Source organism: Streptomyces sp. NPDC023481 (assembly GCF_055560195.1).
Genome location: NZ_JBVHJE010000015.1, coordinates 111,612 through 169,282, shown reverse-complemented (window position 1 = coordinate 169,282; position 57,671 = coordinate 111,612). Strand labels below are relative to the sequence as shown.

Genomic DNA, 57,671 nt, shown 5'->3' with positions numbered 1-57,671 from the left:
CGGGCCGAGGGCAAGTGTCATCACGGGTCCGGGCTCCTGTGGGGTGAGGCGGCTTGGCCGGCACGGCGTCCGTGTGCGGCCGCACAAAGCTATCGCCGCACAAAGCTATCAACGTGGGGCGGCCGCCCCGGGTTCCACAGGCGTTCCGGGAGGGGTTCCGGCCCGGGCGCGCGCCCGGGCCGGGGGATCAGGACCCGGTGTGCCGGTCCGCGTTGGCGAGGATGGCGTCGCGCAGGTGTGCGGCGAGGCCCGGGCGCAGGGAGTCGTAGTACGCCTTGAAGCGCTCGTCGGAGACGTACATCTCCCCGAAGCACCGGTGCATCTTGTACGGGACCTCGAAGTGGTACCGGCTGATGTGCCGGCGGTGTTCCTCGGCCAGGTCCATGGCCGCCTCGCCGGCCGGCTGCTCGCCGGCGGCGACCAGGGCGGCGTACCGCTCGCCCCAGTCGTCGACCTCGGCCTGGATGCGCTGCCAGTCCTCCTTGGTGTAGGTCGCCGCGCGGCGCTGGGACTCGGCGTACGCCTCGGTGCCGCCCCAGCGTTGCTCGACCTCCTCCGCGTACTGCTCGGGGTCCTTGTCCCCGAACACCTCGAACCGCTCTTCCGGCGTCAGGTTGATGCCCATCGTGCTTGCCTCCAAGGCCTGCTCCACGGCCGCGGCCATCTTCTGCAGCTTCTCGATCCGGGCGGTCAGCAGCCGGTGCTGCCGGCGCAGGTGGCTGCGCGGGTCCGCGTCCGGGTCGTCCAGCAGGGCCGCGATCTCCTCGAGCGGGAAGCCGAGCTCGCGGTAGAACAGGATCTGCTGGAGCCGGTCGAGGTCGGTGTCGTTGTAGCGCCGGTGGCCGGCGTACGTGCGCTCGCTGGGGGCGAGCAGGCCGATCTCGTCGTAGTGGTGCAGGGTGCGCACCGTCACGCCGGCGAACCCCGAGACCTGTCCCACGGAATAGCTCACTTTCCGCTCCTTGTCGTCGGTACGCCTCCACGCTCGGGCCTCACGCCACGTGAGGTGCAAGCCCGGTCCGGTTCGGGATGTTCCATGCGTTTCGTCCGCTTATGGTGAGCCCGTGGCCCAGGAGACGACGCAGGCACCCCCGAGCGCTCCGACCGCCCCGGCACGGGCTCTGCTGCCGTTCATCCTGCCCGCCGTCGTCGTGGGCGTGGCCGCGAGCCTGGTCTTCGTCGGGGTGAGCACGGCGGCGGAGCGGCTCCAGCGGGTGCTGTGGGGGCCGCTGCCGGACGCGCTGGGCGTGGGCCGCTGGTCCGTGCTGTGGATGTTCGCCATGCTCACGGCCACCGGGATCGTCGTGGGACTGGTGGTCTGGAAGGTGCCCGGCCACGCCGGCCCCGACCCGGCCACCCTCGCGCTGAACGCCCCGGTCCTGCCGCCCGCCGTACTGCCCGGCCTGGTGCTGGCCACCGGGCTCATGCTGGCCGGCGGACCGAGCCTCGGCCCGGAGAACCCGATCATCGCCACGAACGTGGGCCTCGCCGCCTGGCTCGGCGGGCGCCTCATGCCCCGGACGCCGGACACGCTGTGGCCCGTACTCGCCGAATCCGCGACGATCGGCGCGCTGTTCGGCACGCCGGTGGCGGCGGCGCTGGTGATCTCCGAGGCGCTGGCCGGGCGGCCGATGCGGGGCCGGCTGTGGGACAACCTGTTCGCCCCGCTGACCGCCGGCGCGTGCGGGGCCATGACGACCACCCTGGTGGCCCATCCCTCCTTCGACCTGCACCTGCCGCCCATAGGCCGCCCGCACGTCGCGGACCTGCTGGCCGCGCTGGTGATCGCGCCGGCAGCCGCCGCGCTCGGCATGTGCGCCGTCTACGCCTTCCCCTGCGTCCACCGGGCCTTTAGGCGGCTACGGCACCCGATGCTGATGCTTCCTGCCGGCGGGGTCCTGCTGGGGGGCCTGGCGGCCCTGGGCGGGCATCTGACGCTCTTCAAGGGGCTGTCCGAGATCGGGGAGCTGGCCCGCGATCCGGGGGGCTGGTCGGCGGGCGGGTTCGTCACCATGACGGTGGTGAAGCTGGCCGCGCTGCTCGTCGCCGCGTCCTGCGGCTTCCGGGGCGGGCGGATCTTCCCCGCGGTGTTCGCCGGCACCGCCTTCGGTCTCACCGCCCACGCGCTGGTGCCGGCCGTGCATCCCGCGCTGGGCGTGGCCACGGGCGTCCTCGGCGTGCTGCTGGCGGTCACCCGGCAGGGCTGGGTGAGCCTGTTCACCGCCGCCGTCCTGGTCGCCTCGCCCGCCGTCCTCGCGCTCCTGTGCATCGCGTCGCTGCCGGCCTGGCTGCTGGTGACCGGCCGTCCGCAGATGCAGCTGCGCGAGGACGGCACCCCGGTCCGCTGATCCCCGATCCCCTGGAGGCACCCCATGGCCCTGCACAAAGGTTCCGAGCGGCACGAGGCGCGGACGGTGTCGGTCAACCCGTTCTTCGGGGAGGCCAACCCGGTCGGCGGCATGATCGAGAACCCGCCCACCCACCGGCTGCCGGACGCCCCGATGCCCCCGTCCACGGCGTACCAGCTGGTGCACGACGAGCTGATGCTGGACGGCAACGCCCGGCTGAACCTGGCCACCTTCGTGACCACCTGGATGGAGCCGCAGGCGGGGGTGCTGATGGCGGAGTGCCGGGACAAGAACATGATCGACAAGGACGAGTACCCGCGCACCGCCGAGCTGGAGCGGCGCTGTGTGGCGATGCTCGCCGACCTGTGGAACGCGCCGGACCCGGCAGCCGCGGTGGGCTGTTCGACGACCGGGTCCAGCGAGGCGTGCATGCTCGCCGGGATGGCGCTGAAGCGGCGCTGGGCCAGGCGGAACGCCGACCGGTACCCGGGCGCGCGGCCCAATCTCGTGATGGGGATCAACGTCCAGGTCTGCTGGGAGAAGTTCTGCAACTTCTGGGAGGTGGAGGCCCGAATGGTCCCCCTGGAGGGCGAACGCTTCCACCTGGACCCGCAGGCCGCGGCCGGGCTGTGCGACGAGAACACCATCGGTGTCGTCGGCATCCTCGGCTCCACCTTCGACGGCTCCTACGAGCCGATCGCCGACCTGTGCGCGGCCCTGGACGCCCTCCAGGAACGCACCGGTCTCGACGTGCCGGTGCACGTGGACGGCGCGTCCGGCGGGATGATCGCGCCCTTCCTGGACGAGGACCTGGTGTGGGACTTCCGGCTGCCGCGCGTGGCGTCGATCAACACCTCCGGGCACAAGTACGGGCTGGTCTACCCGGGCGTCGGCTGGGCGCTGTGGCGGGAGGCGGAGGCGCTGCCGGAGGAGCTGGTCTTCCGGGTCAACTACCTGGGCGGGGACATGCCGACCTTCGCCCTGAACTTCTCCCGGCCCGGCGCCCAGGTGGTCGCGCAGTACTACACGTTCCTGCGGCTGGGCCGGGAGGGCTTCCGCGCGGTGCAGCAGTCGACGCGCGACGTGGCGCGCTCGCTCGCCGACCGGATCGCCGCGCTCGGCGACTTCCGGCTGCTCACGCGCGGCGACCAGCTCCCGGTGTTCGCGCTGACCACGGCCGACGACGTCACGACCTTCGACGTCTTCGACGTCTCCCGGCGGTTGCGCGAGGGCGGCTGGCTGGTGCCCGCCTACACCTTCCCCGCCAACCGGGAGGACCTGTCGGTGCTGCGGATCGTGTGCCGCAACGGCTTCTCGCACGACCTGGCCGACCTGTTCCTCGACGACCTGACCCGCCTGCTGCCGGAGCTACGGCGCCAGGGGCGGCCGCTGACCCGGGACAAGGACGCGGCCACGGGGTTCCACCACTAGGTCCTTTCTTCGGGATCAGGTCGGCTCGGGGTGGCGGGCCCTGCGGGCGGCGTCGGCGGGATTCGGAAGGGGGCCTTGCCGCGCCCTGGGGATTCCCGGGGCCCCCGCCCGCTACTGCTCCCCGGAGCCGCCCTGCGCCAGGGCGACCAGCTCGAACGCGGTCCTGCCGTCGAGGGACTCGCGGATGATGTCGGCGTGACCGGCGTGCCGGGCCGTCTCGCGGATCAGGTGCAGACACAGCCAGCGCAGCGAGACACGGCTCTGCGGCGGGAACCAGGGGTCGGGCGGCAGCGGGAAGGTGTCGTCCAGGCTGGGCGCGGAGCGGATGAACTTCTCCGTCTCGGCGGCCACCTCCTCCCAGTACGCCAGCTGCGAGGCGACCGTCTCCTCGCCGACCAGCTGGAAGGTCTCGTGCCAGTTCGACTCGTCGCGGCGCACCGCCGGCGGCTCCTGCTTGGCCCGGGCGACCCAGCCCTGCTCCACCTCGGCGACGTGCTTGAGCAGGCCGCCCAGGGACAGCTCACTGGCGCTGGGACGGGTACGGGCCTGCTCCTCGGTCAGCCCGAGCAGCGCCCGGCGGATCCCGCCGCGCTGCTCCTCGATGAACGCGAGCAGCGCCCCGCGCTCGTCGCCCTTCGCCTCCGCCGGAACGTGCATGACCATGGCGTGCCGCCTTTCGTCGGGCCGTTCGCCGGGGCCGTTTCCCCCGACACGGAAGACACTACGGGCCATTGAGGACAGCTTCTGTCCTCAATGGCCCGGGAAACCGAAGAGACGGCGAGCCGGCCGGCGGCTAGAAGGGGAAGCCGCTGCGGCCGTGCTGCACCGAGATCCACTTGACGGTGGTGAACGCCTCCAGCGTGGTCTCGCCGTTGAGGCGGCCGAGGCCGGAGTGCTTCTCGCCGCCGAAGGGCACGATCGGCTCGTCGTGGACCGTGCCGTCGTTCACGTGGAACATGCCGGTGTCGATCCGCTTGGCGAAGGCCACGCCCCGCTCGATGTCAGCCGTGTGCACGGCGCCGCTCAGGCCGTACGGGGTGTCGTTGACGATCCGGACCGCCTCCTCCTCCCCGTCGAACGGGACCAGGAAGACGACCGGGCCGAAGACCTCCTGCTGGAGCAGCGGGGAGCCGGCCGGGACGCCGGTCAGTACGGTCGGCTCGACCAGGTTGTTGGTCGTGGCGCCGCGCACCAGTGCGGTGGCGCCCTCGGCCAGCGCCTGCTCCACGGTGCCCGTCACGGCGTTGGCCTGGGCGGAGTTGATCACCGGGCCGATCACGGTCTCCGGGTCGCGCGGGTCGCCGACCTTGAGGGTCCTGACCTTGGCGACGAACTTCTCGGTGAACTCGTCGGCGACGGAGGCGTCCACGAGGACCCGGTTGGCGGCCATGCAGACCTGCCCCTGGTGCACGAACCGGCTGAAGACGGCCGCGTCCACCGCGTAGTCGAGGTCGGCGTCGTCCAGCACCACCAGCGCGCTGTTACCGCCCAGTTCGAGCACCGAGCGCTTGAAGTGCCTGGCGCAGACGGTGGCGACGTGCCGGCCGATCTTGTCGGAGCCGGTGAAGGAGATGACCTTCGGGACGGGGTGTTCGAGGAACGCGTCACCGATCTCGGCGATGTCGGTGACGACGACGTTGAGCAGGCCGCCGGGCAGACCGGCGTCCTCGAAGATCTTCGCGAGCAGGGTGCCGCCGGTGATCGGGGTGTTCTGGTGCGGCTTGAGCACCACGGCGTTGCCGAGCGCGAGGGCCGGCGCGACCGACTTCAGTGACAGCAGGAAGGGGAAGTTGAACGGGCTGATCACACCCACCACGCCGACCGGCACCCGGTAGACGCGGTTCTCCTTGCCCTCGGTCGGAGAGGGCAGGATCCTGCCCTCGGGGCGCAGCGCGAGGTGGATCGACTCGCGCAGGAACTCCTTGGCGAGGTGCAGCTCGAAGCCGGCCTTCACGCGCGTGCCGCCGAGTTCGGCGATGATCAGGTCGGCTATCTCCTGCTCGCGGTCCTCTATCAGCCGCAGGGCCCGCTCGAACACCGCGCGCCGGGCGTAGGGGTTGGTCTCCGCCCACGTCCGCTGGGCGCGGGCGGCGGCCTGGTAGGCCTGGTCGACCTCGTCGACGGTGGCCACCGTGATCGAGGCCAGCTTCTCGTCGTCGTAGGGGTTGAAGTCGATGACGTCCCAGGAGCCGGTACCCGGGCGCCACTCGCCGTCGATGTACTGCTGGGCCAGGTCGGTGAAGTAGGACGACATGTGATCCCTCAATCGCTAGCGGACACCAGATCCGTGCATGCCTGAGCGGACGTCATCCTACTTGTCGGTAAAGGAAGTTGGGGCGGGTCAGGACAGTTGCAGCAGGCCGCGCAGCAGGTCCCGGCTCTCGTCGGGCCCGGGGCTGTCCTGCTGGAGTTCCTTCAGGGCCTGCTCGTACTGGGCGACGTCCTCGCGTTTGTCCAGGTAGAGGGCGCTGGTCAGCTGCTCCAGGTAGACCACGTCGGACAGGTCGGACTCGGGGAAGCTGAGGATGGTGAAGGCGCCGCTCTCGCCGGAGTGCCCGCCGAAGCCGAACGGCATGACCTGGAGGCGCACGTTGGGCCGCGCGGAGATGTCGATCAGGTGCTGGAGCTGGCCGCGCATCACGTCGCGGTCGCCGTAGGGGCGGCGCAGGGCGGCCTCGTCCAGGACGATGTGGAACTCGGGGGCGTTGTCGGCGAGCAGGTACTTCTGCCGCTCCAGGCGCAGGGCGACCCGGCGTTCGACGTCGGCGGCGCTCGCGCCCTTCATCCCGCGCCGGACCACCGCGCGGGCGTACTCCTCGGTCTGGAGCAGGCCGTGCACGAACTGCACCTCGTAGGCGCGGATCAGCGCGGCGGCGCCCTCCAGGCCCACGTAGGTGGGGAACCAGCTGGGCAGGACGTCGGTGTAACTGTGCCACCAGCCCGCCACGTTGGCCTCCCGGGCGAGGGAGAGCAGCGACTCGCGCTCCGCGTCGTCGGTGATGCCGTACAGCGTCAGCAGGTCCTCGACGTCTCTGGTCTTGAAGCTCACCCGGCCCAGCTCCATCCGGCTGATCTTCGACTCGGAAGCGCGGATCGAGTAACCCGCCGCCTCGCGCGTGATCCCCCGAGCTTCACGCAGCCGCCTGAGTTGCGAGCCGAGCAGCATCCGCCGCACCACCGATCCGGGCTCTCCCGCGCTCACCTTCGCCAGCCTCCCCAACCGTCTTAGGGGCCGAAGTCTGCCACTAAATCACTCCGAGCAGTACTCGGCCGGTTACGGAAACGGAAAGACCTCGGCCGTTTCTGTCGGGACGCGACCGGGAAAGAGGTCCGGACCTCTGGCGGATCGCGGTGAAGTTGGCAGAAAAAATGGCCAAGAAGCGGTACGGGCAGGGCGATTTCGGTCGCGTGCACGTGCATCTGCCCTTGCATCTGCTCTGCGCATCCGAAACCATGGTGCCGCGCCACCGCTGCATCGCAACGACCGCGAATTCCCGGGAGTGCCTCGCATGGGGACGAATGGATCGACCATGCTCAAGCCGTTACGGCAGGGCCTTCCGCCGCTGGATCCCGCGGCCGTGTCCGAAGCCGCCTCCTGCGCCCTGCCCGCCCGGTACGAGGCGGTGCGCGAGGCCCGGCGTTTCACCCGCGACACCCTGGACCGGTGGGACGTCGGCGACCGCTTCGACGACATCTGCCTCGTCGTCTCCGAACTCGTCACCAACGCCCTGCGGCACGCGGTGCCGTCCGCCGCGTGCCGGGGCGAGGGGCACCAGCCGTCCGTGCGGCTGCACCTGATGCGGTGGCGCGAGCGGCTGGTGTGCGGGGTGCGCGATCCCAGTCACGAGACGCCGGTCCCGCGCGACTCGGACGACTTCTCCGCCGAGTCGGGCCGCGGACTGTTCCTGGTCGAGTCCTTCGCGGACAGCTGGGGCTGGCACCCGCTCGCGGGCACGCTCGAAGGCAAGGTCGTCTGGGCGATGTTCCGGCTGCCGACGGCCGGCTGACCCCTTCCGCACCGGCGGACGCGCTGGATCTACGCGCGTCCGCCCTTCCCGTGCGGATGCCCGTGCGTCCGACATCGTTGCCATCGGCGCCCTGGGACGTTCGGCCCGCTTCAGCTCGTGATCAGGTGGTCGAACTCGCCGTCCTTGATGCCGAGGAGCATCGCCTCGATCTCCGCGCGCGTGTAGACGAGCGCCGGCCCGTCCGGGAAACGCGAGTTGCGTACGGCGACCTCACCGCCCGGCAAGCGCGCGAACTCCACGCAGGAACCCTGCGAGTTGCTGTGCCTGCTCTTCTGCCAGGCCACTCCGTTCAGCTGCGTGGCAGCCATGCCGTTGTACACGTCGTACCCCCCGTACACGCCGTCGACGTCGCGGTCCACAGGTCGCTCCCCGGTGGTGCACTGGCTGGTGAGGCCATAGATGCTGTGGTCAACTGTCTCGGATCATAACTTGGTTCACGTGCGGCTGCATGAGCGAATGCACGTGCACGAGGAGTGGTCCCGCGGTTACAGCCTTGACACTCGCTTTACCGAAGCCGCTCCAGCGCCTGCCCCGGAGCGGGCAGGACATGTCCACGCCCTGGGCCGCGTCCGCACGCGCTCGCTCGCGTACCCACTCGTCCACACGCGTTCGCACGCGTCCGCACAGGAAGAGACGCGCACCGCGCCCCACATGTTCCAGTGGGAGATACGGCGGTCGCGTTGGTGACTCCTGGTAACTTGCGCTGCGGGCCGTCCGCCAGGGGCGGCCGGGCCGCTACCGCGGAGGGAGCTTTTCCGGTGACTACGGCGAGTGCGAGGGTGCGGGGTGCGGCCCTGGCCGCGGGTCTGGTGGGCACGCTGGCACTGACGGCGTGCAGCGGGGGCTCTGGGGGTTCCGGGGATTCCGGGGGCTCCGGTGGAAGGACCGGGTCCCCCACCGCGACGGGCGCGTCCGCGGGTACGGCCTCGCCGCGCGCCGCCGGCGCCTCCGCCAAGCTCCAGGGCAGCTGGATCACCACCGCCGGCGGCAAGATCGTGGCCCTGGTGGTCAACGGGAAGCAGGCCGGGGTCTTCGTGACCGGCGGAGCCGTGTGCAGCGGGACCGCAGGGGCCGAGGCCGGTATGCAGATGATCCACCTGACCTGCCCCAAGGGCGACGCGGCGCGGACCACCGGCATGGTCGACTCCGTCGACGGCACGACCCTGAAGGTGACCTGGTCGGGCGGGACCGGCCAGGAGACGTACACCAAGGCCGAGGGCGGCAAGCTGCCGTCGGGACTGCCGACGGCGGCCGTGAAGCGGTGAAGGCACCCCTGAAGTGGTGAGGGGCCCCTGGAGCGGTGAGGGACCGCGGAAGCGGTAGGGGGCCGCGGAAGCGGTGAAAGGGCCCCTGAGGCAGTGAAGGGACCCCTGAAGCGGTGAATCGGGCCGGGGCGCGTGCTGTCGTCCCGGGCGCAGGGGCCATGATGCGGGGAGACCGTCCCGACCTCGATGGGAATCTGCTCATGCGCGCCATTCCGCTCACCGTCACCGCCCTCGCCGCCGCCCTGATGCTGACCGCCTGCAACGGCAGCGGCGGGGACAAGAACGGCAAGAGCGGCTCCGCCTGCGACATCGACGGGGTCTCCGTGCAGATCGGTTCGGCCAGTGTGGCGCCGGCCGCCGGCGACACCGGCGAGATCCCGGTGAGCCTCACCAACCAGAGCACGCCCTGCACCCTGGAGCACTTCGCCACCGTCGTACTGAAGGGCGACGGCACCAAGGCGACCGTGCACGTGCTCAAGGGCGCGAAGGCGCAGAAGCTGAAGCTGGCCAAGGGCGACTCCGCGTCCTTCTCCATCAGCTACGTGCGCGGCAAGGAGGGCACCGGGAAGGCGCTGGCCGCGAAGACCGTGACGATCACCCTGCCCGGCTCGGGCACCAGCCGCAGCTTCCCGTGGAAGTACGGCCCGGTCGCCGCCAAGGCCGACGGGAGCGGGCCGGACGCCTCCGTGAGCGCCTTCCAGCAGGTCGGCGACTGACCTCACTCCAGCCGCGGGCGGGCTCCGACCTGGGCCCGGTCCGCGGCGCGGGCACCCTCGGTCCAGCCCGCCGCGTCGCTCACCCCGCGCAGGCGGGTCGTGGTGGTCTGCGGGAACATCTGCTCCAGCCGGCCGGTGACGGCTATCGCGCGCGTGGCCAGCACCGGCAGCAGGTCCTGGGTCACCTGGGTCTCGGCGGCGGCCGCGAGCCGGTCGCCCACGCGGTGCGCGTAGGCCGCGAGGAACGACTGCCGGAAGGTCTTGGTCCGCTTGCGTCCGCCGGCCCGCTGGGCCGCCTCGGCCGTGGTCATCGCGTGCGTGGCCTGCACCAGCAGCGAGGTGTAGAGCATGTCGACCGACTCCAGGTCGGCCTCGAAGCCGACGACCGTGGAGAAGCCGAGCGGTTCGTTCCACACCGCGCGGCAGTGGTTCGCCGTGGCCACCGCGTCCAGCAGGACCGCTTTGGCCTGTTCGTACGGCGGCTCGACCCCGATGCGGCAGGCGCCGGGCGTGTCCGGCGCGGGTGCCTCGGCGGCGAGCAGCGCCTCGTCGACGCTGTGCCGGGCCATCAGCTCCTGTGCCTTGGTGGTGAGCGCCTCGGCCTCCTCCGGGTAGCCGGTCGCCTCGGCCTTGGCGAGCAGCGCGCGGATGCGGCCGAGCATGCGGGAGGCGGCCGGGCCGGGGGTGCGGCGGGGCTCCTCCTCCAGGGTTTCCAGGGTGGGCAGGCGCAGCAGCAGGCGGTACAGCTCCAGGACGGCCGTGGCGTGCGAGAAGCGGTCGGCGGTGCGGTCGGGGCCGGTGGGCAGCGCCGCCAGCTGGCCGGCCCAGCGGCGCCCGCGCGGACGGTCCCGCCCGGCCTGCGCGCGGATCAGCGCGGCGGCCAGGCGGACGTGCGCCTCGTCCAGCTCGCGCCGCACCAGTCGTACGACGTCGGCGGGCTGCCAGCCGCGCTGCCAGGCCGTCGCCACGAAGTCCTCGCCGCGCCGCGCGAGTTCGGCGTCGGCGGCCGGGTCGGCGGCGAGCAGGGAGGCGCCCGTGTCGAGGCCGGTGTCGGTGTCGTCGTAGAGGGCGGCCCGGAAGGCCCGCTCGACGGTGCTGGCGGTACTGGTCACGCCGTCGATCGTGCCACGGCCGACTGACAGCGCGCCGCGGTCGTCCACAGGCTGTGGACAGTGGAGCGGGAGTCGGCGACCGCTCGTCACCCGCCGCCAATTGTCAACCGTCAGTTGACACTCCCCATGAGGCAACCTACGGTTGACACCATGGCGACCAACCCGAACACCACGGCATCCGTGCGCCTCGACGACCTCATCGAGGCGATCAAGAAGTCCCACGACGCACCCCTCGACCAGCTCCAGGACGCGGTGATCGCCGCCGACCACCTCGGCGACGTGGCCGACCACCTGATCGGGCACTTCGTCGACCAGGCCCGCCGCTCCGGCGCGTCCTGGACCGACATCGGGCGGAGCATGGGCGTGACCCGGCAGGCCGCGCAGAAGCGGTTCGTGCCCAAGGAGTCCGCCGACCTCGACCCCAGCCAGGGCTTCAGCCGCTACACCCCGCGCGCGCGGAACGCGGTCATGGCGGCGCACAACGAGGCACTGGCCGCCCGCAACGCCGAGGGCCGCCCCGAGCACCTGGTCCTCGGCCTGCTGGCCGAGCCGGACGGCCTGGCCGCGAAGGCGATCACCGCGCAGGGCATCGTCCTGGACTCCGTACGCCAGGCCGCGACCGGCGCGCTGCCGCCCGCCGCGGACGACGTCCCCGACCTCGTCCCCTACGGCCCCGAGGCCAAGAAGGTCCTCGAACTCACCTTCCGCGAGGCCCTCCGGCTCGGGCACAACTACATCGGCACCGAGCACCTCCTGCTCGCCCTGCTGGAGCACGAGAACGGCCGGGGCGTCCTGAGCGGCCTGGGCCTCACCAAGCCGGCCGTCGAGGAGTACGTCGGTCGCGCGCTGGCGCTGCTGCTGGAGCGCAAGACCGGGGCGAGCGGCGATCAGGAGGGGTGAACCCGCAGGTCGCGGCGATTGTCAGACCCCCCTGGCAGACTCGCGTTCATGACCGACCGGTGGGCTCTCGCACCGGCCGAGGAGTCGGGCGTCGACCTCGCCCCCCTCGGTCCGGACGGGCTGCCCGCCGGGCCGGTGCGGCGGGAGAGCGATCTCGCCGAAGCGGTGCGGAGCCGCCCGGAGGTGACGCGCTGGGTGTGGCGGTCGACCCCCGAGGTCTACCCGCGCCTACTCGCCACGGGGGTGCGAGTAGAGCGGTGCTACGACATCGAGGACGCCGAGACACTCCTGCTGGGCCACGAGGGACGGTACGGCGAGCCACGCTCGGCCGCCGCCGCCCTGGCCCGCCTCCGCGGCGGCCCCGTCCCGCCCGACCCACCGCAGCGCGGGGCCGAACCCGGCGCCCAGTCCCCGCTGTTCGAGCCCACCGGCAGCCGGCTGCCCCTGTCCGACCTGCTCGCCGTCTATGCCGAGCAGCTGCGGCGGCACGAGAAGACCGCCCACCCCGACCGGATGCGGCTGCTGACCGCCGCCGAGTCGGCCGGGATGCTGGTGGCCGCCGAGATGAACCACGCGGGCCTGCCCTGGAGCGCCGACGTCCACCGCGAGCTGCTGCACGACCTGCTCGGCGAGCGGTACGCGGGCGGGGGCGAACCGCGCCGCCTCGCCGAGCTGGCCGACCAGGTCTCCGCCGCCTTCGGCCGCCGGGTGCGGCCCGATCTGCCCGCCGACGTGATCAAGGCCTTCGCGCAGGCCGGGATCAAGGTGAAGTCCACCCGCCGCTGGGAGATCCGGTCCGTCGACCACCCGGCCGTCGCACCACTGCTGGAGTACAAGAAGCTGTACCGCATCTGGGTGGCCCACGGCTGGTCCTGGCTGCAGGACTGGGTGCGCGACGGCCGGTTCCGCCCCGAGTTCCTCGCCGGCGGCACGGTCACCGGACGCTGGGTGACCAACGGCGGAGGCGGCCTGCAGATCCCCAAGGTGATCCGCCGGGCCGTGGTCGCCGACCCCGGCTGGCGGCTGGTGGTGGCCGACGCCGACCAGATGGAACCGCGGGTGCTCGCCGCGATCTCCCGCGACCCCGGCCTGATGGAGGTGGCCGGCCGCGACAGCGACCTCTACCAGTCCGTCTCCGACCGCGCCTTCGCCGGCGACCGCGACCAGGCCAAGCTCGCCGTGCTCGGCGCGGTCTACGGGCAGACCTCCGGCGACGGCCTGAAGAACCTCGCCGCGCTGCGCCGCCGCTTCCCCCAGGCCGTCGCCTACGTCGACGAGGCGGCCCGCGCCGGCGAGGAGGGCCGGCTGGTGCGCACCTGGCTGGGCCGCACCTGCCCGCCGGCCGCCGGGACCGGCGATGACGCGACCGAGGAGGCGGGGATCCCGGCCGGCGAGGAGGACCACGACGGCAGGCTCGGGCCCCCCGGCCACACCTCCCGCGCGCGGGGCCGCTTCGCACGCAACTTCGTCGTCCAGGGCAGCGCCGCCGACTGGGCCCTGCTGCTCCTCGCCGCACTGCGCCGGGCCCTGCGGGACATGGCGGCCGAGCTGGTCTTCTTCCAGCACGACGAGGTGATCGTCCACTGCCCCGCCGACGAGGCCGACGCCGTCGCCCAGGCCATCCGCGACTCCGCCGTCCTCGCCGGCCGGCTGACCTTCGGCGACACACCGGTGCGTTTTCCGTTCACGACGGCGGTGGTGGAGTGCTATGCCGACGCCAAGTAGGTGCGGCCTCGTGGGGCTTCGGGGTTCAGGGGGCCGGGGTGTCGGCCAGCAGGGATCCCAGCTCCGACAGGACCGCCTGTTCGTCCGTGCCGGACAGGGCGGTGCGGGCCGCGCGCCAGGCGTCGTACGCCTCTGCTCGCCGGCCCTGCTCGCGCAGCAGCAGCCCCTGCTGGTGCAGGGCCAGCCCGCCCATGTAGCCGTCGGCGCGGGCGTCGGCCCGGTGCAGCAACTCGGCGCACTCGCCGGCCGCCCGGCCGGTCTCCCCCAGCTGCCGCAGCGCGCGGACCAGTCCGAGCCGGGTCTGGGACTCGCCGTGCCAGTCGCCGTGGTCGCCGAGGATGCGCAGGCTCTCCTCGAAGTGCCGGGCGGCGGCGGCCGGTTCGCCGAGGGTGAGATGGGCGTAGCCGATGTTGCAGTGCGCCGAGTGCTGCACGATGACCGCGCCGATCGCGTCCCCGATCGCCAGCGAGCGCCGGTGCTGCTCGATGGCGGCGCGCGGATCGGTGTGCTCGTAGAGGTTGCCGAGGTGACTGCGGGTGACGGCCTCGCCGTAGGGGTCGTTCAGCAGCCGCGAGTAGGCGAGGCTCTGCCGCAGCGCCTCCCCCGACTCCTCGAACCGTCCGAGCCCCTCCAGCAGCAGACCGCGGTTGTTCAGGCAGCGGCGGATCCGGGCGGCCGCGCCCAGCCGCTCCCAGATCTCCAGGGCCTGGTCGGTGAGGGCCAGGGCGTGGTTGTGCCGCCCGGTCAGGAAGTGCAGGGCCGCCAGGTCGCCGAGAGCGTACGCCTCGGCCGCCGCGTCCCCGAGCCGCCGTGCCGCACCGAGCGCGGCCCCGCCCAGCACCTCCATCTCAGCGACCCGGCCACTGCGCTGCACGTAGGGGAAGAGCAACCGTACGAGCGCGGACAGCAGGGCGGCCGCGTCCGGCTCACCGGCGTCCGCGTTCCGCGCCACGAGCGCGACGACGTTCTCCAACTCCACCTCGCCCCAGGCGAAGGCCTCCTCGGCCGACTCGAAGGGCGCCAGGGCGGCCACGTCCGCCGCGTGCCCGGCGGGCTGCGCGGAGGTCGGCCGCCGCCGGTCGTCCTGGTCGAGCCCCGGCTCCACGACCGCCGTCAACACCCGCTCGGCCACGGCCGCGTACCAGCGCAGGGCGGTCAGGTCGGGGGCCGGGGCGTGCGCGGGGCGGCCGGCGGAGGCGTCGGTGCCGTTCGGCGCGCCGGGGGCGTGCGCGGCGGAGGTGCCCGAAGGCTCCGTCCCGGTCGTGCCCCCGGCCGCCAGCGCGGAAGGGCCGCCGGGACCCTCGGCCCAGGCCGTGTGGGGACCGTCGGCGTCCGCCAGCTCGCGGGCGAAGTCGCGGACCAGGTCGTGGGGTGCGTAGCGGCCGTACGCCGTCTCCTCCAGGAGGGCGACGTCGACCAGGCGGTCCAGCGCGGCCTCGGCGCGGCGCTCGTCGGTACCGGTGAGGCGGGCGATCAGCGGGGCGCCGTAGGTCGGCAGGTCGAGCGCGCCGATGTGGCGCAGGGCGAGGGCCGCGTCCCGGTCGGCCTCCCGCTCGGCGGCGGCGAGCGCGTCGTGGGCGACGGCCAGGGAGCGGCGGACGCTCAGGTCGTCGTACTCCAGGTGCCGCAACCGGCCGCCGGTCTCGGCGAGTTGCCCGGCCAGCACGTCCGGCGTGAGCGCGCTGCGGGCGGCGAGCCGGGCGGCGACCACGCGCAGCGCCAGCGGCAGCCGTCCGGTCAGCTCGACCAGCGCATGGCCGGCGTCCAGCCCCGCGCGCCCACTCACCGCGCGGAGCAGGGCCGCGCTGTCCTCGCCGGTCAGCGGGGAGAGGGGGAAGCGCCGGGCGCCGTCGAGCGCGGTGAGCGGCGAACGGCTGGTGACGATCACCGCACAGCCGGGCCCGGCCGGCAGCAGGGGCCGTACCTGGGCGGCGTTCGCCGCGTCGTCCAGAACCAGCAGGATCCGGGCGGGGGCGAGCAGTGAGCGGAGCAACGCGGCGGCGGCGTCCGGGTGTTCCGGGATGTTGCGGGGCTCGACGCCCAGGTCGCGCAGCAGCGCGGCGAGTGCCTGGGTGGCGGTGAGCGGGGTCATGCCGGGCGTGGCGCCGTGCAGGTTGACGTAGAGCTGCCCGTCAGGGAAGCGCTCCCTCAGCTCATGGGCGACGTACAGGGCCAGCGCGCTCTTGCCGACGCCGGCCATACCGCTGATCACGGCGACGGCGGGCGCCGGTGCGGGCGGCTCGGCCAGCGTGCGGCGCAGCTCGCGGCGCACGTCGGCACGGCCGGTGAAGTGGGCCGGCGGGGCGGGTAGTTGCGCCGGGCGCGGGGTCTGCCGCGCGGCCGGCCCGTCACCGGCCCGCGCGGACGCGGCGGTCGCCGGGGGCGCGGGCGGCGCGGAGGCGGCCGCATGCTCCGGGGAGGCGGACTCCCCGGCGTTGGCGGCGCCGCCGGGCAGCTCACCGTCGCCCCTCGGCTGTGCCTCCTGACCGGCGGCCCGCTGCTCGCCGTCCTCCTCGTCCCGACGGGCCTCGCCGCTCCCGCGCAGCACCTCGACATGCGCGTCGCGGACCGCCGGGCCGGGTTCGACGCCGAGTTCCTCCACCAGGCGGGCGCGCAGATCACGGTGGACGGCGAGCGCCTCGGCCTGACGGCCCGTGCGGTGCAGGGCGAGCATCAGCTGACGGTGGTACGCCTCGCGCAGCGGATGCTCCGCGACCAGTGCCGCCAGCTCCGGGACGAGCGCTGCCAACCGAGGTCCACCCAGGGCAAGTTCGGCGTCGTAGCGCCACTCCAGCAGGAGCAGCCGGGCCTCCTCCAGACGCTGCACCAGCGCGTAGCCGCCGATGTCGGCGGGGAGCCCGCTGAGCGGGGTGCCGCGCCAGAGCACGAGCGCGCAGGCGCACGCCCGTACGACGCCCGGCCAGTCGCGCCGGGCGTGCGCGGACCGCGCCTCGGCGACCCGGGCGTCGAAGACGTGCACGTCCAGCTCGCCGTGGTCGACCCGCAGCACATAGCCCGGCGGTACGGCCCGCAGCCGCTCGGGGTCGTCCAGGAGCCGGCGCAGCCGGGTGACGTGGTTGTGCAGCGAGGCCTGCGCGGAGACGGGCGGCGCCCCGCCCCACAGCGCGTCCTTCAGCGCCTCCACCGACACGACCCGGCCGGGCTCCATCAGCAAAGCGGCGAGCAGGGCACGCACCTTGGGACTGCCGATGGCCCGGACGCCGTTGTCGGGGTGGTCGTCACCGGGAGGCGGGGCGGCGGGTGTGTGGGGGGCGGGGGTGTCGGAGGCGCCGGCGTCGGCGCCCTCGGACGGGCCGCTGGTTCCGGGCGAACCGCCCTTCCCGGGCGGGCTGTTGGTGGTGGGGCCGCTGGGGGCGGATTCGGGAGGGAGGTCGTACGAAATCCCGTACGGCGGTCGGTCGTAGAGGACCGGCGGCCCCAGCAGTCCGAAGCGCAGCTCGCACCGCCGCATCACGCCGCTTCACAGCCTTTCCGCGCGGTCGGGGCCGACCGTGCTCCGCGGCGGGCGTGTGCCCGCCGTTGCCTGGCGGAATTCCGCCCTGTCCACAACGGTTTCCCGCCACCTTCCGCTTGCCGGCCGACCGCCGGTCCGGCACCGGAATCCGCCCGGGGGTCGGGCTCTTGGCGCTGCCGCCGGACGGATTCCGGCCAACCGCTCCACGACCCTCCGACGAACCGTTGGCCACATGTTAGCGATCCGTTGGCGAATCCTGATGTGATCATTCCATCGGATCTGGCCCGACGGCGCGCGCGTAAGTCGCGTAACTCGGGGGAGTGTCGCCGCAGGCTGGGTCCGGGGACGACAAGGGCCCCGGCCGTCGGAGGTGAACGACCGGGGCCCCGTCCCACTTTCTCCCCTTGTCTTCGCGGCTGGCCGCCGCCGGCTCAGATGACCGGCGGGCGCCCCAGCCGGGTCAGCCGCCAGACCGTCCGCCAGCGCATCGGCCGCCGCTCACCGGCCGGCTTCCGCAGCCCTTCCACGAACCCGCCGAACCACGCCTTGAGCCCCGGCAGGGAACGGGTGCGGGCGAGCGTGAGGAGCGTCCACAGCCCGAGGTGCACCGGGACGAGCGGCAGCGGCAGCCGGCGCCGGACGAGCCAGACGCGGTTACGGGCGTTGACCCGGTAGTAGATGGCGTGCCGGGCCGGCGAGGTCTTGGGGTGCTGGAGGAGCAGTTCGGGGGCGTACAGGATCCTCCAGCCGGCGTCGGCGGCCCGCCAGGCGAGGTCGGTCTCCTCGTGCGCGAAGAAGAACTCGGCGGGCCAGTCCCCGATTTTGGCGAGCATCGCCATGCGGAAGCCGTGCCCGCCGCCGAGGAAGCCGGTGACGTAACCGCCGCGCATCGGGTCCGACCTGCCCACCCGGGGCACGTGCCGCTGCTGGGTCTCGCCGTGCTCGTCGGCGATGCGGAAGCCGACGATGCCGAGGCGCGGGTCGGCGGCGAACAGGTCCCGTACCCGGCGCAGCACGTCGGCGTCGACGAGCAGCCCGTCGTCGTCGAGTTCCACGACGACGTCGACGTCGCCGAACTCCCGCAGCCGGGCGAGCGCGACGTTCCGGCCGCCCGGGCAGCCGAGGTTCTCCTCGACGTCGATGGTCGTGACCTCACCGGGCAGCGACAGCCGACGGGCGAACTCGGGCAGCCGGCAGCCGTTGCCGACGATCACGATGCGGGCGGGCGCGACGTCCTGCTTGGCCACGGACTCCAGCAGGGCGTCGACCTCGGCGGGCCGGTTGCCCATCGTCACCACGGCGACGGCGATCCTCGGCTCCACCACGTCCCTCACCCCATCCGACCGACGGCACCACCGCACTCCGACAGCACGCTGCCCACCGTTCACCAAGATGTTGCCTCAGCGGCGGGGGTTCACCCGGCATGGATTCACTTTGCCGCGTCTTGATCCCGTTTGTCACCACGTCCCCGCGAGGGCCACCTCCTCGCCCCCGAAAAACACGAAACCCCAGGTCAGCGGGCAGCCGACCTGGGGTTCCTCGTGGAGCCGCTTTCGGGATTCGAACCCGAGACCTACGCATTACGAGTGCGTTGCTCTGGCCATCTGAGCTAAAGCGGCGTGCTGCCTGGACCAGGGTGCGGTCGGCAACGTCGGTAAGTCTACACAGTTTCGGGGGGTGCTTCGTACCCGCCCCGGAGGGGTGGCTCCGGGGCGGGGGGAAGGGACTATGAGCAGCGCTTTCCGGGGGGTGGCGGGGTGCCGCGGAGGAGGTAGGTGTCGATCGCGGTGTCGATGCAGGCGCTGCCTCGGCCGTAGGCGGTGTGGCCGTCGCCGTCGTAGGTCAGGAGGCGGCCCGAGGAGAGCTGGGCGGCCAGGGAGCGGGCCCAGCGGTACGGTGTCGCCGGGTCGCGGACCGTGCCGACCACCACGATCGGTGCCGCCCCCTTCGCCTCGATGCGGTGCGGCGCGCCCGTCGCCCGCACCGGCCAGTACGTGCAGTTCAGCGTGGCCCAGGCCAGGCCCGGGCCGAAGACCGGGGACGCCTTCTCGAACGCGGGCAGCGCCTTGTCGACGTCCTCCGGGCCGCCGTAGGCCGGCGGCAGGTCCAGGCAGTTCACGGCGGCGTTGGCCATCATCAGGTTGCTGTAGCGGCCGTCGGCGTTCCGCTCGTAGTAGCTGTCGGAGAGGGACAGCAGGCCGGCGCCGTCGTTCTTCTCCATCGCCGAGGTCAGCGCCTCGCGCAGCTGCGCCCAGGACGCCTCGTCGTACATGCTCGCGATCACCGCGGTGGTGGCGAGCGCCTCGCCCAGCTTGCGGCCGTCCGCGTCGCCCGTCGGGATCGGGTGGGCGTCCAGCTTGCGGAAGAACGCCTGCAGGTGGGCGCCGACCTGGGCGGGCGTCGTACCCCGGCCGCCGAGCGGGCAGTCGGAGTGCCGTACGCAGTCCTTCGCGAAGGCACGGAACGCCGTCTCGAAGCCGGCCGTCTGGTCCAGGTTCAGCCTGCGGGCGTCCAGGGACGGGTCCATCGCCCCGTCCAGCACCATCCGGCCGACCCGCCCGGGGAACAGCCCGGCGTACGTCGCCCCGAGGAACGTGCCGTACGACGCCCCGACGTAGTTCAGCTTCCGGTCGCCGAGCGCCGCCCGCAGGAGGTCCATGTCACGTGCCGCCTCGACGGTGGACACGTGCCGCAGCAGCCGCGCCGAGCGGGCCCCGCAGCTCTCCGCGAACTTCCGGTCGGCCGCCACCAGGGCGTTCCGCTCCCGCGCGTCGTCGGGGGTCATGTCGGTCTGCGTGTACGCGTCCATCTGCCGGCCGGTGAGGCATTCGACGGGCTCGCTGCGGGCGACGCCGCGCGGGTCCACCGCCACCATGTCGTAGCGGGCGCGGATCCGTGCCGGGTAGCCGACGCCGGCGTACTGCTGGAGGTAGTCGACCGCCGAGCCGCCCGGTCCGCCCGGGTTGACCAGCAGGGAACCGAGCGGCTTCGCCTTGCCGGTGGCCTTCTTGCGGGCGACGGCGAGCCGGACGTCACCCGCGTCGGGCTTGGCGTAGTCCAGCGGGGCCCGCATCGTCGCGCACTGGAATCCGGGGGCGCCGCAGTCGCGCCAGCGCAGCCGCTGGGAGTAGTACGGCGCCAGCGCCGACGGCGTCGCACGCGGCAGCTCGGCGAGCGCCGCCGCCTCCACCCTGCCGTCCGCCGACGGGGTCGAGTTCCCGGCCGAGCAGGCGGACACGAGCAGGGCGGCGGCCGCGAGGAAGCCGGCCGTCAGGCGGAACGCCGGCCGCTTGCGGGTGCGGTGCCGGCGGGAGCGGGGGGATGGCCTGGTACGCATCGGACGAGCGTAACCCTGCGCGACGAGGTGAGTGCGGCGCGTGCGTCAGGGTGGCTCGTACGAGGGACACGGCCGGGTCGGCTCGTCCGCGGCGCGGGGCCGGTGCCGCCCCTACGAGTGACATTTCCACGGGTGACGGGGTGCGCGGCGCCTCACCCCGCCCGCAACGCCATCGTCATCGCCTCCACCGCCAGCAGCGGCGCCACATTGCGGTCCAGGGCCTCGCGGCACGCGGCGATCGCCTCGATGCGGCGGAGTGTGGACTCCGGGGTGCTGCCGCGGGCCAGCCGCTCCAGGGCGTCCTCGGCGTCGGCGTTGGCGATCGCCACGCGGGTGCCGAGCTGCAGGGCGAGGACATCGCGGTAGAAGGCGGTGAGGTCGCCGAGCGCGACGTCCAGGCTGTCGCGCTGCGTACGGGTTCTCCGGCGCTTCTGCATGTCCTCCAGGTCCTTCATCACCCCCGCCGTGCCCCTCGGCAGCCGGCCGCCCTGGGCCGCGCCGAGCGCCGCCTTCAGCTCCTCGGTCTCCTTGCCGTCCATCTCCTCGGCGAGCTGCTTGGCGTCCTCGGCGGCCGCGTCCACCAGTTCCTGGGCGGCCTTGAGGCAGGCGCCGACCTCGTCCACCCGCAGTGGCAGCTTCAGCACGGCGGCACGGCGCTCACGGGCCGTCGGGTCGGTGGCCAGGCGCCGGGCGCGGTCGACATGGCCCTGGGTGGCGCGGGCGGCCGACGCGGCGACCGCCGGCTCGATGCCGTCGCGCCGGACGAGCATGTCGGTGACCGCCTCGACGGACGGGGTGCGCAGGTTCAGGTGGCGGCAGCGGGAGCGGATGGTCGGCAGGACGTCCTCGATGGACGGGGCGCACAGCAGCCAGACCGTGCGGGGGGCGGGCTCCTCCACGGCCTTCAGGACGGCGTTGGCCGACTTCTCGTTCAGCCGCTCGGCGTCCTCGACCAGGATGATCTGCCAGCGGCCGGTCGCCGGGGAGGTGAACGACTTGCGGACCGTGTCCCGCATGTCCTTGACGAGGATCTCGGCACCGACCGCGGCGACCGTCGTGACGTCCGCGTGGGTGCCGAGCAGCGCGGTGTGACAGCCGTCGCAGAAGCCGCAGCCGGGGGTGCCGCCCAGAGCGCGGTCGGGGCTTACGCACTGCAGGGCGGCGGCGAAGGCCCGCGCCGCCTGGTTCCGGCCTGCGCCGGGCGGTCCCGTGAACAGCCAGGCGTGGGTCATCTTCGACGCCTCGGGCAGCGGTGCGTCCGCGGCGGCGGCCGTGACGAGGGCGTCGGCGTCCCGCGCGGCCGCGTCGAGCACCGCGCTCACCTTCTCCTGCCCGACGAGGTCGTCCCACACGGTCATGGGTCACGCCGCCCTTCCGTCACAGTCACGTTCCGCGTTCGCGTTCCGGACTCCATTGTGCGGGTGGGCACTGACAACGGGGGTGGGGCGGGCACGGGGGCGGTGGTCGGGGCGGTGGTGGGGGTTACGTCGCGGAGGCTGCGGCCGGCCCCGCCCCCCGGCGAGGGCGACTGCCGTCACCGGCGCCCGGCCCGCCCGCGGCGTGGGCAACGGCCGTCACCGGCGCCCGGCCCGCCCGCGGCGTGGGCAACGGCCGTCACCGGCGCCCGGAAGCCGAAGCCACCCCCGTCGACGGCCTCAGCCCCGGCGTCCTCGCCCGCGACCCTTGCGGCCCTGTTCCCCGCCGGCGTCCTGGTCGCCGTGCTCGCCCTCGTCGTAGGAGCCCAGCAGCTCGTCGGCGAGGCTCGGCAGGTGGTCGAGCGGGGTCTCTTCGGCCCAGTCGGAGCGCGGCCGGGTGCGGGGCGTGCCGTCGGCGTCGAGCTGGGGCATCTCGCGTGTGCGCGGCTCGGAGCCGTCGGGGCCCGTGGCGGGCTGCTCGTCCCGGAAGAAACCGGGCGGCACCCGGTCCGCCGGGGCGTCGCCCCGCACGGGCGGCAGCACCGCGGTCTCGTCCGCCGCACCCGGGGCCACCGACGGCAGCTGGGTCGTCTCGTCGGCGGTCACCGGCGGGAGTACGGCCGTCTCGTCCGCCGCGCCCGAGGGCACCCTCGGCAGCACGGCGGTCTCGTCGGCCGGTCCGGTGGCCGTCGGCGGCTGCGGCAGCTGGGTGGTCACCTCGGAGTCGGGGTGACCGCCGCGGCCCCGGGCGTCACCGGCGGCGCGCTCCTCGCGCACGGGACGCAGCACCGTCGTCTCGTCGTCCGTGCCCCGCGTGTCCGTGCCCCGCGTGTCCGTCCCGCGCGCGGGCGCCTGCGGCGACACCACCGGTGTGGGGACCGTAGCCGCCTCCGGGACCACGCCCGGTGCCGTGGGCAGGGACGTGCCGGGCCTGCGGGCCGCCGCGTCGGCGGCCGCCGCGGCCTCGGCGGCCTGCCGGCGGGCCTCCTCCGCCCGCAGCAGCGCCTCCTCGGCCTTGCGCTGCGCCTCCAGGCGCCGGGCCTCCTCCTCGGCGCGCAGCCGGGCCTGCCGGGCCTCTTCCTCCGCGCGTCGCCGGGCCTCTTCCTCGGCCTGCTCGCGGCGCCGCTCCTCCTCGGCCCTGCGGCGGGCCTCCTCCTCGGCGCGGGCCTTCTCCTCGGCGAGCAGCCGCTGCCGCTCCTCCTCGGCGCGCCGGTGCGCCTCCTCGGCCCGCTGCCGGGCCTCCTCCGCCTGCCGTTCGGCCTCGCGGCGCTGCGCCTCCTCCAGCTCGCGGCGCTTGCGCTCCTCCTCCTCGGCGCGCAGGCGGGCGAGCTGCTCCTGGCGCTCGCGCTCCAGGCGCTCCTCCTCGGCCTTGCGGGCGGCCTCTTCCTCGGCCTTGCGGCGGGCTTCCTCCTCGGCCTTCCTGCGGGCCTCCTCCTGGGCCTTGATCTCGGCCTCGGACAGCGGCAGCACGATGTCCAGGCGGTGCCGGATCACGGTGGTGACGGCCTCGGGCTCCTGCCCGGCGTCCACGATCAGGTAGCGGCCGGGGTCGGAGGCGGCCAGGGTGAGGAAACCGGCCCGCACGCGTGCGTGGAACTCGGCCGGCTCCGACTCCAGCCGGTCCGGCGCCTCGGTGAACCGCTCGCGGGCGGCCTCCGGGGAGACGTCCAGCAGGACGGTGAGGTGCGGGACGAGCCCGTTGGTGGCCCAGCGGCTGATGCGGGCGATCTCGGTCGGGGACAGGTCGCGGCCGGCGCCCTGGTAGGCGACGGAGGAGTCGATGTAGCGGTCGGAGATCACCACCGCGCCGCGCTCCAGGGCGGGGCGTACGACCGTGTCGACGTGCTCGGCGCGGTCGGCGGCGTACAGCAGCGCCTCCGCGCGGTGCGACAGGCCCGCCGACGACACGTCCAGCAGGATGGAGCGGAGCCGCTTGCCCACCGGGGTGGCGCCGGGCTCGCGGGTGAGCACGACCTCGTGGCCCTTGGCGCGGATCCATTCGGCGAGGGCCTCGGCCTGGGTGGACTTGCCGGCGCCGTCGCCGCCCTCCAGGGCGATGAAGAAGCCGTTCGCCGCCGGTGCCGTGACCGGGTCGTCGCCGCCGAGCAGCGCGTCCCTGATGTCCTGGCGCAGCGGCACCCCGGACCGGTCGTCGACCTTGGCGAGCACCAGCGCGGCCACCGGCAGCAGCAGCGCGCCGACCAGCATCAGCGTGAAGGCCGCGCCGCCGTGGGCGAAGACGAACCTGCCGTTCTCCAGCCGGTGCGGGCCGATCAGCGCGGCGACCAGGGGCGCGACCAGGGCGCCGAGCGCTATGAAGACGCGGACCACGGCGTGCAGGTGCTCGGTGGTGCGCGCCCGGCGGTGGTCCTCGGTCTCCTGGTCGAGCAGGGTGTGCCCGGTGTGGGCGGCCGCGCCGGCGGCGACGCCGGCCAGCGTGACGATCAGCAGGACGGTGGTGACGTCCGGGACCAGCCCGGCGGCCAGCAGCGCGATGCCGGTGACGGCGATCGCCAGGGCCAGCAGGCGGCGGCGGGAGAGCGAGGGCAGCAGCGCGGGGGCGGTGCGGACGCCGACGGCGACACCGCCGGTCAGGCCCAGCACCAGCAGGCCGTAGAGCACCGGGCCGCCGCCGAGGTCCTTGGCGTGCAGCACGCACACCGCGACGGCCGCGGCGATCGCGCCGGCGACTCCGGCACAGGCCGGGACGAGCAGCGGGATGGCGCCCGTACGGCCCTTGTCGACGGCGGTGCCTGCGCGCGGGCGGCGCAGGCCCTCCAGCGGGGACCGCGCGCGGGGGGTGCGCGTGTCGGGCAGCTCCAGGTAGACCAGCACGGACAGCGAGGCGGCGAACAGGCCCGCCGCCACGTACGACGCGAGGGCCGCGTGGTGCTGGTCGAACCAGGCCACGCCGGTACCGAGCAGGTTGTTCAGCAGGGCGGCGACGATCAGGGCGGCGGCGGCCAGCGGGATCGCCAGGAAGGTCGTACGCAGCGACAGGCGGCGCAGCACGTCCAGGTGGTCCGGCAGCGGCCGTACCGTCGCGCCCTCCGGGGGCGGGGCGGGCAGCAGGGCGGGGGCGGCGCTCTCCCGGCACACGGTCCACAGCCGCTCGGCGACGCCGGTGACGAAGGCGGTGACCAGCAGGACCGCGAGCGCGTTGCCCGGGGTCCAGTCGATCCACAGGGGCGCGACGATCAGCAGGGCGGCGCGCAGGCCGTCGGCGCCGACCATGGTCCAGCGGCGGTCGAGCGGGCCCTCCGGGGCGGTGAGCGAGGTCAGCGGGCCGAGGAGGACGGCGCCGAAGAGCAGCGCGGCGAGGACGCGGGCCGCGAAGACGGTCGCCACTGCGAACGCCACGCCCCGGTAGCCACCGCCGAACGCCCCCTCGGCTATGGCCGACTGGAGGACCAGCAGGACGAGTACGAAGAGGGAGAGGGCGTCTCCGACCCCGCTCACCAGCTGCGCGCTCCACAGGCGCCTCAACTGCGGTCGGCGCAGCAGGGAACGGACGGCACGCTCGCGGGAGTCCGCGACGAGTGCGTCGTCCGGTGCTGTGGTGTGGGCCGTTGGCTGCTCGGCTCGCGTCATGCGTTCAGCCTATCCGCAGCCACTGACACCACACCTCGCGTGTCCGCACGAGCGCGCCCCGGCACCGAGAGGGTGCCGGGGCGTTCGTTTCGCGAACCCGACCGGTCGGAGACCCGACCGGGAGGCGGCCGAGCCGGGGACGAGGTCGCCGGCCCGGTGCCGGGTCAGTCCTCCGTGCCCGAAGCAGTCGCCTGGGAAGCCGCAGCCGTCGCCTTCTTGACGGTGGTCTTCTTGGCGGTCGTCTTCTTCGTGGCAGCCGTCTTCGTGGCGGCCGTCGTCTTCTTGGCGGCCGTCTTCTTGGCGGCGGCCTTCTTCGCCGGTGCGGTCTTCTTCGCCGTCGTCTTCTTCGCGGTCTTCTTGGCGGGAGCCTTCGCCCGCTTCTCGGCGAGCAGCTCGAAGCCGCGTTCGGCAGTGATCGTCTCGACGCTGTCGCCGGAGCGGAGGGTCGCGTTCGTCTCGCCGTCGGTGACGTACGGGCCGAAGCGGCCGTCCTTGACCACGACCGGCTTTCCGGAGACCGGGTCCTCGCCCAGCTCCTTCAGCGGCGGCTTGGCGGCAGCCCGCCCACGCTGCTTGGGCTGGGCGTAGATCGCCAGCGCCTCCTCCAGCGTGATCGTGAAGAGCTGGTCCTCGGACTGCAGCGAGCGCGAGTCCGTGCCCTTCTTCAGGTAGGGGCCGTAGCGGCCGTTCTGCGCGGTGATCTCCTGGCCCTCGGCGTCGGTGCCGACGACGCGCGGCAGCGACATCAGCTTCAGCGCGTCGTCGAGTGTCACCGTGTCGAGTGACATGGACTTGAAGAGCGAGGCCGTCCGCGGCTTGACCGCGTTCTTGCCCGACTTCGGGGTGCCCTCGGGGAGGATCTCCGTGACGTACGGGCCGTATCGGCCGTCCTTGGCGACGATCGCGTGGCCGGTGGCCGGGTCGGTGCCCAGCTCGAAGTCGCCGCTGGGCTTGGCCAGCAGTTCCTCGGCCAGCTCGACGGTCAGCTCGTCCGGCGCCAGGTCGTCCGGGATGTCGGCGCGCTGGTGCTGCTCGGTGTCCTTCTCGCCGCGCTCGATGTACGGGCCGTAGCGGCCGACGCGGAGCACGATGTCGTTGCCCACGGGGAACGACGACACCTCGCGCGCGTCGATCGCGCCCAGGTCGGTCACCAGCTCCTTGAGGCCGCCCAGGTGGTCCCCGTCGCCGTTGCCGGCGTCGGCCGCGCCGCCCGGGGCGCCGGCGGCGAAGCCGCTGTCCGGCGCCGACTCGCCGAAGTAGAAGCGCTTCAGCCACGGCACGGCCTTGGCCTCGCCGGCCGCGATGCGGTCGAGGTCGTCCTCCATCCTGGCCGTGAAGTCGTAGTCGACGAGCCGCCCGAAGTGCTTCTCGAGCAGGTTCACCACGGCGAAGGACAGGAAGGACGGGACGAGCGCCGTGCCCTTCTTGAAGACGTAGCCGCGGTCGAGGATGGTGCCGATGATCGACGCGTACGTCGACGGGCGGCCGATCTCGCGCTCTTCCAGCTCCTTGACCAGGCTGGCCTCGGTGTAGCGGGCCGGGGGCTTGGTGGCGTGGCCGTCGACCGTGATCTCCTCGGCGGACAGCGCGTCGCCCTCGGAGACCTGCGGCAGCCGGCGCTCGCGGTCGTCCAGCTCGGCGTTCGGGTCGTCGGCACCCTCGACGTAGGCCTTCAGGAAGCCGTGGAAGGTGATCGTCTTGCCGGAGGCGCTGAACTCGACGTCGCGGCCGTCGGTGGCGATGCCGCCGATCTTCACCGTGACGCTGTTGCCGGTCGCGTCCTTCATCTGGGAGGCGACGGTCCGCTTCCAGATCAGCTCGTACAGCTTGAACTGGTCGCCGGTCAGGCCGGTCTCCGCGGGCGTGCGGAAACGATCACCCGAGGGCCGGATCGCCTCGTGGGCCTCCTGCGCGTTCTTGACCTTGGCGGCGTAGACGCGCGGGGTGGCGGGCAGGTACTCGGCGCCGTACAGCTGCGTGACCTGGGCGCGGGCCGCGGTGACCGCGGTGTCGCTCAGGGTCGTGGAGTCCGTACGCATGTACGTGATGTAGCCGTTCTCGTACAGCTTCTGGGCGATCTGCATGGTCGCCTTCGCGCCGAAGCCGAGCTTGCGGCTGGCCTCCTGCTGCAGCGTCGTCGTACGGAACGGGGCGTACGGCGAGCGGCGGTACGGCTTGGACTCGACGGACCGCACGGAGAAGCGGGTGTTCTCCAGGGCGGCGGCGAGGGCGCGGGCGGTCGCCTCGTCGAGGTGGAGGGTGTTCGCGCTCTTGAGCTGTCCCACCGAGTCGAAGTCGCGGCCCTGCGCGACCCGCCTGCCGTCGACGGTCTGCAGGCGGGCGACCAGCGACGACGGGTCCGACAGGTCTCCCGCGCGGCCGGTCGCGAAGGTGCCCGTCAGGTCCCAGTACTCAGCGGAACGAAACGCGATGCGCTCGCGTTCCCGCTCGACCACGAGTCGCGTGGCGACCGACTGGACCCGGCCGGCCGACAGCCGGGGCATGACCTTCTTCCACAGGACCGGCGAGACCTCGTAGCCGTAGAGGCGGTCGAGGATGCGGCGGGTCTCCTGGGCGTCGACCAGCTTCTGGTTGAGCTGGCGCGGGTTGGCGACGGCCTCGCGGATGGCGTCCTTGGTGATCTCGTGGAACACCATGCGCTTGACCGGGATCTTCGGCTTCAGGACCTCCTGGAGGTGCCAGGCGATCGCCTCGCCCTCCCGGTCCTCATCGGTGGCGAGGAAGAGCTCGTCGGAGTCCTTCAGCAGGTCCTTGAGCTTCTTGACCTGGGCCTTCTTGTCGGCGTTGATGACATAGATCGGCTGGAAGTCATGGTCGACGTCCACACCGAGTCGGCGCACCTCGCCGGTGTACTTCTCCGGCACCTCCGCGGCGCCGTTGGGAAGGTCGCGGATGTGCCCGACGCTCGCCTCGACGATGTATCCGGGGCCGAGGTAGCCCTTGATCGTCTTCGCCTTGGCAGGCGACTCGACGATGACGAGTCGGCGACCGCCCTGCGCGGTCTCGCTGGTCGGGGACAACTTGGCTCTTCTCTCCGGTCGACGCTGGGGCCTCCCCAGGCCCTGGTCCCGGGGTCGCGGCGTACTGCCTGGCTCGTGTGACGCTGCGGAGTGTGACGCTACATCCCGCCCCCGTGTCAAACGGGAAAAGCCCACAACGGCCACTCGAACGGTAACCCGACTACCGCCATTCCTGCCGCCCGGACTGCCCGGTCGCCCCCGCACCCCTGTCCGGAGCGTGACGCTCCCCCCACGGGATGGACATGGCGTGGGCCCCTCTCAGAACCGGGTCAGGCAGTACACGGAGAGGGTCAGCGCGGCCGCGGCGGCCACGCCCGCGACGGTGGCCGATGCGACGCGGCTCACACCGACGGCCACCGGCTCCCCGCGCCGCAGACGCGTGCCGGTCCAGGCCAGCAGACCGGCCCCGAACAGGGCGAACACCACTCCCGCGAAGATCGCCGGACCGCTCTCCACCGTCCGTCCGCCCCCTGCCCGCCATCGGTTCCGCCCAGCGCGGGGAGGGTGCCACGCGCGGGCGGCGAGCAGGCGGCGCCGGGGTGAACGGAAGGCCTCCTTGCACTCGAACGTACGCCCGAATCAAGGCGTGGAGGATTTCGTACCCATATTTTTCCGGCCGTTTTCCCGAGCCGGGTCCGTTCCGTCCGCGCTCGGCATGTTCCGGGGGCGCGTACCCCTGGCATACGACGACTCGCAGGCCCCGGTCAGACGATGATCGGACTGCCTCTACGACGGCCGGGGCTCCCGGGCTACGGCGGCTGCCCGCGCCCCGCTCAGGGCGCCCCGGCACCCGCTCAGCGCGCCGGCTCCAGGAAGCCCTGCTCCACCAGCAGCCGGATCTGCGCGGGCGTGCGGTCGCGGAGCAGCACCGGGTCCTCGCCGACGAGCTGCGCGATGGCGTCCAGGATCCGGCCCGCGCTCAGCGTGCCGTCGCACACCCCCGCGAACCCGGCACCGACCGTGTCCACCTTCGTCGCCCGGCGCATCCCGCGGTGCTGGCGCAGCACCACATGCTCCGGGTCCTCGGCGCCGGGCAGCCCGACCTGCTCCTGGACCACCTCGGCGACGAGCCGGAAGTGGCTGTCCAGCAGCGCCGCGTCGTCGTGCGCGCGGAGGTAGTCGAGCCGGTCGAAGTGCGCCCGGATCGTGTCCCCGAGAGGCTGCTCGACCGGGTGCGGCCACTCCTCCACGGTGACGACGGGTTCGGCGGACCCGGTCCTGCGCAGGGTGATCCAGCCGAAGCCGACCGCCCTGACCTTGCGTGCCTCGAACTCGTCGAGCCAGGCGTCGTACCGCGCCTGGTACTCCGCCGGGTCCCCGCGGTGGTCACCGGCGTCCCTCAGCCACAGCTCGGCGTACTGCGTGACGTCCTGTACCTCGCGCTGCACGATCCAGGCATCGCACCCGCGCGGCACCCACGACCTGAGTCTGTCCTGCCAGTCCTCCCCCGCCACGTGCTGCCAGTTCGCGAGGAACTGCGCGAACCCGCCCTCGTTCAGCCGCTCCCCTGCCCCTTGAACGAGCGAGCGGCACAGATCGTCCCCGCCCATGCCGCCGTCCCGGTACGTCATCCGGGCGCCCGGGGAGATCACGAACGGGGGGTTGGAGACGATCAGGTCGAACGTCTCGTCATGGCGGACCGGCTCGAACAGCGATCCCTCGCGCAGGTCCGCGGCGGGCGCGCCGGACAGCGCCAGCGTGAGCGCCGTGATGTGCAGCGCGCGCGGGTTGAGGTCGGTCGCCGTCACGCGCGTGGCGTGCTGCGCGGCGTGCAAAGCCTGGATGCCGGAACCGGTGCCGAGGTCCAGGGCGGAGGTGACGGGCGTGCGGACGGTGATGCCGGCGAGGGTCGTGGAGGCACCGCCGACGCCCAGGACGACCCGCTCGTCGCGCCGGCCGATGCCGCCGGCCCCGCCGACCGCGCAGCCGAGGTCGGAGACGATGAACCAGTCCTCGCCACCGGGACCGCCGTAGGGCCGTACGTCCACGGTGGCGGCCACCTCGTCGCCGCCCACGCGCGTGAGCCAGCCGCCCTCCAGCGCGTCCTCGACCGGCAGAACGGCCGCCACGCGCGCGTGGGGCACCGGCTGCTGGAGCAGGAACAGCCGCACGAGCGTCTCCAGCGGCGTGTCGCCACGGGTCGCCCGGAGCGCGGGCACGGTCTCGCTGCGGGCCAGCGCCGCGTACGCGGCGGGACCGAGCAGGTCGAGCAGCCCGTCGGCGGTGAAGGAGGCGGCCAGCAGCGCGTCCCTCAGGCGCGCGGCGCTGTCGGGCCGGTCGGAAGCGGGCAGGGGAGCGAGTCCGGAGTCAGTCACGCCCCCATTGTGGCCCGCGACGGCCGTCCGGGGCCGCCCGCGCGCGTGGCGTCCGCCGGTGTCAGCCCGCGGTCGCCGACGCCGTCGGGGAGGTGCCGGAGGAAGCGGCGACCTTGCAGCTGGGCTGCTTGGCCATCGCCTGCTTGACGTCCTCCTGCTCCAGCCGCTTCAGCGCCTGCGTGCCGCTGTCGCTCTGCTTGCCGATCTCCTTGGACTGGCTGGCGACGTCCTTGAGGCCGCGGGCGAACTTGCCCTGGTCCTTGGTGTCGAGCCCGTCGACCTTCTTCTTCAGCTCGGCGTACGACGAGGAGAGTCCGGCGAGGTTCTTGGCGGCGTCCTGCTGCAGCTTGGCGCCACCGTCGACGCCGGGGGGCGCTCCGGCGGTGTCCAGGGCGTTGGCGAGCGACTTGTAGCCGTCGGCCATGTCCTGGAAGGCCTCCGCGTACGTCTTCTGGGCGCTCTTGGGCGGGAGGTTGCTGTCCGTGGCGATGGCCGCGATCGAGGCGTTGGCCGACCTGATCTTGGCGTTCGGCGCGGGTACGGCGTCGCACACCGTCTTGGCCCAGGACACCAGCTTGGGGTCGGGGCCCTTCTCACCGCTGTCGCTGCATCCCGACACGGCCGCCATCAGTACCGCACCGCCGGACAGTGCGGCCGCGAGCTTCTTGTTCACCGGATTGGTCCCTTCCATGGCTCTCGGCCCCCGGAATCTACACGGCGAACGCACCCCCTCCCCCTTCCGGACGAGTCGTAAGTCGGCTTTTGTGACCTTTCGCACCATGGGAGAGAAGGCTCACGGCGTGCGGGCACACACGGAAGCGGGCGGCCGGCGCGTCAGCACGCGCCGTCCGCCCGCCCGTTGACCAGGACTTGGCGACCGGTCCTACGAAACCACTGCGGCGTCCGGCGAGTTGGCGACCCGCCGGGCGCTGTCGTCGTCACCGACGGAGATCCCGCGCCGCTTGGAGATGTACACGGCCACGACGATCACCAGCAGAGCGAGGACCGCGATCCCGATCCGCGCGCCGACGTTCTTGTCGTCGCCGTAGGAGAACTTGATCACCGCGGGTGCGATGAGCAGCGAGACCAGGTTCATGACCTTCAGCAGCGGGTTGATCGCGGGGCCGGCGGTGTCCTTGAAGGGATCGCCGACCGTGTCCCCGATCACCGTGGCCGCGTGCGCCTCGCTGCCCTTGCCGCCGTGGTGGCCGTCCTCCACCAGCTTCTTGGCGTTGTCCCATGCTCCACCGGAGTTGGCCAGGAACACCGCCATCAGCGTGCCCGCGCCGATCGCGCCGGCGAGGTAGGAACCGAGCGCGCCGACGCCGAGCGTGAACCCGATGAAGATCGGCGCCATGACGGCGAGCAGACCCGGCGTGGCCAGCTCCCGCAGGGCGTCCTTGGTGCAGATGTCGACGACCCGCCCGTACTCGGGCTTCTCGGTGTAGTCCATGATCCCGGGGTGCTCGCGGAACTGCCGCCGCACCTCGAACACCACCGAACCCGCCGAACGCGACACGGCGTTGATGGCGAGTCCGGAGAAGAGGAAGACGACCGCGGCGCCCGCGATCAGCCCGACGAGGTTGTTGGGCTGCGAGATGTCCAGCGACAGGCTGAGCGGCGAGCCCGGCCCGGTCAGCTTCACGCCGACGTCCTGCACGTTGGTGGTGATCGCGTCGCGGTACGACCCGAACAGCGCCGACGCGGCGAGGACGGCGGTGGCGATGGCGATGCCCTTGGTGATGGCCTTGGTGGTGTTGCCGACCGCGTCCAGGTTGGTGAGCACCTGCGCGCCCGCGCCCTCGACGTCGCCGGACATCTCGGCGATGCCCTGGGCGTTGTCGGAGACCGGCCCGAAGGTGTCCATGGCGACGATCACGCCGACCGTGGTGAGCAGTCCGGTGCCGGCCAGCGCCACCGCGAACAGCGCCAGCATGATCGACGTACCGCCGAGCAGGAACGCGCCGTACACACCGAGCCCGATCAGCAGCGCGGTGTAGACGGCCGACTCCAGGCCCACCGAGATGCCGGACAGGACGACGGTGGCCGGGCCGGTGAGGGAGGTCTTGCCGATGTCCCGCACCGGGCGGCGGTTGGTTTCGGTGAAGTAGCCGGTCAGCTGCTGGATGACGGCGGCGAGCAGGATCCCGATGCCGACCGCGACCAGCGCGAGGATGCGCGGATCACCGGCCTTGCCCTTGATCGCCGCGTCGGTGACGCCGGCCAGTGCCGAGTACTTCGACGGCAGGTAGACGTAGACCGCGACCGCGACCAGCGCCAGGGAGATCACCGCGGAGATGAAGAAGCCGCGGTTGATCGCCGTCATACCGCTGCGGTCCTTGCGACGCGGGGCGACCGCGAAGATGCCGATCATCGCCGTGAGCACGCCGATGGCGGGCACCAGCAGCGGGAAGGCCAGCCCGGAGTCGCCGAAGGCGGCCTTGCCGAGGATCAGCGCGGCCACCAGGGTCACGGCGTACGACTCGAAGAGGTCGGCCGCCATGCCCGCGCAGTCGCCGACGTTGTCGCCCACGTTGTCGGCGATGGTCGCGGCATTGCGCGGGTCGTCCTCCGGAATGCCCTGTTCGACCTTGCCGACCAGGTCGGCGCCGACGTCGGCGGCCTTGGTGAAGATGCCGCCGCCCACCCGCATGAACATCGCGATCAGGGCGGCGCCGAGGCCGAAGCCCTCCAGCACCTTCGGGGCGTCGGCGGCGTAGACCAGCACCACACAGGAGGCGCCCAGCAGGCCGAGCCCCACCGTGAACATGCCGACGACGCCGCCCGTGCGAAATGCGATCTTCGTCGCGGTGTGCGAGACGGTGGTGAGATCCTTTTCCGGTTCGCCTTCCGCCGGTGTCGCTTCCCGGGCCGCCGCGGCGACCCTCACATTGCTGCGCACGGCGAGCCACATGCCGATATAGCCGGTGGCCGCCGAGAATGCCGCTCCGATCAGGAAGAACACCGAGCGGCCGGCCCGCTGATTCCAGTCGTCCGCGGGCAGCAGCATGAGCAGGAAGAAGACGACCACGGCGAATACGCCGAGCGTGCGCAGTTGCCGGGCGAGATACGCCTTGGCACCTTCCTGGACCGCCTCGGCGATCCGTTTCATGCTGTCGGTGCCCTCGCCGGCCGCCAGCACCTGACGGACCAGGATTCCCGCGACCACCAGCGCGGCCACGGCGACCGCCGCGATGACCGCCACGATGATCCGGTTGTCGTCCGTCAGTACCGCGGCTGCGAGGGAAGTGGGGTGACCCAACTGACGTGGGGTAGAAAGCCCCGCCATTCGTCCTCCTTGACGCTTGGGCTGAGCTCAAGATGTGGACGGATTGTAGGTACCACCGGGTGATCTAAACAGGGGACGGTAAACGGAATTGGCCTGCATGCGCCTACAGCAAACCCGAAAGAGGTAATGCCCTTGAGGCATTGACGGGCCGGTTGGGCGCTTGATCAAATTATCGGGTTTTGATCGTGAATTCCTTCACGAATTCCGATGGTCATCCGAAAACGCGACAGGGGCCCTGCTCAGCAGGGCCCCTGGGCGATTGCTCGGGGTTCGGACCGGCCCGGCCGGCCGGGTCCGGTCAGGCGAGTGCGGCGGCCGGCGGTGTCGTCGGCCAGGTCATGCGGATCAGGCCGCCGTCCTGCCCGGTGGTGACCTCCACGTCGTCGACAAGGCCGCTGATGACCGCGAGGCCCATCTCGTCCTCCTCGACCTCCGCGTCGCCGTCCTGCGCCGCTCCGGGCGTGTCGCCCGGCGTGGCGTGCGGCGCCTCATCGCCGACCTCGATGGAGAACTGTTTCTCCTCTTCGATCAGCGCCACCTTCACCGGTGCCGTGACGCCGCTGATCTGGTGCAGTCCGACGGCACGGGAGCAGGCCTCGCCCACGGCGAGCCGCACCTCGTCCAGGACGGCCTCGTCCACTCCGGCCCTGCGCGCCACCGCTGCCGCCACCAGCCGGGCGGTCCGGACGTGCTCGGGCAGCGCGCTGAAGCGGAGTTCGACGGTGGCCATGCATCCCCCTCACGACTACGGGCGTGCGGTCGGGGGCGGGGCGCCGGGCGCCCGCACCCCTGGTGTACTTCTGTGCCCGGCCCCGCCTCCCGCGCATCGTCTGCGTCGGCCCGGGACAGGACCGGCCGGACGGGGCCGGACGGCGGCCGGGCCCCCAGGGGAGCCCGACGCCGACGAGCGGTCCGGATCGGTCGGTAACCGATCAGTCGGTCGCCGACACCGCTTCCTCGACCGAGGTGTGGATCGGGAACACCTTGGTGAGGCCGGTGATCCGGAAGATCTTGAGAATGCGCTCCTGGTTACAGACCAGGCGGAGCGAGCCCTCATGGGCACGCACCCGCTTCAGGCCGCCGACCAGCACGCCGAGCCCGGTGGAGTCGAGGAAATCCACGCCCTCCATGTCCACGACGAGGTGGAAATTCCCGTCGTTCACCAGCTCGACCAGCTGCTCGCGCAGCTTGGGCGCGGTATATACGTCGATTTCGCCACCGACCTCGACGACCGTACGATCGCCGACGGTACGGGTCGACAGGGACAGGTCCACGGATCCTCCAGCACCTTGCTATCGAGCGGTTCGCCCCTCGGGCACCTCGTCTTGCGGCCCCCGGGACGACTACGCCAGCCGCGATGGCATTCAATCACTTACCGGCAGGCGTGCACGACGCCTTGACTCCATTGTCCGTCACGCCAGTGACACACTCGGTGCCGATGGCCAAGAATCACCGATCCGATCGACCCCAGGCCCACGCGGCCTCCAGCCCGTCTCCGGGCACGGTCCTGGACCGGCTCGCCTCCGGGCCGAGCCGGGCTGCGCGCATCACTCATACGGAGCACTTGCCCCCGCGTGCGGGCCGCCATGCCGTCTGGCCTGAGCGGATTCGGTCCGAGGTGATCGCCGCCGTCCAGGCGTGCGGCATCGAGCACCCCTGGGCGCACCAGGCCCTGGCCGCGGAGCACGCCCTGGACGGCGACTCGGTGGTCGTCGCCACCGGCACCGCCTCCGGCAAGTCCCTGGCGTACCTCGTGCCCGTCCTGTCCACCCTTCTGGTCGGCGCCGAGGCGCCGAACGGCCGCGGCGCCACCGCCCTCTACCTGTCCCCCACCAAGGCGCTCGCGGCGGACCAGTGCCGGGCGGTGAAAAAACTTTCACAACCCCTCGGCACCTCGGTACGCCCGGCCGTGTACGACGGCGACACACCGTTCGAGGAGCGGGAGTGGATCCGCCAGTACGCCAACTACGTCCTGACCAACCCAGACATGCTGCACCGCGGGATACTCCCCTCCCACCCGCGCTGGTCCTCCTTCCTGAAGTCGCTCAAATACGTCGTCATCGACGAGTGCCACACCTACCGGGGCGTCTTCGGCTCACACGTCGCCCAGGTGCTGCGCCGGCTGCGCCGCCTGTGCGCCCGCTACGGCTCCTTCCCCGTGTTCCTGCTGGCCTCGGCGACCGCCGCCGAGCCCGCTGTCGCCGCCCGCCGGCTGACCGGCCTGCCGGTCGTGGAGGTCGCCGACGACGCCTCCCCGCGCGGAGAGCTGGTCTTCGCCCTCTGGGAGCCCCCGTTGACCGAACTGCAGGGCGAGCGGGGCGCACCCGTACGGCGTACCGCCACGGCCGAGACCGCCGACCTGCTGACCGACCTGACCGTGCAGGGCGTGCGCTCGGTCGCCTTCGTGCGTTCCCGGCGCGGCGCCGAGCTGATCTCGGTGATCGCCCAGGAACGGCTCGTCGAGGTCGACCGCTCCCTGGTCCGGCGTGTCGCGGCCTACCGCGGCGGCTACCTCCCCGAGGAGCGCCGCGCCCTGGAACGCGCCCTGCACTCCGGTGAACTCCTCGGCCTCGCCGCCACGACGGCCCTGGAACTGGGCGTTGACGTCTCGGGTCTGGACGCGGTGGTGATCGCCGGCTACCCGGGCACCCGCGCCTCCCTGTGGCAGCAGGCGGGCCGCGCCGGCCGCGCCGGCCAGGGCGCCCTCGCGATCCTCGTCGCCCGCGACGACCCGCTGGACACCTTCCTGGTCCACCACCCCGAGGCCCTGTTCGACCGGCCGGTGGAATCCACGGTCCTCGACCCCGACAACCCCTACGTCCTCGCCCCGCACCTGTGCGCCGCCGCCGCGGAGCTGCCGCTGACCGAGGAGGACCTGGACCTCTTCGGCCCCGGCTGCGCGGACGTGCTGCCGCAGCTGGAGGCCGCGAAGCTGCTCCGCCGCCGGACCAAGGCCTGGCACTGGACCCGGCGGGAACGGGCCGCCGACCTCACCGACATCCGCGGCGCCGGCGGCCGCCCGGTGCAGGTCGTCGAGTCCGGCACGGGCCGCCTGCTCGGCACGGTCGACGCGGGCGCCGCGCACTCCACGGTCCATGAGGGCGCCGTCCACCTGCACCAGGGCCGCACCTACCTCGTACGGTCCCTGGACCTGGAGGACTCCGTCGCCCTGGTCGAACAGGCCGACCCGCCGTACTCCACGGTCGCCCGCGACACCACGGCCATCTCCATCCTGGAGACGGACACCGAGATCCCGTGGGGCGCCGGCCGCCTCTGCTACGGCTCGGTGGAGGTCACCAACCAGGTGGTCTCCTACCTCCGCAGACGCCTGATCACCGGCGAAGTGCTGGGCGAGACGAAACTCGACCTCCCTCCTCGTACGTTGCGTACCCGCGCGGTGTGGTGGACGGTCACCGAGGACCAGCTGGACGAGGCCCGGATCACCCCGGAGATCCTCGGCGGCTCCCTGCACGCCGCGGAGCACGCCTCCATCGGCATGCTGCCCCTCTTCGCGACCTGCGACCGCTGGGACATCGGCGGCGTCTCGATCCCGCTGCACCCTGACACGCTGCTCCCGACGGTCTTCGTCTACGACGGCCACCCCGGCGGCGCGGGCTTCGCCGAGCGCGCCTTCCACACCGCCCGCGCGTGGCTCGCCGCCACCCGCGAGGCCATCGCCTCCTGCGAATGCGAGGCCGGCTGCCCGTCCTGCATCCAGTCCCCCAAGTGCGGCAACGGCAACGACCCCCTGCACAAGCGGGGAGCGGTCCGCCTCCTCACGGTGCTGCTCAGAGGGGCGCCGAACGAGGGGGCGGTGGGGGCCGAGGAGAGGGGTTAGGGGCGGGCTCCCCGTGGCCGGCGGCGGAGGCTGGGGCGGGCCGACGGTTCACCGGCGTCCGGGCCGCTCGACACCTCCCCCTGCCGGAGCGTCCGGCGCGCGCGGGGCGGCAGGCGGTGCGGCCCGGGACCCGTCCGGTGCGCCGGGCGGGAGCGAACCCCCCGACCTCACCGGTCCCGCCGGCGTCGGCCCCGCCGGTCCCGCTCTCGCCCTCACTTCCGCCGTGAACGGCCCCCGCCCCGCGGCCGCCGTCACCTCCGAGGTGTCGCCCACGATCGCGCACCGCACCAGCCGCACCTCCTGGGCCGCCGCCAGCCGCTTGGCCCTGGCACAGGCCGCCGCGCCGCCCTCGGCCCAGTGGTCCGCCGCAGCGAGCGCGGCCAGGTCGGCGCCGCCGGCCGCCCGGTGCCGTACGACGACGGCCTGCCCGAGCGCGAGCACGGCACCGAACACCACGCACAGCACGGCGATCGCGCCCAGACTCCAGACGGTGGCTGACCCCCGGTCGGAGTCCTGCCCCCGCCCGGAACCCCCGGTCCCCCTGCCCGGTACCTCACTCCCGCCCGGTCGGCCGCTCCACCACCGGCGCGCACACCCAGCCCACGGCCGGCGCAAGCACCCGACCCACGGCCGGCGCGAGCATCCGACCCACCGTCGGCGCAGGGGCCCGGACCTCTGCCGGCCAACGGCGCGTCCCTGCCCGCGGCCCACGTCACCGCACGTCACGGCCCCGCCTCCCCCGCTCCCGGTGGCGCCCCCACCGTCTCCTCGGCGAGCGCCACGGCCTCCTCCCGTACCTCGAACGGCAACCCGCTCAGCACCGGCGGCCTGGCCACCACCGTCACGCGGACCCGGTCGCCCTCGCGGGCGACGCTGACCCGTGCTCCCCGCGGTGCCGCTTCCCGGGTCACCGTCACCACCGCGTCGGCCGGGTCCTGACGGGCGGCGGCCCGGGCGCCCGCACGAGCCGCGTCCACGCACTCGATCTGCGCGGCCACCACGAGCAGCCCCCAGACCAGCGCCATCGTGAACGCCACCAGCACGGACAGCACCACGGCCGCCTCCGCGGTCACGAACCCCCGGTCACCGCCTCGCTCACATCCGCGCACTGAGCGCCTTCTTCACGATGTCCTGCAGCTCCGCCTGGACCTGGCCGCTGTTGACGACCTTGAAGAGCACGAACGCGAACGCGACGGCCGCGATGATGCCCATCGCGTACTCGGACGTCACCATTCCGGCGTCCTGACGGCACGCCCCGCGCCACCGGACCGCCGCTTTCCTGATCTTCCTGAACATCTCAACCCCCGTGAGGCCGTGTGTGGTTGCCGTCTTCCGGCGCTTACCTGATGTCTTCGCGCTGATCCGCTCTCATGCCTCACCTCCCTCCCATCGCCTCGCCCGCCAGTCCGATCACGACGGGCAGCACCCCGACCGCGATGAACGCGGGCAGGAAGCACAGGCCGACCGGAGCGGAGATCAGTACGGCCGCCCGGCGGGCCCGGGCCGTCGCAGCGCGGGCCCACTCCGCGCGCGCGTCGGACGCGAGGCGGGTGACCGGGCCGGCGGCGGGCAGCCCGGACTGGTCGGCCCGCTCCAGCAGCCGGGCCAGCACCCCGGCACCTGGAAGCGCCGCCAAGCTCCGCCAGGCGTCCGCCGGTTCACCACCGAGCCGGACCTCCGCCGCGCCGCGCGCCAGGGCCTGCCCGACAGGGCCGCCGAGGGCCTCCCCCACCGCATGGGCGGCGATCACCGGACCGGCGCCGGCCGCGATGCAGGCGGCCAGCAGGTCGGCGGCGAGCGGGAGTTGCCGCGCGGCTCCCTCGGCGTCGATCGCCTCCTGGTCACGGGCGGCGGTCTGCCGGCCCCGCCACCGCCACAGCAGCACCCCCGCACCCAGCCCGAGCAGGCTTCCGGCGATCCCGCCGACCAGCACCCAGACCCCACACGCCGCCCCGGCCGCCGGCAGCCAACGCCGTACCGCGCCGGGGATCACCCACCGCGGTCCGGCCGCTGCCGCTTCGAGCCCCAGCAGCTCGGCCACCCGGCGCCGCGCCCGGCGCCGCCGCCGTGCCAGCTCCGTCCGCCGGACGGCCCAGCCGAGGGCCAGCACCACGGCCACCACCATCCCCAGCCTGTGGACGACTTCCCCGCTCATACCGCCCGCCCTCTCCCCGCCATCCGAACCTCCGCACCGCGCACCGAACCGCACACCGGACCACGCACCGAACCACCCGCCAACCGCCTGCCACTGCCTCCGCACACGACCGGCCTCACACCGCCCGCTCCTTCATGGCCACACCCCCGCTTCACACCGCCCCTGCCGCCAACACCCCCGCCTCACCCCCTCTGCCGCCAACACCCCCCGCCCCGCGCCCCCACCGACACGACCGCCTCACCCCGCCTCCGCCCCCCGCACGATCCGCACCGCCCACCACAGCCCGGCCACCTCGAACACCGCCCCGGCCGTCAGGCAGCCGAGGCCCGCCCCGGTGTGCAGCAGGACCCGTAGGGGGTTCGCGCCCATGGCCGTACCGAGGAGCAGGCCGAGGGCGGGTAGGGCGGCGAGCAGCACGGCGGTGGCCCGGGCGCCCGACACCTGCGTGCGCAGGTCGGCGCGTTGGTCGCGCTCGGCACGCAGGGCCCCGTCCAGCCGGTCCAGGCCGGCGGCGAGCCCGGCGCCCTGGTCCACGGCCACCCGCCAGCACGCCGCGAGTCCGAGCAGGCCTTCCGCGCCCGGCTGCCGCGCTGCCGCGGCGAGCGCGCCGGGCACGTCCCCGCCGAACCGTGCCGCCGCCACCACGGCGGCCTGTGCTTCACCGAGCCCGCCGGAGTCCCGCGCGGCCCGCAGCAGCGCCTCTCCCGGCTGCCGTCCGGCCCGCACCTCCCCGGCGAGGGCACCGCACAGGGCGATCACCGCGTCGGCCCGCCGCTCCCGGGTGAGCCGGGCCTGCCGGGCCAGCCTCATCCGGCGCAGCACGGGCACCCCGGCCGCCCCCGCGACGGCCGGAATCACCGAGGCCCCCAGCAGGGCGATCACGAGCCCGGCGACGAGCGCCCACCACTCGGTTCCCCACCGGCGCCGCAGTTCCGCGACGGCCTGCTCCCAGGCGGGCGGCCCGGTCGCCACCACCCCGCCGTCGGCCAGCAGCAGCCGTGCCCGCCGCACCCCGTAGTGCCGCCCGCCCAGCGTCCAGACCAGCGCACCGAAGCAGACCAGCGCGGCTCCCAGTGGCGTCTCACCGATCATTCCGGTCACCTCTCCCCCACTCCACGCATCCCAGCCGTCATCGCGAGACTCACCGGCCCCTTCCGTCATCCACGAGGGCGCTCCCGAAGTCCGCGGGAACCCCCAGCAGTTGCCGCAACCGCTCCCACCCCCGCTCCCGCGCGAACGCCCGCTCGTCCCAGCGCAGGGCCGGTACCGTCCGCACCAGCCCGGTGCCGTCCCGCTCCAGCACATGCACCTCGGCGATCCGGCGCCGCCCGGACCGGTCCCGCACGAGGTGCACCACCACGGAGAGGGCGGCCGCCAACTGGCTGTGCAGCGCGGCCCGGTCCAGCCCGGCGGCCGTGGCCAGCGCCTCCAGCCGGGCCGGCACGTCCGCGGCAGCGTTGGCATGGACCGTGCAGCAGCCGCCTTCGTGGCCGGTGTTGAGGGCCGCGAGCAGGTGCACGACCTCGGGGCCGCGCACCTCGCCGACCACCAGGCGGTCCGGCCGCATCCGCAGCGCCTGGCGCACCAGGTCCTCGAGGCTGACCTGGCCGGCGCCCTCCTGGTTGGGGGGCCGGGTCTCCAGCCGGACGACGTGCGGGTGGTCCGGCCTCAGCTCGGCCGAGTCCTCGGCGAGCACGATCCGCTCCCCCGGTCCGACGAGCCCGAGCAGGGCGCTCAGCAGGGTCGTCTTGCCGCTCCCGGTGCCGCCGCTGACCAGGAAGGACAGCCGCGCCTGGAGCAGCGCTCGCAGGATCCGGTCGCCGCCGGGCGGCACCGTGCCGGCCGCGACGAGTTCCTCGACCGTGAAGGCCCGGGGCCGTACCACCCGCAGGGCCAGGCAGGTGCAGCCGACGGCCACCGGGGGCAGGACCGCGTGCAGCCGGGTGCCGTCGGGCAGCCGGGCGTCCGCCCAGGGCCGGGCGTCGTCCAGCCGGCGCCCGGCCACGGCGGCCAGCCGCTGCGCGAGACGTCGTACGGCCGCCGCGTCGGGGAAGGTCACCGCCGTCAGCTCCAGGCCGCCGCCGCGGTCCACCCACACCCGGTCGTGGGCGGAGACCAGGACGTCGGTGACGTCGGGGTCGGCGAGCAGCGGCTCCAGCGGGCCGGTGCCGACGAGTTCGGAGCGCAGGTGTGCGGCCGCGCCGAGCACCTCCGCGTCGCCGAGCACCCGGCCCTGTTCACGCAGCGCCTGGGCCACGCGCGCGGGGGTGGGTTCGGCGCCGCTCTCGGCGAGCCAGCGGCGGACGCCGTCGAGCAAGGCCGCGCCGTCGGCCCGGTCGAGCCCCGGGGTCATCGGGTGCCTCCCGCCTCGACCAGGGCGCGCTCCCAGAAGTGCGCGCAGAAGCGGGCGAGCGGGCCGCGTCCGGTGACGCCCGGCGGTTTCGCGCCGCCCTGCGGGCGCAGCAGCGCCGGTTCCACGGGCACCTCACCGGCCAGCGGCAGGGCGAGCAGCCGGGCCACCTCGTGGCCGTCCAGGCCGGGCGCGTACGGCCCGCGGACCGCCACCCGCAGGTCGCGAACGACCATGCCGACGGCGGAGGCGACACGGCCGGCCGCCGCGACCGCCCGGAGTTCGGCCGGGACGACGAGCAGGACGAGGTCCAGCTGGGCGAGGGCTTCGGCTACTCCGTCGTCGAGACGGCGGGGCAGGTCGACCACGACCGTGCCGCCGCGCCGCCGGGCGGCGGCCAGCACCGCGCGGACCGCGGGCGGCGGAATGGCGACGCTGTCGCCGCGGTCCCAGCTGAGTACGCGCAGGGAGTGCAGTTCGGGCAGCGACTCCTCCAGGGCGCCGCCGCCGACCCGGCCGCGGGAGGCGGCGAAGGCGGGCCAGCGCAGTCCTTCGGCGCTCTCACCGCCGAGGAGGACGTCGAGTCCGCCGCCGAGCGGATCGGCGTCCACCAGGAGTGTGCGCAGTCCCTCGCGCGCGGAGGTGACGGCGAGCGCACACGCGAGCGTGGACGCGCCGGCCCCGCCCCGGCCGCCGATCACCCCGACGGTGAGGGCCGGACGGCCGATGCCCTCGGCGACGTCGGCGATGCGGTCGACCAGCCATGACTCGCCGTCGGGAAGCATCAGGACGTGGTCGGCGCCGATCTGGACGGCTCGTTTCCACACCCCCGAGTCGTCCTGATCGCGGCCCACCAGGACCACACCGGGCCGGCGGACGGCCCCGCGCACCCGGCGGGCGGCGTCGTCGCCGACGAGCACGAGCGGCGCGGTCGCCCACCGGTCGTCGGATTCCGGTACGCCGTGGTGGACCTCGGGCGTGGCGCCCGCCGCCGCGCACAGGCGCAGCAGATCGTCCAGGAGAGTGGCGTCCTCGGTGACGATGAGCGGCATTCCGGGCCTGTCCGCGGGACCGGGTGGCGGATCGTGGGTGACGGTTCCGGTCACGGGTGTTCCCCCTTCGCTGCGCGGGCCGCGCAGCCCCTGCGGCCACGCGATTCCCAAAGGTGTGAAGAACCGGCAAGCGGCCTCCATATGAACGGCCGGCACAAACCGGCCATACGCGCTCCGGCAATCGGAACCGGCCATGAACTCGCCGCGGCCGGAGTGCGCTCGAATCACGGTGCAGCGATCCGCGAAATGATGTGGATCTTGGTCGAAAACTGTGGACAGACCCGGGCCTGTGAATATCTCCGTCACCCATACCGGTGACCCCTGTACTGATCCCTGTGCGACTTTCCACAGAGCAGTCTGATGATTACGTTCAGTAGCCAATCATGGGCATGACGAAGGTGCGGCCACGGCGGCGCGCTGCCGGCCGTACGACCGCATGGAGAAGGGAGGGCGGCGAGAAAACGCGTCCGGACATGCGACGACCCCCGCCGGGGGGGAGAGCGGGGGTCGTCCCCACGGCCGACTCGGGGGGGGGAGGAGTCGGACCGGGTTAGCACGGTCGCGAACGATCCGTGACTTCCATGGTGTACCCGAGAGCCCTCTCAGGCAAACCCACACGCCCCACCTTACGCCGAATGGTGGGCGCCTATGCTCAGGGACGTGGAAAACCACTCCTTGCCCCGCGCAGCAGCCTTCTTTGACCTGGACAAGACGGTCATTGCGAAGTCGAGCACGCTCACCTTCAGCAAGTCCTTCTACCAAGGCGGACTGATCAACCGCCGGGCCGCACTGCGTACCGCATACGCCCAGTTCGTCTTCCTCGCCGGCGGCCTGGACCACGACCAGATGGAGCGCATGCGCGAGTATCTCTCCGCACTGTGCCGCGGCTGGAACGTCCAGCAGGTGCGGGAGATCGTCGCCGAGACCCTGCACGATCTGATCGACCCGATCATCTACGACGAGGCCGCCTCCCTCATCGAGGAGCACCACGCGGCCGGCCGGGACGTCGTGATCGTGTCCACCTCGGGCGCCGAGGTCGTGGAGCCGATCGGCGAGCTGCTGGGCGCGGACCGGGTGGTCGCCACCCGCATGGTCGTCGGCGAGGACGGCTGCTTCACCGGAGAGGTGGAGTACTACGCCTACGGACCGACCAAGGCCGAGGCCGTCAGGGAGCTGGCCGTGTCCGAGGGGTACGACCTCGACCGCTGCTACGCCTACAGCGACTCGGCGACCGACCTGCCGATGCTCCGGACGGTCGGCCACGCGCACGCCGTGAACCCCGATCGCGCGCTGCGCCGCGAGGCGCTCGCGCGCGGGTGGCCGGTTCTGGAGTTCCGCCGTCCGGTCCCGCTCAAGAAGAGGCTGCCCGGGTTCTCCGTACCGCCCCGCCCGGCGCTGGTCGCGGCGGCCGCCGTAGGCGCGGCGGCGGCGACCGCCGGCCTCGTCTGGTTCGCCAACCGACGGCGCGGCACCGCCTGAACGGGCGTCCGTTTCATCCTGTTTGAAGCCGAAAGTAAAGAAGTGCGAGCTGGGGTTCCGCTTCCTCCCGGCTCGCGGTACAAAGAAGGTAGGCCCGCGAGACCAAAGGACATCCGCGAGGATCCCCTACCACTACGCACCTGGCCCCACGGACCCCGCATGGACACCGGGCACCCACGCGACGTCGACCCGTCGATTACGGGCCAGCCGCACCAGGTGACGGGCAAAGCATCCCGACCTGATGGGCGAATATCGAGGACGCTTGGTAACTGGGTGGACATGCCAGCGGCGGCACGAGAAATCGTGCCGCCGCAACCCTTGTCCGGGCCCCGCACCACTTGCCCAGGCCCCGCAACCCTTGTCCGGGCCCCGCCACCCTTGTCCGGGCCCGCGATCCGGCTCAGGCGGCGCCGCGCTGCAGCGCCTCGCACACCGCGGTCGACTCGCGCACACCCAGTTCCACCGCACGGCCGCAGTGGGCGATCCAGGCCGCCATGCCCTCGGGGGTGCCGGAGGTGTATCCGTCCAGAGCCGACAGGTAGGAGGCGCGGCCCAGTTCGGCGTGGCCGACCTCGGCCGGACAGACCGCCTTCGGGTCCAGGCCGCTGCCGATCAGCACGATCCGCTCCGCCGCGCGCGCGACCAGGCCGTTGTGGGACGTGAAGGGGCGCAGGGCGAGCAGTTCGCCGTGGACCACCGCGGCCGTCACCAGCGCGGGCGCGGAGGTGCCGGCGATGATCAGGTCCGCCAGTCCCTCCAGCCGGCCCGAGACCTCCTCGGCGTCCGGCAGCGGCAGCTCGATCAGGGGCTCCTGCACCGGCTCCCCGGCCTGGCGCGGCCTGCCGACCTGGTCGTCGCCGCTCGCCGCCGCCACCAGGTGCAGCCGGGCCAGCACCCGTAGGGGCGACTGGCGCCAGATGGACAGCAGCTGCCCCGCCTCCGCGGTGAGGCGCAGGGCCGAGCCCATGACGCGGGCCTCGGGATCGACGCCGAAGTCGGTTCGCCGGCGCACCTCTTCCAGGGCCCAGTCCGCGCCGGAGAGCGCCGCCGAGCCGCGGGCGCCGCGCAGGGCCGCTTCGGAGGTGATCTCGTTGCTGCGCCGCCGCATGACCCGGTGCCCGTAGACCCGGTCCACGGCCTTGCGCACGGATTCCACGGACTCGGCCACACCGGGCAGCGAGCCCAGGGCCGCGAGCGGGTCGGCGGTCGCGCCTGTCGTACTCATGAGTACGACACTACGCACCCCACCGGCAGACCCCACGAAGGAGTGGTCTTCTTCACTTCCTCATGACACGTACAGCTATCGCTCGACTACCCTTGGTGAACATGAAAATTGCTTTCGTCGGGAAGGGCGGCAGCGGCAAGACCACGCTCTCCTCCCTCTTCATCCGCCATCTCGTGGCCGCGGGTGCCCCCGTGGTCGCCATCGACGCGGACATCAACCAGCACCTCGGTCCCGCGCTCGGCCTCAGCGAGCAGGAGACGGCCGCACTGCCCGCCATGGGCGAACAGCTGTCGCTGATCAAGGACTACCTGCGCGGCAACAACCCGCGCATCGCCTCGTCCGCGACGATGATCAAGACGACCCCGCCCGGCGAGGGCTCCCGGCTGGTCCGGGTCCGCGAGCCCAACCCGGTCTACGACGCCTGTGCGCGTCCGGTGGAACTCGACGGCGGCGCCGCCCGTTTGATGGTCACGGGACCCTTCACGGACGCCGACCTGGGGGTCGCCTGCTACCACTCCAAGACGGGAGCGGTGGAGCTGTTCCTGAACCACCTCGTCGACGGCCCCGACGAGTACGTCGTGGTCGACATGACGGCCGGTTCGGACTCCTTCGCCTCCGGCATGTTCACACGCTTCGACATGACGTTCCTCGTCGCCGAACCGACCCGGAAGGGGGTGTCCGTCTACCGCCAGTACAAGGAGTACGCGCGTGACTTCGGCGTCGCCCTGAAGGTCGTCGGCAACAAGATCCAGGAGCCGGACGACATCGACTTCCTGCGCGCGGAGGTCGGCGCCGACCTGCTCGTGACGGTCGGCCGCTCGGACTGGGTACGTGCCATGGAGAAGGGCCGGCCGCCCCGGTTCGACCTCCTGGAGGAGGCCAACGCCCGTGCCCTGGAGACGCTCAGGGCCGCCGCCGACGCCACCTATGCGGAGCGCGACTGGGAGCGCTACACGCGCCAGATGGTGCACTTCCACCTGAAGAACGCCGAGTCCTGGGGCAACGAGCGCACCGGGGCCGACCTGGCCGCGCAGGTCGACCCCCACTTCGTGCTCGGCGAGAGTATGGCGGCGCCGGTCTGACGTCTCCCCCGTCTACGACCTGTCCGCCGGCGCCCCGGGCACACCCTTGGGCGCCGGGGCCGGGTGGCCCGACAGGAAGGACGCCCAGCCCCGCCGGGGCGCCTCGCCGACCTGCAGCGTGCGCAGCTTCGCCAGGGTCTGCGGGTCCTGGGCGTCCAGCCAGTCGGCCAGCTGGTGGAAGGAGACACAGCGCACCTCGGGCTTGGTACACACCTCCTTGACCACGTCCTCGACGGCGCGCATGTAGGTGCCGCCGTTCCAGGACTCGAAGTGGTTGCCGATGATCAGAGGCGCGCGGTTGCCGTCGTAGGCGCGGTAGAAGCCCTTGAGGAGGCCGTCGCGCATCTGGTCGCCCCAGTAGTCGAACTTGTCGGGGTCGCCCTGGGTCTCGGTGCCGGACTGGTTGACCATGAAGTTGTAGTCCATGGTCAGCTGCTCGTAGGTGTGGCCCGGGAAGGGCACCAGCTGCATGGACAGGTCCCACAGGCCCTGCTTCTTCTTGGGCCACAGCTGGTTGTTCACTCCGCTGGAGTCGTAGCGGAAGCCGAGCTGGCGGGCGGCCTTGGTGAAGTTCTTCTGCCCTTCCAGGCAGGGGGTGCGGGCGCCGATCAGCTCCTTGTCGTAGTCGAAGGGGAGCGGGGCCGCCTGCTTCATGCCGGTGTTGGTCCGCCAGGACTTCACGAACTTCTTGGCCTGGGCGATCTCGCTCTTCCACTCGTCCACCGACCAGGTGCCGACCCCGCCGTCGGGCCCGCAGAAGTGGCCGTTGAAGTGGGTGCCGATCTCGTTCCCCTCCTGCCAGGCCAGTCGTACCTGTTCGAGGGTGTCGGTGATGCCCTGCTCGTCGTTGAAGCCGATGTCGGAGCTGCCCGGCGCGTGCTGCGGCGGCTTGTACAGCTCGCGCTTCTCCTTGGGCAGCAGGTACACGCCGCTCAGGAAGAAGGTCATCGTCGCGTTGTTCTCCTTGGCGACCTCGCGGAAGTGCGAGAACAGCTTCTGGCTGTCCTCGCCCGCGCCGTCCCACGAGAACACGACGAACTGCGGGGGCTTCTGACCGGGGCTCAGGCGCTCGGCTCGGGGCAGATGCGGCTGGGACCCGGTGTACGCGGTCGATCCGTCGCCGATCGGCCGCAGGACGCTGCCCGGGGCCGGCGCCCCCTGGTCCGGTCCGGGCGCTCCTTCCTTCGTGCCGCTGGAGTCGGTCGCGCAACCGGCGAGCGACGCCGCACAGGCCGCGGCGACCATGGCGCCGACGGCGATCCTCTGGGTGGCGGCCATCTTCCGCCCACCTTCTTCCTTCTCTCAGGCACACACTGACGAGGGTCGTTTTCTGGGGATGTGCCGGTCTTGTACCGACAGCGCCGCCAAGGTCGCACGGGGATCGAGAAGGAATTAATACGACAAGCCGACTAACTGCTTACTTCACTCCGTAGGGCGATCCGCTGCCCCGTTTGCCCCGTAAAACTATGCTCTGTCTTTACGTGGCATGACGATTCTTTTACCGAGCGTTGCTTCATCCCGCCGCTGCACGCCGTGACCCACGGCCGCGACCGAGTCCGCCCATCACCGCGGCTCCCCACCCAGTCCGCGACCGCGCCGCCCCGGAGGAGACGGGAACATGCCAGCCTGCGCACCCCCTCACGCCCAGCACCCCCACCCGCCCCGCGACCCCGCACCCCCGCCCCGCCGCTTCCCCGTGGCCGGCGCCGACCTGTCCGCGGCCGTCGCCGTCTTCCTGATCGCCCTGCCCCTCTCCCTCGGCATCGCCCTGGCCACCGGCGCCCCGCTCCAGGCCGGCCTCGTCGCCGCCGGGGTCGGCGGGATCGTCGCCGGCCGGCTGGGCGGCTGCCCCCTGCAGGTCAGCGGCCCCGCAGCCGGACTCACCGTGGTCACCGCCGATCTGATCCACCGTTACGGCTGGCGGGTGACCTGCGGCATCACCGTCCTCGCCGGTCTGGCCCAGCTCGGCCTCGGCTGCCTGCGCGTGGCACGCGGCGCGCTCGCGGTCAGCCCGGCCGTGGTGCACGGCATGCTCGCCGGTATCGGCATCACCATCGCCGTCGCCCAGCTGCACATCGTCCTCGGCGGCAGCCCGGACAGCTCCGTCCTCGCCAACCTGCGGCAACTGCCCGCCCAGTTGGCGCACCTGGATCCGGCGGCCGTGTCGATGAGCGCGCTGACCCTGACCCTGCTGCTGGCCTGGCCGCGGCTGCCCGGCCGGGCGGGCCTGCTGCTGCGCCGGGTGCCGGCCGCCCTCGTCGCCGTCACCGGGGCCGCCGTGACCGCCGCCCTCGCCGGCCTGACCCTGCCCCGGGTGGGGCTGCCGTCCTGGCACAGCCACGCCCTGGCCGGACTGCCCGAGGGCCCGGCGCTCGGCATCGCGGCCGCCGTGCTCACCACCACCCTGGTGTGCAGCGTGCAGTCGCTGCTCGGCGCGGTGGCCGTGGACAAGCTGGTCGCCGCCCGGCCCGGCCCGCAGTCCCACGTCGGCCGCTCCGACCTGGACCGCGAACTGCTCGGCCAGGGAGCCGCCAACATCGTCTCCGGGGCCCTCGGCGGACTGCCGATCGCGGGCGTGGCCGTGCGCAGTACCGCGAATGTGAGATCGGGTGCGGTCAGCCGGAACTCCACGATGCTGCACGGCGTTCTCGTAGTAGTCGCCGCGCTGCTGATGGTCCCGGTGCTGGAGGAGATCCCGCTCGCCTCCCTCGCCGCCCTGGTGATGGCCGTCGGCATCCAGATGGTGTCCCTGCACCACATCCGCACGGTGACACGCCACCGCGAAGTGCCGGTCTACGCCGCGACCACACTCGGCGTGGTGGCCCTCGGCGTCCTGCAGGGCGTGCTCCTCGGGGTCGCCGTGGCGGTCGCCCTCGCCCTGCACCGCCTCGCCCACACCCGTATCACCCACGACGAGAAGGAAGGAGTCCATCACGTACGGATCCGAGGTCAGCTGACCTTCCTCGCGGTGCCCCGGCTCAGCAGAGCCCTGCATCTCGTACCCCAGGGCGCCCACGCCGTCGTGGAGTTGGACGGTTCGTTCATGGACCACGCGGCATACGAGTCACTGCAGGACTGGCGCAGTGCCCACACCGCGCGGGGAGGCACGGCCGACCTGGCCGGCCGGCGCGGCGGAATCCGGACCGCCGAGCGGGCCCCGGCGACCGAGTGCCGGTGCCGCCCCTGGACCCCCTGGCGCAACCACCAGTCCTGCGTCACCACGGCCCCCGCCGCCCCGGCGGGGCGGGAGGCCGGATGTGAACTGGCGCGTGGGATCAGCTCGTTCCAGCGGAACACCGCCCCGCTGGTGCGCGGGGAGCTGGCGCGACTCGCCCGGGAGGGCCAGCGGCCGTCACAGCTCTTCCTCACCTGCGCCGACTCCCGTCTCGTCACGTCGATGATCACCGCCAGTGGTCCCGGCGATCTGTTCGTCGTCCGCAACGTCGGCAACCTGGTGCCGCCACCGGGCGGAGAGCACGGCGACGACTCGGTGGCCGCCGCCGTCGAGTACGCGGTGGAGGTGCTCGGCGTGCGCTCCATCACGGTGTGCGGGCACTCGGGGTGCGGGGCGATGCAGGCGCTGCTGACCTGTGGGACCGGCCAGGGCGACACCCCGCTGCGGCGGTGGCTGCGGCACGGGCTGCCGAGCCTGGCGCGGACGGCCGGCGACCTCCGTGACCGGCCCCGGCTGACCGGGCGGCCCCCCGCGGACGCGGTCGAGCTGCTGTGCCTGGCCAACGTGGTCCAGCAGCTGGCGCACCTGCGGGAGCACGCACCGGTCGCCCGGGCGCTGGCCAGGGGGGAACTGGAGCTGCACGGCATGTACTTCCACGTGGGCGAGGCACAGGCGTACCTGCTCGCACCGGCGGAAGGAGGAACGGTGTTCGAGCACGTCACGGATGGCGTCGCCGGAGGTGAGGAGGCATACGGGTGGGTGCGGGCCACCAGCCCCGGACAGGTCTAAACCAATTTTTCGGCCGACCCTTGTCACCGGCCCCCCGCGTCTGATGAGCTGTGGTCTGGGACACAACGGACACCCTTGGAAAGGGAGATGTCGTGAGCAACGAGAGCCTGGCCAACCTGCTCAAGGAAGAACGCAGGTTCGCGCCGCCGGCCGACCTGGCAGCGCACGCCAACGTCACCGCGGAGGCGTATGAACAGGCCAAGGCTGACAGACTCGGCTTCTGGGCCGAGCAGGCCCGCCGGCTGACCTGGGCCAAGGAACCGACCGAGACGCTGGACTGGTCGAACCCGCCGTTCGCGAAGTGGTTCAAGGACGGTGAGCTGAACGTCGCGTACAACTGCGTGGACCGGCATGTGGAGGCCGGGCACGGGGACCGTGTCGCCATCCACTTCGAGGGCGAGCCCGGCGACAGCCGCGCGATCACCTACGCGGAGCTGAAGGACGAGGTCTCCAGGGCCGCCAACGCCCTGCTGGAGCTGGGCGTACGCAAGGGCGACCGGGTCGCCATCTACATGCCGATGATCCCGGAGACCGCGATCGCGATGCTGGCCTCGGCCCGTATCGGCGCGGCGCACTCGGTGGTCTTCGGCGGCTTCTCGGCGGACGCGCTCGCGACCCGGATCGAGGACGCGGACGCGCGTGTCGTCATCACCGCCGACGGCGGCTACCGGCGCGGCAAGCCGTCCGCGCTCAAGCCCGCCGTGGACGAGGCGGTCGGCAAGGCCGGCAACGTCGAGCACGTGCTGGTGGTGCGCCGTACCGGCCAGGAGGTCGCCTGGGACGGCGAGCGGGACGTGTGGTGGCACGAGCTGGTGGACCGGCAGTCCGCCGCGCACACCCCGGAGGCGTTCGAGGCGGAGCACCCGCTGTTCATCCTCTACACCTCGGGTACGACCGGTAAGCCGAAGGGCATCCTGCACACCTCCGGCGGCTACCTCACCCAGACGGCCTACACCCACTGGGCGGTCTTCGACCTCAAGCCGGAGACGGACGTGTACTGGTGCACGGCCGACGTCGGCTGGGTGACCGGCCACTCGTACATCGTGTACGGCCCGCTGGCCAACGGCGCGACGCAGGTGATGTACGAGGGCACCCCGGACACCCCGCACCAGGGCCGGTTCTGGGAGATCGTCCAGAAGTACAAGGTCTCGATCCTCTACACCGCCCCGACCGCGATCCGGACGTTCATGAAGTGGGGAGACGACATCCCCGCCAAGTTCGACCTGTCCTCCCTGCGCGTCCTGGGCTCGGTGGGCGAGCCCATCAACCCCGAGGCGTGGATCTGGTACCGCAAGCACATCGGCGCCGACGCCACGCCGGTCGTGGACACCTGGTGGCAGACCGAGACCGGCGCCATGATGATCTCGCCGCTGCCGGGCGTCACCGAGGCGAAGCCGGGTTCGGCACAGCGTCCGCTGCCCGGTATCAGCGCCACCGTCGTGGACGACGAGGCGAACGAGGTGCCGGACGGCGGCGGTGGCTATCTGGTGCTGACCGAGCCGTGGCCGTCGATGCTGCGCACCATCTGGGGCGACGACCAGCGGTTCCTGGACACCTACTGGTCCCGCTTCGAGGGCAGGTACTTCGCCGGGGACGGGGCGAAGAAGGACGACGACGGCGACATCTGGCTGCTGGGCCGGGTGGACGACGTGATGCTCGTCTCCGGGCACAACATCTCCACCACCGAGGTGGAGTCGGCGCTGGTCTCGCACCCGTCGGTCGCCGAGGCCGCCGTCGTGGGCGCCACCGACGAGACCACCGGCCAGGCCATCGTCGCCTTCGTGATCCTGCGCGGTACGGCCTCGGAGACCGAGACGCTCCTCGGCGAGCTGCGCGACCACGTCGGCGCCACGCTCGGCCCGATCGCCAAGCCGAAGCGGATCATGCCGGTGGCCGAGCTGCCCAAGACCCGCTCCGGCAAGATCATGCGCCGGCTGCTGAGGGACGTCGCCGAGAACCGGCAGCTCGGTGACGTGACCACGCTGACGGACTCCACGGTCATGGACCTCATCCAGGCCAAGCTGCCCGCGGCCCCCAGCGAGGACTGATCCGCACCCCGTGGGGCACCCGGCCGCCAGGCGTGCCGGATGCCCCACGGGCCCCCAGGGCTCCAAAGGCTCCAAGGGCTCCAAGGGCTCCAAGGGCTCCTCGGTGGAGATCACCGCTCCCGGCGCGGCGACACTTTAGGTAAAGTAAACAAAGTGCCGCGGGAGGCGGCACGCCAGGGTGCGCCGGGAAGTCTGGTCGGCATGTGAGTTCCGCCTGCCCCCGGAGGTTTCCCGTGACCGCGCCCAGCACCAGTCCCCGCAAGGTCCTCGGCCGTCTGTCCCTGCCCGAGCGCACCTTCGTGGCGGACGCGCTGCGCACCGAGACCGTCGGCGGCGTCCTGCTCCTCCTCGCCTCCGTGGCCGCACTGCTCTGGGCGAACATCCCCGGCCTGGGCGAGAGCTACGAGACGGTCAGCCACTTCCACCTCGGCCCCGGCGCCCTCGGCCTGAACCTCTCGATCGCCCACTGGGCCGCCGACGGCCTGCTCGCCGTGTTCTTCTTCGTCGCCGGCATCGAGCTGAAGCGCGAACTGGTCGCCGGGGACCTGCGCGACCCCAGGGCGGCCGTGCTGCCCGTGGTGGCCGCGCTGTGCGGGATGGTCGTACCGGCGCTCGTCTACACGCTCACCAACCTCACCGGGGGCGGCTCCACGCAGGGCTGGGCCGTACCCACCGCCACCGACATCGCCTTCGCGCTCGCCGTCCTCGCGGTCATCGGCACCTCTCTGCCCAGCGCCCTGCGCGCCTTCCTGCTCACCCTCGCGGTCGTCGACGACCTCTTCGCGATCCTGATCATCGCCGTGTTCTTCACCGAGCGGCTGAACTTCGCCGCGCTCGGCGGGGCCGCCGCCGGCCTCGCGGTCTTCTGGCTGCTGCTGCGCAAGGGCGTACGCGGCTGGTACGTGTACGTGCCGCTCGCGGTGGTCGTCTGGGCGCTGATGTACAACAGCGGCGTGCACGCCACCATCGCCGGCGTGGCGATGGGCCTGATGCTGCGCTGCACCACCCGGGAAGGGGAGGAGCACTCGCCGGGCGAGCACGTCGAGCATCTGGTGCGGCCCCTGTCGGCCGGGCTCGCCGTACCGCTGTTCGCGCTGTTCAGCGCCGGTGTGTCGATATCCGGCGGGGCGCTCGCGGACGTGTTCGCCCGGCCCGAGACGCTCGGCGTCGTCCTCGGCCTGGTCGTGGGCAAGACGGTCGGCATCTTCGGCGGCACCTGGCTGACCGCCCGCTTCACCCGGGCGGAGCTGAGCGAGGACCTGGCATGGGCCGACCTGTTCGCGGTGGCGTCCCTCGCCGGGATCGGGTTCACGGTCTCGCTGCTCATCGGCGGGCTGGCCTTCGAGGGCGACGCCGTACTCACCGGCGAGGTGAAGGCGGCCGTACTCACCGGCTCGCTGATCGCGGCGGCCTGCGCCACCGTGCTGCTGAAGCTGCGCAACGCCAAGTACCGCAGGCTGTGCGAGGACGAGGAGCGCGACGAGGACCAGGACGGCATCCCCGACGTGTACGAGCAGGACGACCCGGCGTACCACCTGCGCATGGCCGAGATCCACGAGCGCAGGGCCGCCGAGCACCGGCGGCTGGCCGCCGAGCGGGCGGCCGGGGCACGCCACGGTCTTGCGGAAGTGCCGGGCGGGGCAGGCGATGAGGGCGACCGTCCGGCATGATCTGACGAGACGGTACAAATCAAGACGGTACGCAAGACGTACGACACCGTACGAGACCGTACGACAGACCTCAGAGGGAGAACGCGATGAGCGCACCCGACGGCAGCCCGGTCGGCACCGAACGCAGCATCGGCCAGCTGTTCGCCTCGGCGACGACCGAATTGTCGGCGCTGGTGCACGACGAGATCGCACTGGCCAAGGCCCAGCTCAAGCAGGACGTGAAGCGCGGCGCGGTCAGCGGCGGGGCGTTCTCCGCCGCCGGCGCGGTGCTGGTGTTCTCCCTGCCGATGCTCAACTTCGCGCTGGCGTACGGCATCAGGACCTGGAGCGGCTGGAACCTGGCCGTCTGCTTCCTGCTGTCCTTCGCGGCCAACGTGCTCGTCGCCGGACTCCTCGGGCTGATCGGCGTGATGTTCGCGAAGAAGGCCAAGAAGAGTAAGGGCCCGCAGATGGTGGCCGCCTCGGTGAAGCAGTCCGCGGGCGTCCTGCAGAACGCCAAGCCGCACCCGCGGCGCCCGGAGCTGACCGAGGAGCAGACTCCCGCGGCCATCGAGGCTGTGGCACGCTCGTCGTCATGACGGAACCCGCCGCCCACACGGCCGTACGGATCGAAGGTCCCTGGAGTCACAGGGACGTCGCCGCGAACGGCGCGCGCTTCCACATCGCCGAACTCGGCGACGGCCCCCTGGTGCTGCTCCTGCACGGCTTCCCGCAGTTCTGGTGGACGTGGCGGCACCAGCTGACCGCGCTCGCCGACGCGGGCTACCGGGCGGTGGCCATGGACCTGCGGGGCGTCGGCGGCAGCGACCGCACACCGCGCGGGTACGACCCCGCCAACCTCGCCCTGGACGTCACCGGGGTCATCCGCTCGCTCGGCGAGCCGGACGCCGCGCTGGTCGGCCACGACCTCGGCGGCTATCTGGCGTGGACGGCGGCGGCCATGCGGCCCAAGCTGGTACGGCGCTTGGCCGTGGTGTCCATGCCCCATCCGCGGCGCTGGCGCGCGGCGATGCTGCGCGACGCCCGGCAGACGGCCGCCAACTCCTACATCTGGGGATTCCAGCGGCCCTGGCTGCCCGAGCGTCAACTGACCGCCGACGACGGCGCGCTGACGGGCCGGCTGATCCGCGACTGGTCCGGGCCGCGGCCGCCGGAGGACGCGACCGTGGAGACGTACCGGCGGGCGATGTGCATCCCCTCCACCGCGCACTGCGCGATCGAGCCGTACCGCTGGCTGGTGCGCTCCCTGGCCCGCCCGGACGGCCTGCAGTTCTACCGCCGGATGAAGCGGCCCGTGCGGGTGCCGACGCTGCATCTGCACGGCTCGCTGGACCCGGTGACCCGCACGCGCAGCGCGGCCGGTTCCGGCGAGTACGTCGAAGCGCCGTACCGCTGGCGGCTGTTCGACGGCCTGGGTCACTTCCCGCACGAGGAGGACCCGGTGGCGTTCAACACCGAGCTGGTCAACTGGCTGAAGGACCCCGAGCCCGACCGGTGACGCAACGGTGCCGATCCGGTGCACGGAGTATCCGGTTCCTGAACACTTGTCCCCCGAACGGCCACATGCCCGCCGCATAGGCCAATTGGGGGGCGCGCGGGCGGTTATCGACCTTGGGGCGGGGGCACACGTCGGGGTATGGGCTGGACGCACGACTACAGTGACGCACCCCGCAACCGCCGCTCGGCCACGGGCCTGAGCACGCCTCAGAGAGGCACCCCGCAACTCGCGGAAGCGGACCTGAGGGTGGGGATCCCGCGCATCCTGCGCCGCCGGGCCCGCTGGGTCTCGGTGCGCCTGCGGCACCCTCGGGGCTGAGCGCCACCGCGCCTACAGCGCGCAGCTGTCGGTACCCACCTGTTCGTTCGCCCTGCGGCCCCGGTCCACGTCGGGCTGGATCTCGTCCGCCGTGAGGGCGTAGCCGGTGTCCGGGTCGTCGAGGGACTTGGCGAACACCACGCCGTACACCTTGCCGTCCGGGGTGAGCAGGGGGCCGCCGGAGTTGCCCTGGCGGACGGTGGCGTACAGGGAGTAGACATCGCGGCGGACCGTACCGCGGTGGTAGATGTCCGGGCCGTTGGCCGTGATGCGCCCGCGCACGCGCGCGGCACGCACGTCGTACGAGCCGTTCTCGGGGTAGCCCGCGACGATCGCACCGTCACCGCCGGCCGCGTCCTGGCCGGTGAACCGCAGCGACCTGGCCTTCAGGTCCGGCACGTCGAGTACCGCGATGTCGCGCTTCCAGTCATAGAGCACGACCTTCGCGTCGTACTTGCGGCCCTCGCCGCCGATCTGCACGCGCGGGGCGTCCACGCCGCCGACGACGTGCGCGTTGGTCATCACGCGGCGGTCGGCGAAGACGAAGCCGGTGCCCTCCAGGACCTTCCCGCAGCTCTGGGCGGTGCCGGTGACCTTGACGATGGAGCGCTGGGCGCGGAAGGCCACCGAACTGTCGGCGAGGGCCGGGTCGGGCGGCTGCACGTCCTTGATCGGCTCGTTGGAGAACGGGCTGAAGACCTGCGGGAAGCCGTTCTGCGCGAGGACGGCGGAGAAGTCCGCGAACCAGGTGCCGGCCTGCACGGGCAGCGCCCGGGAGACGCCGAGGAGCACCTTGGAGCCGCGGACCTCCTTGCCCAGCGTGGGCAACGCCGTGCCGGCCAGGGCGGAGCCGATCAGCCAGGCGACCAGGAGCATCGCGACGACGTTGACCAGCGCGCCGCCGGTGGCGTCCAGGGCGCGGGCCGGGGACCAGGTGATGTACCGGCGCAGTTTGTTGCCGAGGTGGGTGGTCAGGGCCTGGCCGATGGAGGCGCAGACGATGA

At 72.8% G+C, this 57,671-nt stretch carries 45 protein-coding genes and 1 tRNA gene (2 of these 46 cut by a window edge); 16 read left to right on the top strand and 30 right to left on the bottom strand.

All coding sequences use genetic code 11. The features are described from left to right. Both ACZ3ZD_RS27100 and ACZ3ZD_RS27095 read right to left on the bottom strand, forming a co-directional pair. On the bottom strand, positions 1–24 hold the start of the coding sequence (locus tag ACZ3ZD_RS27100; RefSeq protein ID WP_467402388.1) for a DedA family protein. 1,002 nt of this gene lie to the left of the window's left edge; 24 of the gene's 1,026 nt are visible here — the first part of the coding sequence; the start codon lies at positions 22–24; the stop codon falls past the left edge of the window. Between the two features lie 163 nt (positions 25–187). Continuing rightward, complete coding sequence (locus ACZ3ZD_RS27095) at positions 188–952, bottom strand: MerR family transcriptional regulator (RefSeq protein ID WP_467402386.1); 765 nt, start codon at positions 950–952, stop codon at positions 188–190. Positions 953–1,064: 112 nt separating this feature from the next. Between ACZ3ZD_RS27095 and ACZ3ZD_RS27090 the strand changes: the two genes are divergently transcribed. Next, positions 1,065–2,348, top strand: coding sequence for an ion channel protein (locus ACZ3ZD_RS27090; RefSeq protein WP_467402383.1), 1,284 nt, complete (start codon positions 1,065–1,067; stop codon positions 2,346–2,348). Between the two features lie 24 nt (positions 2,349–2,372). Beyond that, positions 2,373–3,779 carry a glutamate decarboxylase gene (locus tag ACZ3ZD_RS27085; RefSeq protein ID WP_467402381.1) on the top strand — a complete coding sequence of 469 codons (1,407 nt, stop codon included), beginning with the start codon at positions 2,373–2,375 and terminating at the stop codon, positions 3,777–3,779. Between the two features lie 111 nt (positions 3,780–3,890). Here the strand turns inward: ACZ3ZD_RS27085 and ACZ3ZD_RS27080 are convergent, their stop codons facing one another. The 3 genes from ACZ3ZD_RS27080 to ACZ3ZD_RS27070 all read right to left on the bottom strand — a co-directional run bounded on the left by ACZ3ZD_RS27080 (position 3,891) and on the right by ACZ3ZD_RS27070 (position 6,945). After that, positions 3,891–4,442, bottom strand: a complete 552-nt coding sequence (locus tag ACZ3ZD_RS27080) for a DinB family protein (protein ID WP_467402379.1) — start codon at positions 4,440–4,442, stop codon at positions 3,891–3,893. 130 nt (positions 4,443–4,572) lie between these two features. Then, the gene (locus tag ACZ3ZD_RS27075) at positions 4,573–6,033 is read right to left on the bottom strand and encodes an aldehyde dehydrogenase family protein (RefSeq protein WP_467402375.1); all 1,461 of its coding nucleotides are present in this window, start codon (positions 6,031–6,033) and stop codon (positions 4,573–4,575) included. Positions 6,034–6,120: 87 nt separating this feature from the next. Next, the gene (locus tag ACZ3ZD_RS27070; RefSeq protein WP_467402565.1) at positions 6,121–6,945 is read right to left on the bottom strand and encodes a helix-turn-helix domain-containing protein; all 825 of its coding nucleotides are present in this window, start codon (positions 6,943–6,945) and stop codon (positions 6,121–6,123) included. A gap of 343 nt (positions 6,946–7,288) precedes the next feature. On the opposite strand from ACZ3ZD_RS27070, the gene ACZ3ZD_RS27065 reads away from it, so the two are divergent. Continuing rightward, positions 7,289–7,786, top strand: coding sequence for an ATP-binding protein (locus ACZ3ZD_RS27065; protein ID WP_467402372.1), 498 nt, complete (start codon positions 7,289–7,291; stop codon positions 7,784–7,786). Between the two features lie 110 nt (positions 7,787–7,896). On the opposite strand, the gene ACZ3ZD_RS27060 is transcribed toward ACZ3ZD_RS27065, so the two are convergent. After that, on the bottom strand, positions 7,897–8,166 hold the full coding sequence (locus tag ACZ3ZD_RS27060) for a DUF397 domain-containing protein (RefSeq protein ID WP_030342654.1): 270 nt from the start codon (positions 8,164–8,166) through the stop codon (positions 7,897–7,899). A gap of 399 nt (positions 8,167–8,565) precedes the next feature. On the opposite strand from ACZ3ZD_RS27060, the gene ACZ3ZD_RS27055 reads away from it, so the two are divergent. Both ACZ3ZD_RS27055 and ACZ3ZD_RS27050 read left to right on the top strand, forming a co-directional pair. Beyond that, complete coding sequence (locus ACZ3ZD_RS27055) at positions 8,566–9,072, top strand: hypothetical protein (RefSeq protein ID WP_467402369.1); 507 nt, start codon at positions 8,566–8,568, stop codon at positions 9,070–9,072. Positions 9,073–9,272: 200 nt separating this feature from the next. Next, a complete protein-coding gene (locus tag ACZ3ZD_RS27050) occupies positions 9,273–9,788 on the top strand; it encodes a DUF4232 domain-containing protein (RefSeq protein ID WP_467402366.1) in 516 nt (171 codons plus the stop codon). A gap of 2 nt (positions 9,789–9,790) precedes the next feature. On the opposite strand, the gene ACZ3ZD_RS27045 is transcribed toward ACZ3ZD_RS27050, so the two are convergent. Then, positions 9,791–10,900 (bottom strand): DUF2786 domain-containing protein, encoded by a 1,110-nt coding sequence (locus ACZ3ZD_RS27045; RefSeq protein ID WP_467402363.1) that lies wholly within the window; start codon positions 10,898–10,900, stop codon positions 9,791–9,793. A gap of 150 nt (positions 10,901–11,050) precedes the next feature. On the opposite strand from ACZ3ZD_RS27045, the gene ACZ3ZD_RS27040 reads away from it, so the two are divergent. Together ACZ3ZD_RS27040 and ACZ3ZD_RS27035 are read left to right on the top strand one after the other, a co-directional pair. Next, positions 11,051–11,800: a Clp protease N-terminal domain-containing protein gene (locus tag ACZ3ZD_RS27040; RefSeq protein ID WP_467402360.1), complete on the top strand. Its 750-nt coding sequence runs from the start codon at positions 11,051–11,053 to the stop codon at positions 11,798–11,800. A 48-nt stretch (positions 11,801–11,848) separates the two neighbouring features. After that, positions 11,849–13,525 carry a bifunctional 3'-5' exonuclease/DNA polymerase gene (locus ACZ3ZD_RS27035; RefSeq protein WP_467402358.1) on the top strand — a complete coding sequence of 559 codons (1,677 nt, stop codon included), beginning with the start codon at positions 11,849–11,851 and terminating at the stop codon, positions 13,523–13,525. A gap of 25 nt (positions 13,526–13,550) precedes the next feature. Here the strand turns inward: ACZ3ZD_RS27035 and ACZ3ZD_RS27030 are convergent, their stop codons facing one another. The 13 genes from ACZ3ZD_RS27030 to bldG form a co-directional block, all read right to left on the bottom strand. Continuing rightward, positions 13,551–16,997 carry an AfsR/SARP family transcriptional regulator gene (locus ACZ3ZD_RS27030; protein ID WP_467402355.1) on the bottom strand — a complete coding sequence of 1,149 codons (3,447 nt, stop codon included), beginning with the start codon at positions 16,995–16,997 and terminating at the stop codon, positions 13,551–13,553. A 434-nt stretch (positions 16,998–17,431) separates the two neighbouring features. Then, positions 17,432–18,325 (bottom strand): glycosyltransferase family 2 protein, encoded by an 894-nt coding sequence (locus ACZ3ZD_RS27025; RefSeq protein WP_467402352.1) that lies wholly within the window; start codon positions 18,323–18,325, stop codon positions 17,432–17,434. A gap of 217 nt (positions 18,326–18,542) precedes the next feature. Continuing rightward, a tRNA-Thr gene (locus tag ACZ3ZD_RS27020) sits at positions 18,543–18,619 on the bottom strand. Positions 18,620–18,726: 107 nt separating this feature from the next. Continuing rightward, positions 18,727–20,337 carry an alpha/beta hydrolase gene (locus tag ACZ3ZD_RS27015; RefSeq protein WP_467402349.1) on the bottom strand — a complete coding sequence of 537 codons (1,611 nt, stop codon included), beginning with the start codon at positions 20,335–20,337 and terminating at the stop codon, positions 18,727–18,729. 152 nt (positions 20,338–20,489) lie between these two features. Then, positions 20,490–21,695, bottom strand: a complete 1,206-nt coding sequence (locus tag ACZ3ZD_RS27010; RefSeq protein WP_467402347.1) for a DNA polymerase III subunit delta' — start codon at positions 21,693–21,695, stop codon at positions 20,490–20,492. Positions 21,696–21,992: 297 nt separating this feature from the next. After that, positions 21,993–25,343, bottom strand: coding sequence for a dTMP kinase (tmk, locus tag ACZ3ZD_RS27005; RefSeq protein WP_467402342.1), 3,351 nt, complete (start codon positions 25,341–25,343; stop codon positions 21,993–21,995). A 164-nt stretch (positions 25,344–25,507) separates the two neighbouring features. Beyond that, positions 25,508–28,384: a type I DNA topoisomerase gene (gene topA / locus ACZ3ZD_RS27000; RefSeq protein WP_467402339.1), complete on the bottom strand. Its 2,877-nt coding sequence runs from the start codon at positions 28,382–28,384 to the stop codon at positions 25,508–25,510. Between the two features lie 258 nt (positions 28,385–28,642). Continuing rightward, positions 28,643–28,840, bottom strand: a complete 198-nt coding sequence (locus ACZ3ZD_RS26995) for a hypothetical protein (protein WP_467402336.1) — start codon at positions 28,838–28,840, stop codon at positions 28,643–28,645. Between the two features lie 338 nt (positions 28,841–29,178). Beyond that, complete coding sequence (locus tag ACZ3ZD_RS26990) at positions 29,179–30,699, bottom strand: DUF7059 domain-containing protein (protein ID WP_467402333.1); 1,521 nt, start codon at positions 30,697–30,699, stop codon at positions 29,179–29,181. Between the two features lie 61 nt (positions 30,700–30,760). Further along, on the bottom strand, positions 30,761–31,372 hold the full coding sequence (locus ACZ3ZD_RS26985; RefSeq protein WP_467402330.1) for a small secreted protein: 612 nt from the start codon (positions 31,370–31,372) through the stop codon (positions 30,761–30,763). Between the two features lie 210 nt (positions 31,373–31,582). After that, positions 31,583–33,988, bottom strand: coding sequence for a sodium-translocating pyrophosphatase (locus ACZ3ZD_RS26980; RefSeq protein WP_467402327.1), 2,406 nt, complete (start codon positions 33,986–33,988; stop codon positions 31,583–31,585). Between the two features lie 298 nt (positions 33,989–34,286). Continuing rightward, positions 34,287–34,718, bottom strand: coding sequence for an ATP-binding protein (locus ACZ3ZD_RS26975; RefSeq protein WP_467402325.1), 432 nt, complete (start codon positions 34,716–34,718; stop codon positions 34,287–34,289). A 202-nt stretch (positions 34,719–34,920) separates the two neighbouring features. Next, complete coding sequence (gene bldG, locus ACZ3ZD_RS26970) at positions 34,921–35,262, bottom strand: anti-sigma factor antagonist BldG (protein ID WP_103840429.1); 342 nt, start codon at positions 35,260–35,262, stop codon at positions 34,921–34,923. An 83-nt stretch (positions 35,263–35,345) separates the two neighbouring features. Between bldG and ACZ3ZD_RS26965 the strand changes: the two genes are divergently transcribed. Beyond that, on the top strand, positions 35,346–37,826 hold the full coding sequence (locus tag ACZ3ZD_RS26965) for a DEAD/DEAH box helicase (protein WP_467402322.1): 2,481 nt from the start codon (positions 35,346–35,348) through the stop codon (positions 37,824–37,826). A 48-nt stretch (positions 37,827–37,874) separates the two neighbouring features. Here ACZ3ZD_RS26965 and ACZ3ZD_RS26960 read toward each other — a convergent pair whose 3' ends face one another. From ACZ3ZD_RS26960 to ssd, 7 genes are all read right to left on the bottom strand, one after another. Then, positions 37,875–38,282, bottom strand: a complete 408-nt coding sequence (locus ACZ3ZD_RS26960) for an Rv3654c family TadE-like protein (protein WP_467402318.1) — start codon at positions 38,280–38,282, stop codon at positions 37,875–37,877. A gap of 266 nt (positions 38,283–38,548) precedes the next feature. Continuing rightward, positions 38,549–38,899, bottom strand: coding sequence for a TadE family type IV pilus minor pilin (locus ACZ3ZD_RS26955; protein ID WP_467402314.1), 351 nt, complete (start codon positions 38,897–38,899; stop codon positions 38,549–38,551). A 22-nt stretch (positions 38,900–38,921) separates the two neighbouring features. Further along, complete coding sequence (locus ACZ3ZD_RS26950; RefSeq protein ID WP_467402312.1) at positions 38,922–39,122, bottom strand: DUF4244 domain-containing protein; 201 nt, start codon at positions 39,120–39,122, stop codon at positions 38,922–38,924. 79 nt (positions 39,123–39,201) lie between these two features. Next, positions 39,202–39,981, bottom strand: a complete 780-nt coding sequence (locus ACZ3ZD_RS26945) for a type II secretion system F family protein (protein ID WP_467402310.1) — start codon at positions 39,979–39,981, stop codon at positions 39,202–39,204. Between the two features lie 237 nt (positions 39,982–40,218). Next, entirely contained in the window at positions 40,219–41,073 is an 855-nt protein-coding gene (locus tag ACZ3ZD_RS26940; protein WP_467402308.1) for a type II secretion system F family protein, read from the bottom strand. Between the two features lie 49 nt (positions 41,074–41,122). Next, positions 41,123–42,334 (bottom strand): TadA family conjugal transfer-associated ATPase, encoded by a 1,212-nt coding sequence (locus ACZ3ZD_RS26935; protein WP_467402304.1) that lies wholly within the window; start codon positions 42,332–42,334, stop codon positions 41,123–41,125. Beyond that, positions 42,331–43,437: a septum site-determining protein Ssd gene (gene ssd / locus ACZ3ZD_RS26930; RefSeq protein WP_467402301.1), complete on the bottom strand. Its 1,107-nt coding sequence runs from the start codon at positions 43,435–43,437 to the stop codon at positions 42,331–42,333. The genes ACZ3ZD_RS26935 and ssd overlap by 4 nt, the downstream gene beginning before the upstream one ends. 594 nt (positions 43,438–44,031) lie before the next feature. Here ssd and ACZ3ZD_RS26925 point away from each other — a divergent pair. Then, positions 44,032–44,862: an HAD family hydrolase gene (locus tag ACZ3ZD_RS26925; protein ID WP_467402298.1), complete on the top strand. Its 831-nt coding sequence runs from the start codon at positions 44,032–44,034 to the stop codon at positions 44,860–44,862. A gap of 400 nt (positions 44,863–45,262) precedes the next feature. Here ACZ3ZD_RS26925 and ACZ3ZD_RS26920 read toward each other — a convergent pair whose 3' ends face one another. Then, a complete protein-coding gene (locus ACZ3ZD_RS26920) occupies positions 45,263–46,087 on the bottom strand; it encodes a Fic family protein (protein WP_467402295.1) in 825 nt (274 codons plus the stop codon). A 101-nt stretch (positions 46,088–46,188) separates the two neighbouring features. On the opposite strand from ACZ3ZD_RS26920, the gene ACZ3ZD_RS26915 reads away from it, so the two are divergent. Then, positions 46,189–47,169 carry an ATP-binding protein gene (locus tag ACZ3ZD_RS26915; RefSeq protein WP_467402290.1) on the top strand — a complete coding sequence of 327 codons (981 nt, stop codon included), beginning with the start codon at positions 46,189–46,191 and terminating at the stop codon, positions 47,167–47,169. A 12-nt stretch (positions 47,170–47,181) separates the two neighbouring features. Here ACZ3ZD_RS26915 and ACZ3ZD_RS26910 read toward each other — a convergent pair whose 3' ends face one another. Next, complete coding sequence (locus ACZ3ZD_RS26910) at positions 47,182–48,447, bottom strand: polysaccharide deacetylase family protein (RefSeq protein ID WP_467402287.1); 1,266 nt, start codon at positions 48,445–48,447, stop codon at positions 47,182–47,184. Positions 48,448–48,787: 340 nt separating this feature from the next. Between ACZ3ZD_RS26910 and ACZ3ZD_RS26905 the strand changes: the two genes are divergently transcribed. The 6 genes from ACZ3ZD_RS26905 to ACZ3ZD_RS26880 all read left to right on the top strand — a co-directional run bounded on the left by ACZ3ZD_RS26905 (position 48,788) and on the right by ACZ3ZD_RS26880 (position 56,667). Then, positions 48,788–51,133, top strand: coding sequence for a SulP family inorganic anion transporter (locus ACZ3ZD_RS26905; protein WP_467402284.1), 2,346 nt, complete (start codon positions 48,788–48,790; stop codon positions 51,131–51,133). A 92-nt stretch (positions 51,134–51,225) separates the two neighbouring features. Then, positions 51,226–53,181, top strand: coding sequence for an acetate--CoA ligase (acs, locus tag ACZ3ZD_RS26900; RefSeq protein WP_467402282.1), 1,956 nt, complete (start codon positions 51,226–51,228; stop codon positions 53,179–53,181). A gap of 233 nt (positions 53,182–53,414) precedes the next feature. Continuing rightward, entirely contained in the window at positions 53,415–54,851 is a 1,437-nt protein-coding gene (gene nhaA, locus ACZ3ZD_RS26895; RefSeq protein ID WP_467402279.1) for a Na+/H+ antiporter NhaA, read from the top strand. Positions 54,852–54,937: 86 nt separating this feature from the next. After that, positions 54,938–55,429 carry a phage holin family protein gene (locus ACZ3ZD_RS26890; protein ID WP_467402276.1) on the top strand — a complete coding sequence of 164 codons (492 nt, stop codon included), beginning with the start codon at positions 54,938–54,940 and terminating at the stop codon, positions 55,427–55,429. Continuing rightward, positions 55,426–56,349, top strand: coding sequence for an alpha/beta fold hydrolase (locus ACZ3ZD_RS26885; protein WP_467402273.1), 924 nt, complete (start codon positions 55,426–55,428; stop codon positions 56,347–56,349). The genes ACZ3ZD_RS26890 and ACZ3ZD_RS26885 overlap by 4 nt, the downstream gene beginning before the upstream one ends. Before the next feature lie 138 nt (positions 56,350–56,487). Next, positions 56,488–56,667 (top strand): hypothetical protein, encoded by a 180-nt coding sequence (locus ACZ3ZD_RS26880; protein ID WP_078629584.1) that lies wholly within the window; start codon positions 56,488–56,490, stop codon positions 56,665–56,667. 12 nt (positions 56,668–56,679) lie between these two features. On the opposite strand, the gene ACZ3ZD_RS26875 is transcribed toward ACZ3ZD_RS26880, so the two are convergent. Next, on the bottom strand, positions 56,680–57,671 hold the 3' portion of the coding sequence (locus ACZ3ZD_RS26875; RefSeq protein ID WP_467402271.1) for a MarP family serine protease. Its footprint extends 208 nt past the window's final position; the window shows 992 of its 1,200 coding nt (coding positions 209–1,200); its start codon lies off the right edge, out of view — the gene reads right to left on this strand; the stop codon is at positions 56,680–56,682.

Bases quoted from the DNA above. Each gene is read 5' to 3' on its own strand.
- ACZ3ZD_RS27085 (WP_467402381.1), top strand. From the start codon at position 2,373: ATGGCCCTGCACAAAGGTTCCGAGCGGCACGAGGCGCGGACGGTGTCG.
- ACZ3ZD_RS27080 (WP_467402379.1), bottom strand. From the start codon at position 4,442: ATGGTCATGCACGTTCCGGCGGAGGCGAAGGGCGACGAGCGCGGGGCG.
- ACZ3ZD_RS27075 (WP_467402375.1), bottom strand. From the start codon at position 6,033: ATGTCGTCCTACTTCACCGACCTGGCCCAGCAGTACATCGACGGCGAG.
- ACZ3ZD_RS27070 (WP_467402565.1), bottom strand. From the start codon at position 6,945: ATGCTGCTCGGCTCGCAACTCAGGCGGCTGCGTGAAGCTCGGGGGATC.
- ACZ3ZD_RS27065 (WP_467402372.1), top strand. From the start codon at position 7,289: ATGGGGACGAATGGATCGACCATGCTCAAGCCGTTACGGCAGGGCCTT.
- ACZ3ZD_RS27050 (WP_467402366.1), top strand. From the start codon at position 9,273: ATGCGCGCCATTCCGCTCACCGTCACCGCCCTCGCCGCCGCCCTGATG.
- ACZ3ZD_RS27040 (WP_467402360.1), top strand. From the start codon at position 11,051: ATGGCGACCAACCCGAACACCACGGCATCCGTGCGCCTCGACGACCTC.
- ACZ3ZD_RS27035 (WP_467402358.1), top strand. From the start codon at position 11,849: ATGACCGACCGGTGGGCTCTCGCACCGGCCGAGGAGTCGGGCGTCGAC.
- ACZ3ZD_RS27030 (WP_467402355.1), bottom strand. From the start codon at position 16,997: ATGCGGCGGTGCGAGCTGCGCTTCGGACTGCTGGGGCCGCCGGTCCTC.
- ACZ3ZD_RS27015 (WP_467402349.1), bottom strand. From the start codon at position 20,337: ATGCGTACCAGGCCATCCCCCCGCTCCCGCCGGCACCGCACCCGCAAG.
- ACZ3ZD_RS27010 (WP_467402347.1), bottom strand. From the start codon at position 21,695: ATGACCGTGTGGGACGACCTCGTCGGGCAGGAGAAGGTGAGCGCGGTG.
- tmk (WP_467402342.1), bottom strand. From the start codon at position 25,343: ATGACGCGAGCCGAGCAGCCAACGGCCCACACCACAGCACCGGACGAC.
- ACZ3ZD_RS26980 (WP_467402327.1), bottom strand. From the start codon at position 33,988: ATGGCGGGGCTTTCTACCCCACGTCAGTTGGGTCACCCCACTTCCCTC.
- ACZ3ZD_RS26975 (WP_467402325.1), bottom strand. From the start codon at position 34,718: ATGGCCACCGTCGAACTCCGCTTCAGCGCGCTGCCCGAGCACGTCCGG.
- ACZ3ZD_RS26965 (WP_467402322.1), top strand. From the start codon at position 35,346: ATGGCATTCAATCACTTACCGGCAGGCGTGCACGACGCCTTGACTCCA.
- ACZ3ZD_RS26950 (WP_467402312.1), bottom strand. From the start codon at position 39,122: ATGTTCAGGAAGATCAGGAAAGCGGCGGTCCGGTGGCGCGGGGCGTGC.
- ACZ3ZD_RS26945 (WP_467402310.1), bottom strand. From the start codon at position 39,981: ATGAGCGGGGAAGTCGTCCACAGGCTGGGGATGGTGGTGGCCGTGGTG.
- ACZ3ZD_RS26940 (WP_467402308.1), bottom strand. From the start codon at position 41,073: ATGATCGGTGAGACGCCACTGGGAGCCGCGCTGGTCTGCTTCGGTGCG.
- ACZ3ZD_RS26935 (WP_467402304.1), bottom strand. From the start codon at position 42,334: ATGACCCCGGGGCTCGACCGGGCCGACGGCGCGGCCTTGCTCGACGGC.
- ACZ3ZD_RS26925 (WP_467402298.1), top strand. From the start codon at position 44,032: ATGCTCAGGGACGTGGAAAACCACTCCTTGCCCCGCGCAGCAGCCTTC.
- ACZ3ZD_RS26920 (WP_467402295.1), bottom strand. From the start codon at position 46,087: ATGAGTACGACAGGCGCGACCGCCGACCCGCTCGCGGCCCTGGGCTCG.
- ACZ3ZD_RS26915 (WP_467402290.1), top strand. From the start codon at position 46,189: ATGAAAATTGCTTTCGTCGGGAAGGGCGGCAGCGGCAAGACCACGCTC.
- ACZ3ZD_RS26910 (WP_467402287.1), bottom strand. From the start codon at position 48,447: ATGGCCGCCACCCAGAGGATCGCCGTCGGCGCCATGGTCGCCGCGGCC.
- ACZ3ZD_RS26905 (WP_467402284.1), top strand. From the start codon at position 48,788: ATGCCAGCCTGCGCACCCCCTCACGCCCAGCACCCCCACCCGCCCCGC.
- ACZ3ZD_RS26890 (WP_467402276.1), top strand. From the start codon at position 54,938: ATGAGCGCACCCGACGGCAGCCCGGTCGGCACCGAACGCAGCATCGGC.
- ACZ3ZD_RS26885 (WP_467402273.1), top strand. From the start codon at position 55,426: ATGACGGAACCCGCCGCCCACACGGCCGTACGGATCGAAGGTCCCTGG.
- ACZ3ZD_RS26880 (WP_078629584.1), top strand. From the start codon at position 56,488: ATGGGCTGGACGCACGACTACAGTGACGCACCCCGCAACCGCCGCTCG.